At 32.1% G+C, this 57671-nt stretch carries 52 protein-coding genes (2 of these 52 cut by a window edge); 16 read left to right on the top strand and 36 right to left on the bottom strand.

Annotation, left to right across the window (positions count from 1 at the left end; genetic code table 11):
• A protein-coding gene (locus tag Q0772_RS13485) for a TonB-dependent receptor (protein WP_298345872.1) crosses the window boundary here: on the top strand, nt 1-1024 show its 3' portion. 452 nt of this gene lie to the left of the window's left edge; 1024 of the gene's 1476 nt are visible here — the last part of the coding sequence; the start codon falls outside the window, past its left edge; it ends in the stop codon at nt 1022-1024.
• Nucleotides 1025-1056: 32 nt separating this feature from the next.
• Here Q0772_RS13485 and bcp read toward each other — a convergent pair whose 3' ends face one another.
• Nucleotides 1057-1509, bottom strand: coding sequence for a thioredoxin-dependent thiol peroxidase (gene bcp, locus Q0772_RS13480; RefSeq protein WP_298345869.1), 453 nt, complete (start codon nt 1507-1509; stop codon nt 1057-1059).
• Nucleotides 1510-1544: 35 nt separating this feature from the next.
• Between bcp and nth the strand changes: the two genes are divergently transcribed.
• Nucleotides 1545-2204: an endonuclease III gene (gene nth, locus Q0772_RS13475; protein WP_298345866.1), complete on the top strand. Its 660-nt coding sequence runs from the start codon at nt 1545-1547 to the stop codon at nt 2202-2204.
• 28 nt (nt 2205-2232) lie between these two features.
• Here nth and Q0772_RS13470 read toward each other — a convergent pair whose 3' ends face one another.
• Together Q0772_RS13470 and Q0772_RS13465 are read right to left on the bottom strand one after the other, a co-directional pair.
• Entirely contained in the window at nt 2233-2379 is a 147-nt protein-coding gene (locus Q0772_RS13470; RefSeq protein ID WP_298345863.1) for a hypothetical protein, read from the bottom strand.
• Between the two features lie 57 nt (nt 2380-2436).
• A complete protein-coding gene (locus Q0772_RS13465) occupies nt 2437-3021 on the bottom strand; it encodes a sigma-70 family RNA polymerase sigma factor (protein ID WP_298345860.1) in 585 nt (194 codons plus the stop codon).
• Between the two features lie 236 nt (nt 3022-3257).
• On the opposite strand from Q0772_RS13465, the gene uvrA reads away from it, so the two are divergent.
• Nucleotides 3258-6044 carry an excinuclease ABC subunit UvrA gene (uvrA, locus tag Q0772_RS13460; protein ID WP_298345857.1) on the top strand — a complete coding sequence of 929 codons (2787 nt, stop codon included), beginning with the start codon at nt 3258-3260 and terminating at the stop codon, nt 6042-6044.
• Nucleotides 6045-6182: 138 nt separating this feature from the next.
• On the opposite strand, the gene Q0772_RS13455 is transcribed toward uvrA, so the two are convergent.
• A complete protein-coding gene (locus tag Q0772_RS13455) occupies nt 6183-7286 on the bottom strand; it encodes a DUF3667 domain-containing protein (RefSeq protein ID WP_298345853.1) in 1104 nt (367 codons plus the stop codon).
• 251 nt (nt 7287-7537) lie between these two features.
• Between Q0772_RS13455 and Q0772_RS13450 the strand changes: the two genes are divergently transcribed.
• Together Q0772_RS13450 and Q0772_RS13445 are read left to right on the top strand one after the other, a co-directional pair.
• Nucleotides 7538-8305, top strand: a complete 768-nt coding sequence (locus Q0772_RS13450) for a hypothetical protein (RefSeq protein WP_298345850.1) — start codon at nt 7538-7540, stop codon at nt 8303-8305.
• A gap of 192 nt (nt 8306-8497) precedes the next feature.
• Nucleotides 8498-9733: a hypothetical protein gene (locus Q0772_RS13445; protein WP_298345847.1), complete on the top strand. Its 1236-nt coding sequence runs from the start codon at nt 8498-8500 to the stop codon at nt 9731-9733.
• A gap of 147 nt (nt 9734-9880) precedes the next feature.
• Here Q0772_RS13445 and Q0772_RS13440 read toward each other — a convergent pair whose 3' ends face one another.
• From Q0772_RS13440 to Q0772_RS13425, 4 genes are all read right to left on the bottom strand, one after another.
• On the bottom strand, nt 9881-11338 hold the full coding sequence (locus tag Q0772_RS13440; protein WP_298345843.1) for a polysaccharide biosynthesis C-terminal domain-containing protein: 1458 nt from the start codon (nt 11336-11338) through the stop codon (nt 9881-9883).
• Complete coding sequence (locus tag Q0772_RS13435) at nt 11338-12618, bottom strand: glycosyltransferase family 4 protein (RefSeq protein ID WP_298345840.1); 1281 nt, start codon at nt 12616-12618, stop codon at nt 11338-11340. The genes Q0772_RS13440 and Q0772_RS13435 overlap by 1 nt, the downstream gene beginning before the upstream one ends.
• Entirely contained in the window at nt 12611-15058 is a 2448-nt protein-coding gene (locus Q0772_RS13430; protein WP_298345837.1) for a YfhO family protein, read from the bottom strand. Before Q0772_RS13430 ends, Q0772_RS13435 begins: the two co-directional genes overlap by 8 nt.
• 206 nt (nt 15059-15264) lie before the next feature.
• Complete coding sequence (locus Q0772_RS13425) at nt 15265-15531, bottom strand: DUF4834 family protein (RefSeq protein WP_298345834.1); 267 nt, start codon at nt 15529-15531, stop codon at nt 15265-15267.
• A gap of 143 nt (nt 15532-15674) precedes the next feature.
• On the opposite strand from Q0772_RS13425, the gene Q0772_RS13420 reads away from it, so the two are divergent.
• The gene (locus Q0772_RS13420) at nt 15675-16697 is read left to right on the top strand and encodes a transporter (RefSeq protein ID WP_298345831.1); all 1023 of its coding nucleotides are present in this window, start codon (nt 15675-15677) and stop codon (nt 16695-16697) included.
• A 27-nt stretch (nt 16698-16724) separates the two neighbouring features.
• Nucleotides 16725-17846 (top strand): GNAT family N-acetyltransferase, encoded by a 1122-nt coding sequence (locus tag Q0772_RS13415; RefSeq protein ID WP_298345829.1) that lies wholly within the window; start codon nt 16725-16727, stop codon nt 17844-17846.
• A 52-nt stretch (nt 17847-17898) separates the two neighbouring features.
• On the opposite strand, the gene Q0772_RS13410 is transcribed toward Q0772_RS13415, so the two are convergent.
• The 3 genes from Q0772_RS13410 to Q0772_RS13400 all read right to left on the bottom strand — a co-directional run bounded on the left by Q0772_RS13410 (nt 17899) and on the right by Q0772_RS13400 (nt 22580).
• The gene (locus Q0772_RS13410) at nt 17899-19158 is read right to left on the bottom strand and encodes an aminotransferase class I/II-fold pyridoxal phosphate-dependent enzyme (RefSeq protein ID WP_298345826.1); all 1260 of its coding nucleotides are present in this window, start codon (nt 19156-19158) and stop codon (nt 17899-17901) included.
• Between the two features lie 251 nt (nt 19159-19409).
• The gene (locus Q0772_RS13405) at nt 19410-20450 is read right to left on the bottom strand and encodes a cysteine synthase family protein (protein WP_298345823.1); all 1041 of its coding nucleotides are present in this window, start codon (nt 20448-20450) and stop codon (nt 19410-19412) included.
• 78 nt (nt 20451-20528) lie between these two features.
• On the bottom strand, nt 20529-22580 hold the full coding sequence (locus Q0772_RS13400) for a S9 family peptidase (RefSeq protein ID WP_298345820.1): 2052 nt from the start codon (nt 22578-22580) through the stop codon (nt 20529-20531).
• Nucleotides 22581-22675: 95 nt separating this feature from the next.
• Between Q0772_RS13400 and Q0772_RS13395 the strand changes: the two genes are divergently transcribed.
• Both Q0772_RS13395 and Q0772_RS13390 read left to right on the top strand, forming a co-directional pair.
• Nucleotides 22676-22999 (top strand): YbaB/EbfC family nucleoid-associated protein, encoded by a 324-nt coding sequence (locus Q0772_RS13395; RefSeq protein ID WP_298346070.1) that lies wholly within the window; start codon nt 22676-22678, stop codon nt 22997-22999.
• A 286-nt stretch (nt 23000-23285) separates the two neighbouring features.
• Nucleotides 23286-24473 carry a hypothetical protein gene (locus Q0772_RS13390; protein ID WP_298345818.1) on the top strand — a complete coding sequence of 396 codons (1188 nt, stop codon included), beginning with the start codon at nt 23286-23288 and terminating at the stop codon, nt 24471-24473.
• A gap of 99 nt (nt 24474-24572) precedes the next feature.
• Here the strand turns inward: Q0772_RS13390 and Q0772_RS13385 are convergent, their stop codons facing one another.
• Both Q0772_RS13385 and Q0772_RS13380 read right to left on the bottom strand, forming a co-directional pair.
• Nucleotides 24573-25592, bottom strand: a complete 1020-nt coding sequence (locus Q0772_RS13385; protein WP_298345816.1) for a GntG family PLP-dependent aldolase — start codon at nt 25590-25592, stop codon at nt 24573-24575.
• Between the two features lie 59 nt (nt 25593-25651).
• On the bottom strand, nt 25652-26962 hold the full coding sequence (locus Q0772_RS13380) for a CoF synthetase (protein WP_298345812.1): 1311 nt from the start codon (nt 26960-26962) through the stop codon (nt 25652-25654).
• A gap of 136 nt (nt 26963-27098) precedes the next feature.
• Here Q0772_RS13380 and prfB point away from each other — a divergent pair.
• The 3 genes from prfB (at nt 27099) to arsC (ending at nt 29166) form a co-directional block, all read left to right on the top strand.
• Nucleotides 27099-28209 (top strand): peptide chain release factor 2 gene (gene prfB / locus Q0772_RS13375; RefSeq protein ID WP_298345810.1). Its coding sequence is split into 2 segments (ribosomal slippage): nt 27099-27161 and nt 27163-28209, totalling 1110 coding nucleotides; the frame shifts between segments, so codons are not numbered across the junction.
• Nucleotides 28206-28832: an HAD family phosphatase gene (locus tag Q0772_RS13370; protein ID WP_298345807.1), complete on the top strand. Its 627-nt coding sequence runs from the start codon at nt 28206-28208 to the stop codon at nt 28830-28832. The genes prfB and Q0772_RS13370 overlap by 4 nt, the downstream gene beginning before the upstream one ends.
• On the top strand, nt 28825-29166 hold the full coding sequence (arsC, locus tag Q0772_RS13365; RefSeq protein ID WP_298345804.1) for an arsenate reductase (glutaredoxin): 342 nt from the start codon (nt 28825-28827) through the stop codon (nt 29164-29166). The genes Q0772_RS13370 and arsC overlap by 8 nt, the downstream gene beginning before the upstream one ends.
• Before the next feature lie 336 nt (nt 29167-29502).
• Here arsC and Q0772_RS13360 read toward each other — a convergent pair whose 3' ends face one another.
• Nucleotides 29503-30144, bottom strand: coding sequence for a peroxiredoxin (locus tag Q0772_RS13360; RefSeq protein ID WP_298345801.1), 642 nt, complete (start codon nt 30142-30144; stop codon nt 29503-29505).
• Nucleotides 30145-30318: 174 nt separating this feature from the next.
• Here Q0772_RS13360 and fumC point away from each other — a divergent pair, with 174 nt between their 5' ends.
• Nucleotides 30319-31716 carry a class II fumarate hydratase gene (fumC, locus tag Q0772_RS13355; RefSeq protein ID WP_298345798.1) on the top strand — a complete coding sequence of 466 codons (1398 nt, stop codon included), beginning with the start codon at nt 30319-30321 and terminating at the stop codon, nt 31714-31716.
• A 211-nt stretch (nt 31717-31927) separates the two neighbouring features.
• Here the strand turns inward: fumC and Q0772_RS13350 are convergent, their stop codons facing one another.
• Together Q0772_RS13350 and Q0772_RS13345 are read right to left on the bottom strand one after the other, a co-directional pair.
• Nucleotides 31928-32518 carry a Crp/Fnr family transcriptional regulator gene (locus tag Q0772_RS13350; protein ID WP_298345795.1) on the bottom strand — a complete coding sequence of 197 codons (591 nt, stop codon included), beginning with the start codon at nt 32516-32518 and terminating at the stop codon, nt 31928-31930.
• Nucleotides 32519-32830: 312 nt separating this feature from the next.
• Nucleotides 32831-33709: a chromosome partitioning protein ParA gene (locus Q0772_RS13345; RefSeq protein ID WP_298345792.1), complete on the bottom strand. Its 879-nt coding sequence runs from the start codon at nt 33707-33709 to the stop codon at nt 32831-32833.
• A gap of 531 nt (nt 33710-34240) precedes the next feature.
• Between Q0772_RS13345 and Q0772_RS13340 the strand changes: the two genes are divergently transcribed.
• A complete protein-coding gene (locus Q0772_RS13340) occupies nt 34241-35191 on the top strand; it encodes a bifunctional helix-turn-helix transcriptional regulator/GNAT family N-acetyltransferase (RefSeq protein WP_298345789.1) in 951 nt (316 codons plus the stop codon).
• A 20-nt stretch (nt 35192-35211) separates the two neighbouring features.
• Here the strand turns inward: Q0772_RS13340 and Q0772_RS13335 are convergent, their stop codons facing one another.
• The 10 genes from Q0772_RS13335 to Q0772_RS13290 all read right to left on the bottom strand — a co-directional run bounded on the left by Q0772_RS13335 (nt 35212) and on the right by Q0772_RS13290 (nt 45455).
• Nucleotides 35212-35706, bottom strand: a complete 495-nt coding sequence (locus tag Q0772_RS13335) for a hypothetical protein (RefSeq protein WP_298345786.1) — start codon at nt 35704-35706, stop codon at nt 35212-35214.
• Nucleotides 35707-35767: 61 nt separating this feature from the next.
• Nucleotides 35768-37465 carry a hypothetical protein gene (locus Q0772_RS13330; protein ID WP_298345783.1) on the bottom strand — a complete coding sequence of 566 codons (1698 nt, stop codon included), beginning with the start codon at nt 37463-37465 and terminating at the stop codon, nt 35768-35770.
• Between the two features lie 83 nt (nt 37466-37548).
• A complete protein-coding gene (locus Q0772_RS13325) occupies nt 37549-38064 on the bottom strand; it encodes a hypothetical protein (RefSeq protein WP_298345779.1) in 516 nt (171 codons plus the stop codon).
• A 45-nt stretch (nt 38065-38109) separates the two neighbouring features.
• Nucleotides 38110-38412, bottom strand: coding sequence for a GIY-YIG nuclease family protein (locus tag Q0772_RS13320; protein ID WP_298345776.1), 303 nt, complete (start codon nt 38410-38412; stop codon nt 38110-38112).
• Between the two features lie 66 nt (nt 38413-38478).
• The gene (locus tag Q0772_RS13315; protein WP_298345773.1) at nt 38479-39714 is read right to left on the bottom strand and encodes a DUF6638 family protein; all 1236 of its coding nucleotides are present in this window, start codon (nt 39712-39714) and stop codon (nt 38479-38481) included.
• A gap of 1 nt (nt 39715) precedes the next feature.
• A complete protein-coding gene (locus tag Q0772_RS13310; protein WP_298345769.1) occupies nt 39716-40300 on the bottom strand; it encodes an NUDIX domain-containing protein in 585 nt (194 codons plus the stop codon).
• On the bottom strand, nt 40290-42251 hold the full coding sequence (locus Q0772_RS13305) for an AAA family ATPase (protein ID WP_298345766.1): 1962 nt from the start codon (nt 42249-42251) through the stop codon (nt 40290-40292). Before Q0772_RS13305 ends, Q0772_RS13310 begins: the two co-directional genes overlap by 11 nt.
• A gap of 45 nt (nt 42252-42296) precedes the next feature.
• Complete coding sequence (locus tag Q0772_RS13300; RefSeq protein ID WP_298345763.1) at nt 42297-42827, bottom strand: hypothetical protein; 531 nt, start codon at nt 42825-42827, stop codon at nt 42297-42299.
• On the bottom strand, nt 42817-43884 hold the full coding sequence (locus tag Q0772_RS13295) for a hypothetical protein (RefSeq protein WP_298345760.1): 1068 nt from the start codon (nt 43882-43884) through the stop codon (nt 42817-42819). Before Q0772_RS13295 ends, Q0772_RS13300 begins: the two co-directional genes overlap by 11 nt.
• Before the next feature lie 227 nt (nt 43885-44111).
• Complete coding sequence (locus Q0772_RS13290; protein WP_298345757.1) at nt 44112-45455, bottom strand: microtubule-binding protein; 1344 nt, start codon at nt 45453-45455, stop codon at nt 44112-44114.
• Nucleotides 45456-45686: 231 nt separating this feature from the next.
• Here Q0772_RS13290 and Q0772_RS13285 point away from each other — a divergent pair, with 231 nt between their 5' ends.
• The gene (locus Q0772_RS13285; protein ID WP_298345754.1) at nt 45687-45929 is read left to right on the top strand and encodes a hypothetical protein; all 243 of its coding nucleotides are present in this window, start codon (nt 45687-45689) and stop codon (nt 45927-45929) included.
• 392 nt (nt 45930-46321) lie between these two features.
• Here Q0772_RS13285 and ettA read toward each other — a convergent pair whose 3' ends face one another.
• The 7 genes from ettA to Q0772_RS13250 all read right to left on the bottom strand — a co-directional run bounded on the left by ettA (nt 46322) and on the right by Q0772_RS13250 (nt 51640).
• Nucleotides 46322-48013: an energy-dependent translational throttle protein EttA gene (gene ettA / locus Q0772_RS13280; protein WP_298345751.1), complete on the bottom strand. Its 1692-nt coding sequence runs from the start codon at nt 48011-48013 to the stop codon at nt 46322-46324.
• Nucleotides 48014-48093: 80 nt separating this feature from the next.
• A complete protein-coding gene (locus tag Q0772_RS13275; RefSeq protein WP_298345748.1) occupies nt 48094-48276 on the bottom strand; it encodes a CAL67264 family membrane protein in 183 nt (60 codons plus the stop codon).
• A gap of 104 nt (nt 48277-48380) precedes the next feature.
• Nucleotides 48381-49097 carry a pirin family protein gene (locus tag Q0772_RS13270; protein ID WP_298345746.1) on the bottom strand — a complete coding sequence of 239 codons (717 nt, stop codon included), beginning with the start codon at nt 49095-49097 and terminating at the stop codon, nt 48381-48383.
• Between the two features lie 208 nt (nt 49098-49305).
• Nucleotides 49306-50178, bottom strand: coding sequence for a pirin family protein (locus tag Q0772_RS13265; protein ID WP_298345743.1), 873 nt, complete (start codon nt 50176-50178; stop codon nt 49306-49308).
• 50 nt (nt 50179-50228) lie between these two features.
• On the bottom strand, nt 50229-50666 hold the full coding sequence (locus Q0772_RS13260; RefSeq protein WP_298345740.1) for a MarR family transcriptional regulator: 438 nt from the start codon (nt 50664-50666) through the stop codon (nt 50229-50231).
• Between the two features lie 13 nt (nt 50667-50679).
• Nucleotides 50680-51210 carry an NAD(P)H-dependent oxidoreductase gene (locus tag Q0772_RS13255; RefSeq protein WP_298345738.1) on the bottom strand — a complete coding sequence of 177 codons (531 nt, stop codon included), beginning with the start codon at nt 51208-51210 and terminating at the stop codon, nt 50680-50682.
• A gap of 73 nt (nt 51211-51283) precedes the next feature.
• Nucleotides 51284-51640 carry a DoxX family protein gene (locus Q0772_RS13250; protein ID WP_298345735.1) on the bottom strand — a complete coding sequence of 119 codons (357 nt, stop codon included), beginning with the start codon at nt 51638-51640 and terminating at the stop codon, nt 51284-51286.
• A 338-nt stretch (nt 51641-51978) separates the two neighbouring features.
• Between Q0772_RS13250 and Q0772_RS13245 the strand changes: the two genes are divergently transcribed.
• On the top strand, nt 51979-53622 hold the full coding sequence (locus Q0772_RS13245) for a carboxyl transferase domain-containing protein (protein ID WP_298345732.1): 1644 nt from the start codon (nt 51979-51981) through the stop codon (nt 53620-53622).
• Between the two features lie 250 nt (nt 53623-53872).
• Here the strand turns inward: Q0772_RS13245 and sppA are convergent, their stop codons facing one another.
• The 3 genes in view from sppA to Q0772_RS13230 are tightly spaced (at most 27 nt apart) and all read right to left on the bottom strand, a layout consistent with a single transcriptional unit that may run on beyond the window.
• A complete protein-coding gene (gene sppA, locus Q0772_RS13240; protein ID WP_298345729.1) occupies nt 53873-55636 on the bottom strand; it encodes a signal peptide peptidase SppA in 1764 nt (587 codons plus the stop codon).
• Between the two features lie 27 nt (nt 55637-55663).
• Nucleotides 55664-56737: an AMP-binding protein gene (locus Q0772_RS13235; RefSeq protein WP_298345726.1), complete on the bottom strand. Its 1074-nt coding sequence runs from the start codon at nt 56735-56737 to the stop codon at nt 55664-55666.
• Between the two features lie 2 nt (nt 56738-56739).
• Nucleotides 56740-57671 carry the 3' portion of a CPBP family intramembrane glutamic endopeptidase gene (locus tag Q0772_RS13230; RefSeq protein ID WP_298345723.1) on the bottom strand. 31 nt of this gene lie beyond the right edge of the window, so only the last 932 of its 963 coding nucleotides appear in the window; its start codon lies off the right edge, out of view — the gene reads right to left on this strand; the stop codon is at nt 56740-56742.

The following is a 57671-nucleotide window of genomic DNA, read 5'->3' as shown; positions in this document are numbered from 1 at the left end:
GCATGTACGTTTCAAAGAAACTGACGCTAGACTACAACAAGAAACACTTGGAGCTTTAGGAACAAACCTAATTTATGGTGCATTTTACAAATATAATGAACCCAAAAAATTACTACGCTACCTCTATGACCATTTAGATAAAGACCAAATAGAAATAGATACTATAAACTTTTCAGGGCCTGTATTTAAAGACGTTGATAACCGATTAATGAGTTTGCAATTGGTTAAAAATGGCATGACAGATGCCGTAATGTTTGGTCCAGATGGTACCAATGTTCTTCCTGCTAGAATATTTTACAAGAAAAATATTTTAGCACTTCGTGGAAGTTTTAGACCAGTAACAAAAGTAAACATGGCTATGTATGAGAAATCATATGAAATGTTTATTAATGAAAATAAAGTTGATGAAAAGAAAACCGTTGTTGTTTTTGAAATAACACTTTCTAACCTTAGGGCTGAAGGTGAAATAGACGAGCAAGATTTTATTGATAGAGCAGATTTATTATGTTCACTTGGTCAATCTGTAATGATTTCCAACTTCCAAGAGTATTTTAAAGTAGTTGAATACTTCTCTAACTATACCAAAGCAAGAATGGGATTAGCCATGGGAGTTAGTAATTTAGTTGATATTTTTGATGAGAAATACTATCGCCATATTAGCGGTGGAATTCTAGAAGCTTTTGGAAAATTATTCTTTAAAGATTTAAAAGTTTACCTATACCCTATGCTTGACCCTAAAACAGGAGAGCTTATTGATAGTGAAAATCTAAAAGTTTATCCTAGAATGAAGGAGCTTTACAAATTTTTCAAATACAATGGTAAAGTTATTGACATAAAGGACTATGATAAAAGCATCATGAACATCTTTTCTAGAGAAATATTAAGAATGATTTCTGAAGGCGAAAAAGGATGGGAAGATATGGTTCCTGAAGGGACAGCTGAGTTAATTAAAGATTATAGATTATTTGGTTATACTCGGAGACCACTAACCCTTAATAGGAAACGTATTTTAAAGAAAAAATAAAAAAAATCGGCTATTAAAAATAGCCGATTTTTTTATGCTAGTATTTGAGCTGCGTGATCTTTAGTTTTTACTTTTTCAATAACACGTTCTACCACACCATTTTCATCAATTAAAAATGTCATTCTATGAATACCATCGTATTCTCTACCCATAAATTTCTTTGGTCCCCAAACTCCAAATGTATTGATTACAGTCTTGTCTTCATCTGCTAAAAGCGGGAATGGAAATTCATATTTGTTTTTAAAATTAGATTGTCGTTTTGCAGAATCCGCACTAACACCTAACAGCTCATAACCTTGTTTTTGTAGTTCTTTATAGTTGTCGCGTAAATTACACGCTTCTACTGTACAACCTGGTGTACTTGCTTTAGGATAGAAAAAAACAACTAATTTCTTTCCTTTATAATCAATCAAAGAAATTTCATTTCCTTGTTCATCTTTTGCTGTAAAATTAGGTACAGCATCACCTTGTTTTAATGTATTCATAGCCTTAACTTTGATTTTTATCAAAAATACGATTTATGACTAAACAAGAAAAGGTAAACTTTGTTATTAATACACTATATAAACTTTACCCTGAAATCCCAATTCCTTTAGATCATAAAGACCCATATACGTTACTGGTAGCTGTACTGCTCTCTGCACAATGTACAGATGTTAGAGTAAATCAAATAACACCTATCCTTTTTGAAGTAGCAGACAATCCTTATGATATGATTAAGCTTTCTGTAGAAGAAATAAAAGCCATTATTAAACCTTGCGGTCTATCTCCAATGAAAAGCAAAGGCATACATGGTTTATCAGAAATTTTAATCGATAAGTATGAAGGTAAAGTACCCCAGAGTTTTGAGGCTTTAGAAGCTTTACCTGCTGTAGGACACAAAACGGCTAGCGTAGTAATGTCTCAAGCATTTGGCGTGCCTGCATTTCCTGTAGACACACATATTCATAGATTGATGTATCGATGGAATTTAAGTAATGGTAAAAATGTAGTGCAAACTGAAAAGGATGCGAAACGCTTATTTCCAAAAGAGCTATGGAACGATTTACATTTGCAAATTATCTGGTATGGCCGTGAATATTCACCTGCTCGTGGATGGGATCTAGAGAAAGATATTATTACTAAAACTATTGGAAGGCAATCCGTTATTAAGGAATATAACAAATCAAAAAAGTCCTGATTTAAAGAAATCAGGACTTTTAAAAAACTTAATTTAGAAGCGCTTCAAACTTCATTTTATTACAATTTATAACACTTAAAGCCTTAGAATAATTTAAAAGAAAATTAACCGTTTCTTCTCTCGGTTCAAGATTTTCTACGTTTTTAATAGAATTTTCAGAGTAAAGTTTTGCCATTTTTTAAAGTTAAGGGTTTATTTACACCAATAACGAAGCAAAATTTACTTTATTGTATCAATTAGTCAAAACAATATTATGCTTATCTATAATCTTGCGTAAATTAATTAAAGCATAACGCATTCTACCCAAAGCTGTATTAATACTAACTCCAGTTCTATCAGATATCTCTTTAAAACTCATGTCATTATAAATGCGCATTAACAACACTTCTTTTTGGTCTTCTGGAAGTTCATCAACCAAACGCCTTACATCATTCTCAACCTGCTCCTTAATAATTGTCTTTTCCGCATTTAAACTAGTGTCACTTAACACAGAAAAAATACTAAACTCACCAGCATTATCAAACTTTGGCATTCTGTTGTTTTTTCTAAAATAATCAATAACTAAATTATGAGATATACGCATTACCCATGGTAAAAACTTCCCTTCTTCATTATACGCGCCTCGCTTAAGCGTACGGATAACTTTTATAAATGTATCCTGAAAAATATCTTCAGCAACATCTCTATCGTATACCTTGGAATAAATAAAACTGTAAATTCTTTGTTTGTGCCTCTTAATTAGAGTTTCTAGAGAACTTTCATCTCCTTTAATGTAGTTACTAACTAGAATAGCATCTGTGATAAGTTCTTGTTGCATAATATTTACTTTTAATGCACGAAGTATAGTCTTCGTTGCTTGGGGTTATTAAGTTTAAAAGTAATTTTATGCTATAGATGCGTGTGTATTAAGTTATTAATAATTCCAAATATAACAACAATCATTCCTAAAAAGCAAAAATTCACATCTTTTTTTAACAATTTATTCGATGAACGGTAATTTTCTCTCTTGCTATAGTTATCTTATCTTTGCAGAATTATTCGCTTAAAAAACCTATGAATACTACTATTTCAGAAGTAAACCCTAAAGAAAACATCATTATTAAAGGTGCCAAATTGCATAATCTAAAAAATATCGATGTTGTAATACCTAGAAATAAATTAGTAGTCATAACAGGATTATCAGGCTCTGGGAAATCTAGTTTAGCTTTTGATACGCTTTACGCGGAAGGACAAAGGCGCTATGTAGAAAGTTTATCTAGTTACGCACGCCAGTTTTTAGGCAGATTAAACAAACCTAAAGTTGATTATATAAAGGGTATAGCTCCAGCTATTGCCATTGAGCAAAAGGTAAATTCCACCAATCCGCGTTCAACCGTGGGCACAACAACTGAAATTTACGATTACCTAAAACTACTCTTTGCTAGAATAGGAAAAACCTATTCTCCTGTTTCTGGTATAGAAGTAAAAAAGGACACGGTTTCAGATGTTATAAATTATATTAAAACCTTTAATGAGGGTGAAAAACTCCTACTCCTAGCTCCTATTCATCTTGAAGAAGGACGCACTATGGAAGACAAACTTAAAACATTACAACAACAAGGTTATGCCAGAATTAAAGTTAATACAGATGTTTTAAGAATTGATGAAGCAAAATCATTCTCAAAAAAAGACTCTGTTTTATTGGTAGTAGACAGAATCATCACCAAAAGTGATGAAGATTTTTTAAACAGACTCGCAGATGCTATCCAAACCGCTTTTTTTGAAGGTAAAGGAGAATGCATCTTGGAAGCTTTACGTGATAAAAACCAAAGACCATTTAGTAATAAGTTCGAATTAGATGGCATAAGTTTTTTAGAACCAAATGTACATTTATTCAGTTTCAACAACCCTTATGGAGCTTGCCCTAAATGCGAAGGTTATGGCGATATTATTGGTATTGATGAAGATTTAGTTATACCAAACACTGGACTTTCTGTTTACGAGAGTGCCATTTTCCCTTGGCGAGGAGAAAGCATGAGTTGGTACAAAGACCAATTGGTAAATAACTCGCATAAATTTAACTTTCCTATTCATAAACCATTTTTTGAACTAACGGATGCTCAAAAAAAACTAGTCTGGACTGGAAATAAATATTTCGAAGGTTTAAATTCATTTTTTGCAGAATTAGAATCTAAAGCCTATAAAATCCAAAACCGTGTCATGCTGTCGCGTTACCGTGGTAAAACAAAATGTAAAACTTGTGACGGAAAGCGATTAAGAGAAGAGGCTAATTACGTTAAAATCGAAGGGGCTACTATAACAGATTTAGTAGAAATGCCTCTAAACAAATTGGCTGTTTTTTTCAATCAATTAAAACTTAACGATTACGATGCGAAAATTGCTAAACGACTTTTAAAAGAAATTAATAACAGGCTAGCTTTTCTATCCAATGTTGGGTTAGATTATTTAACTTTAAACAGAAAATCCAATACACTATCTGGTGGAGAAAGTCAGCGCATAAATCTAGCTACATCTTTAGGAAGTAGCTTAGTTGGGTCAATGTACATATTAGATGAGCCTAGTATAGGGTTACATCCCAAAGATACCGAGCGTTTAATTTCCGTTTTAAAATCCCTGCGAGATTTAGGTAACACAGTTATTGTTGTAGAGCACGATGAAGACATTATGAAAGCCGCAGATACTATTATAGACATAGGTCCAGAAGCAGGAACTTTTGGTGGACATGTAGTTGCTGAAGGTACTTATACAGATATTTTAGCTTCAGAATCACTTACTGCAAAATACTTAAATGAAAATTTAAAAATTGAAGTCCCAAAAGCCAGAAGAACATCAAAATATCATGTAAACATTGTTGGAGCTCGCGAAAACAACCTAAAAAATATTGATATTAGTTTTCCGTTGGGTATGCTCACTGTAATTACAGGTGTTTCTGGTAGCGGGAAAAGTACACTAATCAAAAAAATTCTATACCCTGCACTACAAAAAAAGTTAACCGATTTTGGAGATAAACCAGGGCAATTCACGTCTCTTGAGGGTAATTTCAGCAACATCAATCAAATTGAATTTGTAGACCAAAACCCTATTGGTCGGTCTTCTAGATCAAACCCTGTAACATATATAAAGGCTTACGATGATATTCGTGCCCTGTATTCTAAGCAAAAACTCAGCAAGATTAGAAACTATCAAGCAAAACACTTTTCGTTTAACGTAGATGGCGGACGCTGTGAGACTTGTAAAGGCGAAGGTGAAGTAACCATTGAAATGCAATTTATGGCCGATGTACATCTAGAATGCGAAACCTGTAAAGGCAAACGCTTTAAAAAAGAAGTGCTTGAAGTAACATTTGCCAATAAAAATATTGATGATATTCTAAACCTAACCATCGATGATGCCATTGCGTTTTTTGAAGCCACAGAACAAATAAAAATCAAAAACAAGCTACAACCATTACAAGATGTTGGCCTAGGCTATGTTACGCTTGGTCAAAGCTCTTCTACCCTTTCTGGTGGTGAAGCGCAACGTATAAAACTGGCATCATTTTTAGGCAAGGGATCCAATAAAGATAAAACCCTTTTTATTTTTGATGAGCCCACAACAGGACTTCACTTTCACGACATTCAAAAACTCCTTAAATCCTTTAATGCTTTAATCGATAAGGGACATTCTATTATTGTAGTAGAACATAATATCGATTTAATTAAGTGTGCAGACCACATTATTGATTTAGGACCAACAGGAGGTGAAAACGGTGGAAACCTAGTAGCTTCAGGAACTCCCGAAGCCATTGTTAAAATTAAAGCTTCTGAAACTGGGAAATATTTAAAACAGAAACTTCACTAATATTTTAATTTGGGCGTTCCCCAAGGGTCGGGCTTTACGTTTCAATCTTTTTGCTCGTGCCTCACAAAAAGGATTTCCTCTGCAATCCCTAACGCGGTAATCAACAAAATTTATTGCTAAAAATTAATCTACTAGGTATTAATAAAACAAAAAAGCAAAAAGCCCTAGAATAAACATGGTTAATGGTATTACAAACAATAGAAATGAAAAGGAAGCTATACTCGCTTTTACAAAACTTCTAAACCAGCCTTGTACATAAAAGCGCTTTAAAGCCAGAAGTAAATATATAAATGTAGAAAGCGCCACTAACCAATCAATCCAATCAGGAATATCATAAATAAAATTAATTCCAATTATAATACTAAATACAGTAAACAAGAAAGAAAAATAATAAAAACTAAACACCAAATGATGCGCATAAAGTCCGCTTTTTCTATAAAGTAATTTTATTATAAAAGCGAAAATCGGTAATAAAAAAAACATCGCAATAGGTATGGTATCATAAAAGGTTTGTAGCACACTCCCACCCTTTCTATATCTATAAAATTTAAGCATTTGTGTATAAATGCGTTTTGTAAAATATCCCGCATCCTTATCCATACCCATATACTCATAAATAGTATCGTTAGGCGCTTCTATTTCTATCAAAGAATCAACAGTTTTCTGGTTAAAATCAAAACTAGTTCTCCAATCTTCATCATCAAAACCTTCCTTAGCTACAATCGAGTCTATTTCTTCTCCTGTAACTCCAGTAATAAACTTATTATTCTCCAAAACTTTTTTCAACTCCGCCTTAGCAACAGAATCTTTAATTCGTTTGGCTTCTAACTTAGCTAGGTTTATAGAATCTCTAACACTTTTATCCTGGATGGTATCTATAACCGCTTCCTTTTTTAAAGTTTTAGATAATTTTTCATCTATAGTTTGCACTTGACTACGCTGTATAAATGAAAACAAAAAGAAAAATACGACTGCGATAAACAAATACATTTGTGCAGGATGCAAGTACAACAGGCGCTTTCCCTCTACAAACTTTCGTGCTAAGTAACCTGGTTTTCTTAGTAACGGAATAAAACTTTTAAAAAAACGGGCATCAAAAGAAAAGTAATTACTTATGGTGTTATAAAACAATACTTTAACAGTAAGTTCGTCCTTGGCTTGTTGGCCGCAGTGCGGACAAAACTTAAAACTGTCTTTAAACTGCTTTTCACAATTTTTACACGTTTCTTTTTTGCTTTTCATGTACTCGAATTAGTCTTTATAAAAATAGTAAAATAAATCTTGCTGTAACGAACTTGATTTAGTCTAACAATTACAAGTTTTCTCACTACGTTCTAAATAACAAGAAAACACAATAACCTGTAAAACAAAATCTTACATCTTTGGCACGCAAATTGAAAACTAGTATTGCAGTAGTAAAACCCGAAAAGCTACAGCTCAAAAATTTAAGAGTGGTTTGAAATTTCGGAACGTTTAATTTAAATCCTATGATTATGAAAAGAGTATTACTAGTATTTGCAGGTTTGTTAATAGGATTAACAACTGTATCAGCAACAGAACTAAACAGCCAAAAATTAAGTTCTAAACGTGATATAAAGAAAAATTACCGCTACACGCAACCCATTATGTTTATGGAACGTGGTATTGAATTTTTAATTTTCCCAGACGGAAGTTTCGATTTTAATACCAATGCCCAAGATGGATATTATGATGATGGGTATCACTACAGACGCAACACAAGAAGAAGTAATGTGAGTATGACATACCGCGGACCAAACGGTAATATTATCTACAATGCTAATAATAGAGGTACGTATATTTTAAGAGACCGAAACGGCACCGTTAGGCGAATTGGTAATGTGTATTTAAATTATGATAGATTTGGTAGAATTACCCGAGCAGGCTCTGTATTTATGAATTACAGCAGAGGCAGACACTCTAATCTATCTAGAGTTGGCGGATTGCAAGTTAATTATAACCGATGGGGAGAAATTGTTTTTGCCCGAGGACAAGTAAACCGTTTTAATAGAGACTATTGCAACTATTGTGGAGTAACTGGATGCGACATGAACCATGATTTTAGAAATACAAGAAGCAATGGACAAGACCATGGAAACCATAACAACCATGATGACGATTGGTTTGACGATGATAATACAGACTGGGACGATGACGATGGTGTTTACGATGATGGTTACTACTATTTTAAGCAAAATGGTAAAGTGAAGAAACACAAAAAGAATAAAAAATATAAAAGATAATTTTTTGAGATTAGTTATTGGTTAAAAAAGAAAACCTCAAAGTTGTAATAGCTTTGAGGTTTTTTAAATAGATGGTGTTAATTTTTTAACTCAAAAACTAATTTTCCAATAAACACAAGGCTTTTGATAGCTCTTCAGTTTTTTGGCACGCTGTTTGTAAATACATAAACGTAACCCTTAAAATTTACAATTATGAAAAAGATAGCAATTTTATTAGCAAGTTTACTCCTAGTGGGATTCTCTGTTAATGCAGACACGAAAAACGCAGAACTAAACACAACAGCCACTTATTATGGAGGTTATAGCAATTCTTTCATATTTGTAGAAAATGGTATTGAGTTTTCAGTATTTAGAGATGGTCAATTCGATTTTAATATTCTAAGAGGTAATTCTCGTTTAGGTGTAAATATTAATTCTAGAAACGTAAATATTAGCTTTAATTCTGGCTTTGATTATAACGCTTATGTACAATATGATGAGTTTGGAGCGATTATCCAGATAGAAAATATTCCTATTTTTTATGATAATTTTGGACGTATCATTCAAGCTGGAAATGTAAACATCTATTACAATAACTTTGGATACATAAACCGTATTGGAGGCTTAAATGTATTTTACAGAAATAATGTGTTTTCTCATTACACAGGATTTATTAACGTGTTTAATAGAGGATATATTTATAGACCTTGGCACCGTTTTTATAGCATTCCTGCTTATGATTACTGTGTAGTGTATAATAGACCTTACAGACAGTTTTATAATCCGGTACGCTATACTTACAGAAGACCATTTTATAACAACTACAGACCTAGAACTGCTATTGCGAGTAGACGAGGTAACGTTATACAAAGAAATAGAAGTTATGCTACTGTAAACCGAAGCAAAAGAAATGTTACGCAAGTAAATAGACGAGCAACATCTACTAGAAGATCTGTAGCAACGAATAACAATAATTCTAGAAGAAGTGTAGCTAGTAACAATACAAGAAGAGGTAATAATGATGTAAGAGAAAGACAAACTAGCAAACGTGATAATGGTACAATAAATAGAAACGTTACAAGACGCGAAAATGCAGTTACAAGACAATCTAATTCTAGAAATAATTCTGAAGTAACTAATAGAAGAACCCGTGAAACCGTTAATAGAGACAATAATAGAACGAGTACTAGAAATAATGAGGTAAGACGCCAACAAAAAACTAGAACCGTGCAAAAACCAAAAAGCACAAATACTCGTACATATAAGAGAAGTAATAACAATACTACTAGAAATACGCAAATAGCTCAACGTAGAACGGTTAATAAACCTAGAACAACGCAACAACGCACAGTTAAAAGGTCTACACAAACCAGAGCACCTAGAGCAACACAAAGCAGAAGTAATTCTAGCAAAAATACAAGATCGACAACAACACGAAGACGATCATAAAAATTTTGGTTGGTTAGTTTGGAAAGCCCTACGAAATGTATGCCTCAAAGCATCATCGTGGGGTTTTTCGTTTCAATAAATTTTTTTGTCATTCCGCGAAGGCGGGAATCTCATTTGAAATAATTCTAACTTGTATGGAAATAAAAATCACTTCAACCTTAAGTACTTTCGTATTAACACAGATACATCCTCAGAAAAATTAAATCGATACACAACATAAACATACAGAGCTGTTGTTAATATAGACTTTAAAGCGATATTTACAATAGGATGAAACGGAAACTCCCAAAAATAAAGTAGTAGTGCTGTGAGTAATAGTAGTAACGCTATTTTTAAAGTTACTGCAGTAAAGGGAAAAATTTTAAATTTCGTGTAAACAAAAAATAATTTTATTGAATTGTATAGAACAACTGCTATAAACGTCGCGATACCTGCGCCATTAATCCCCAAAACAGGAATAAAAATTACATTTAAAAGGATCATGACAACAACAAGAAATACACCTAAAACTAGCACCATTCTATAATAATCACTATTAAATAAAATAGCATTATTACTTCCCAACAGATTATCAAAAAGCTTAGAAATACTTATTAAAAACACTACAATTAATCCGCTACTAAACTCTTCAGGAATAACTAAATATAGCTGATTGATATTGAGTATAATTAATAAAAAAATTAAACCACCAATAATAAAAAGATTCAATGAGCTACGCTTATATAAATCTTCTAAAGCATCAAAATCCCTTTCATTCAAAAACTTTGCAGACAAAGGCAATAAAATCTGATGCATCGCACGTTGTGGTACAGCAATAACCGTAGCTATAAAAATAGCCACTTGATAATAAGCAATTTCTTTGATTTTAACATAAGAACCTAGCATAACTTTGTCTACATCCAATAATATAGTTGCTATGGAACCCGCTATAATAATTAAAAACGAATATTTTAAGATATCTTTTGAATTGGGAATACGCTTAAAAATTATCACAGGAAGTTTTATGGTAAAAGCATAGATTTTCATCACCAGCATTCTTATAAAATACATCACAACAAGACCTATCATAAACTGGTCTAAGTCAATAACCTTAAAGTGCAATAATAGTAACAATACCATAGCACCTACTCTATGAAAAACTTCTTTCATAAAATTTCCAAAAACAGTTTGCATTTGAACTTTAGCCCAAGCAAAAAAGATTTCAAAATAAGCTAAAGAAATAGCTATAATTAAAGTGTGCCACAGGTAGCCTTTTATAATATCATTCTTCTTTGAAAGAAAGCCAGATATAACATCATGACTCATATAAGTAACTAATATTATAGGGATTATAATAAAAAAAGGCAGCACCAACGTAAGCGTTAAAAAACTATTTAATGACACTCTTGTTTTAAATGAAGAATAAAATTTCACTATGGTATTATGCATTCCAAAAGCCATAAGTGGCATAACAACATAGGCCAAAGACAACATATACCCTACCATACCGTAATAATCATCACTTAAAAATTCAGTGTATAGAAATAAGGTATTAATAGCCCCAATAAAAAAACCTAAATAGGTAGAAACAACATTTTTAAAGGATTGTGAGGCAACGACTCCCATTATAATAACTTAGCTAAAGATTTTGTAAGCGCCTTTCTGTGATACTTTTGCAAACCAATTGGATAAGATTGCAAAGTGTTATTTTTAAACGCTTTGTAATGCTCTAATATAATTCTTTTTAACGAGTCATAATCTGAGTAATTAAAGTAATGACCAGTATTCGTTTCTTTTATGATTTTTTCAACATCAGAACTCTCTGGCCCTATAGCTAGGATAGGCCTATTAGAAACCATATACTCAAATAACTTCCCTGGAATGATAGAGCGGGTATCTTCAGAATCAATTTCAATGAGGAGTAATATTTGGGATTTTTTTTGAAACACAATAGCCTCATTATGTGAAACATAACCCACTTCGTTAACACAATTACTTAAGTTGTTGTTTTTGATGGATTTTAACACATGATCACTAACCGAACCCACAAAATTAAGCTGAAAATCATTAGAAAACTCAGTTTGCTCCTCCATTAAATCTTTTAGAACCCTCCATAATACTTCCGGGTTTCGTTTAGATAATAATGAGCCAATATGTGATAAAGAAAACTTAGAATCCATTTTGAAATCAATACTATCCGCATCATCGTAGCCATTTGTAATAACTTCAATAGGCTTATTGGTGATGCTTTGAAACTCTTTTTTAGTTACAGAACTTGTCACAACAACTTGATCCGCATTGTTTAAAACCTGTCTCTCTAGCAATTTATGCTTTGCCTTTGAAGCAGAAGTCAACTTAAGCTTTTTGTGGTATCCAATAGTTGTCCATGGATCTCTGAAATCTGCCAACCACTTAATATTTAATTTTTCTTTTAGTTTAAATCCTATTAAGTGAACGCTATGTGGTGGTCCTGTAGTAATAATAGTTTCAATATGTTCTTTTTGAATATAATCCAGCAGAAATGATACCGAAGGTTTAACCCAACCTATCCTAGCATCAGGAATAAAAAAGTTTCCTCTAACAAAAAGCATTGCTTTCTCTATGAAAGACTGTTCTTTCTCATCAGAAATAATACCTTTACTTATAGTTTTAGATGATGATTTTGAAAGAAACCCAGCCCATCTATAAGGCTCATTTATACGGTGGTTAATCACTGTAATATCTTCAGACACTTCGGAGGCAAGACTCTCATCAACTAAGGGGTAATTAGGGTTTTCTGGAACAAATACAATCGGCTCAATATCAAATTCTGGTAAATACTTTACAAATTTTAACCAACGTTGAACTCCTGGTCCGCCTGCTGGTGGCCAGTAATAGGTTAAGATAAGCACCTTTTTTTTATTCATTCTTTTTTTTGAACTCATAAAACAGACCACTAATTAATAGCAAACCAAATAAAATAGAACTTGCTAAAGTGATTTTGCTTCCAGTTTTAACCACATCTGGATCAAATTTAAACTCTATGACGTGATTGCCTGCAGGGATTTGCATTCCGCGTAATATATAATTTACACGTATATGACTAACTTCGTTACCATCAATAAATGTTTTCCACCCTTCAGGGTAATATATCTCAGAAAACACTGCAAAACCTTCATTTGGTTTATTAGATTGGTATTTTAAATAATTAGGTTTGTGCACTGCTAAACTTATAGTTGATAAGGAATCAACCTGGTAATTTGATTTAATATTTTTTAAGGATTCTACTGCTTTATGTGATGTGTAAACAGCTTTATTTTTATTATCCAAACTATCTAGCGCCTTAATCTCTGCATCTGCAGACACTACTTTTGCTAAGCGTTTAACAAACCATGCATTCCCATTGGCTTCATCATTTTCATAAGGAAAGGTTGCGCCTTTTTCATCTTGAGCAACAATGTATTTTGTATTTAGCATATTCAATACATTGATATTATTTCTAGCGATGTAAAAATCGAATACCTCCCTGTAGCGTCTCAATTCTGCTGCATTATAACCATTTAGTGAATTATGAAAATAAGATGGTTTTGAACGACCAGAAACTAAATCATAAACACGATAATGACTCTTATCATTCAAAATATATTTATCTACTTCACTAGCTTGAAAAGGCTTAGACATTTTAACACTAGAAACAAAGTCATCATTATTAACATAGCGCCTATCTACACCAACTAAATCAAATAGAATTAAAACAGCAAAAGCTACTATAACCCATTGTTCTTTTAGCTTTTCCTTTAAAAACAAATAAATAGCACTAGCCGATAAAATGACTAAAATCAAGCTTCGAATTGTGTCTTGTGTAAAAATAGCTTTTCTGTCAGTTTTCAATGCATCCACAAAACTTTGTCGATAAAACCCATCATTAACTCCTACAAAATCAAATAATGACGATTTAAATAGTAAAAACACTAAAGCTAAACCGCCAGTTATGATTGTAGTATATTTTAGAGCCTTTAGCTTATCCGCTCTCTGTTCAAAGTCATTAAACAATCTAACCAAACCGAAAATAGCCAAAGCAGGAATGCACAATTCTAATATAACTTGAATAGAACTTACAGCTCTAAACTTATCATATAAAGGAAAGAAGTCTATGAAGAAATTTGTTATCGGGTTGCTATCAGGCTTTGCATTAGTAACCAAAAACCAATTCTTCCCAAGAGATAAAACCCAAGAAAAAATAGTACCCCCAACTAACCACCATTTTAATCTTCCTTTGACTAAAAACAAAGCAAATACGAATAAAAACAAAATCACTGCTCCAACATAAGCTGGTGCCTCTACAATAGGCTGATCACCCCAATATGTTGGTGCTTGTTTAGCTTCTTGAGCTGCTTGTATGGTACTTGCTCCTAATTTTCTAAAAGCCTCATAAGTTGCAGAATCTTTCCCAACATCTTCTGAATTTCCACCACCCATAAAACGAGGAATAAACAAGTTAAATGTTTCTACTATACCATAACTATAACGCGTAATATACTCCCTATCCAATCCTGAAGTTAACTCTTTTGGGGATCCGTCTGGATTAATTGTTAGCTCGCTTTTGCCTCGTTTACTTTCTTTTACATACTCTTTAGTAGCCAAAAAGTTAGTAGCATTTAATGCGACAGACAATACGACTGCAGCTACTAAAACGCCAATGGATTTAAAGTAATGTAGCAACATCTTTTTTTTGAAAGCATCAATAAAATAAGCTATACCTAATATTATTACTAAAAACATGAGGTAATAGGTCATTTGAAAATGATTTGCCACCAATTCAAGTCCCATTGCAACTGCTGTTAGTAAAAACCCAATAATATACCGTTTTTGAAACACAAGCAAAATACCACTTAAAACTAATGGCATGTAAGCAATAGCATGTGCTTTACTATTATGACCAACTCCTAGAATAACAATTAAATACGTAGAAAAACCAAAGGCTATTGCGCCTAAAGCTGCAAGCTTAAAATCTACTTTTAAGACTAATAGAAATATGTAAAAACTTAATAAATACAGAAATAAATAATCTGCTGGTCTAGGTAGAAAACGCAGTATAGAATCAAGCTTTTTTATATAATTATGCGGATACCTAGCACCAAGTTGATAAGTTGGCATACCTCCAAAAGCACTATTTGTCCAGTAAGTTTCCTTGCCTGTTTCAGCTTTAAAATCCTTTTGCTGCTTACTCATGCCTATATACTGTACTATATCACTTTGATATATAACCTTTCCTTTTAAAACAGGATTAAAATACACCAGAGAAATGATTACAAAACCTAGTAGTACTAGAACGTGAGGTAACACTTTTTTAAAAGAAAGTTGCATGAAAAAGTTTTAGGAAAGCTCGTTACGAGCATTAACAAATTAAATTCTTAATTCCGTAAATATAAAGTAGAGGTTACAATAAATGAAACTTTCCATAAATAAAAAAACAAAAAAATTAAGAGTTGTTATCTACAAAACTAATATATTATATGTATGAGTTTTGCAAAAAAGATATTAGATGTTAGAAGAAAGTAAAAACCAAATATCTATTCTATTTCTTCATAATCTACATACTCCCCTACATCTTTATTGGAGGTTTTAGTATTTGGAATTTTATCAATAGTTATTTCACCTTCTTTTTTCTGAGTATCTTGCTTTTGCTGCCCTTTATTAAACTGTCCAAATTGATCACCAAAACGTTGTTCAGCTTTTTTAGCTGCATATTTAAGTAAAAAAGGCGCAAAAATTCTAGATAGAACCTTAATTCCGTAATACACTAATGCAATTATAAGTATGGTTCTTAATAAACCCATTTTTAACTTTTATTAATAATGACTACAAAAATACAATTCTATTGGCTTAAAAAACGTTGAAGTATGATAAAAAAAGTATAAAATATCTATATTTGAAAAAAGCCTAAAACGCTTCTAGTAAAGAAATAATTAAATTAATAATTATGAGCCCATTCAAATCTACTTTATTAATCCTACTAATTTTAACTTCTACACAGGCTTTCTGTCAGTATACTGACGTAATAAACTCTAATAGACCTGGAGTTTCGCGCAGTGCATTTTCCGTCGGCACTAATGTTGCTCAATTTGAAGTTGGTCCATACACAATAAAAGAAGAACGAACTCCTACAGCAGCTTATGAAGTATCAGGGTTTGGCGTTGATTTTGCTGCACGTTATGGACTGCTATTGGAAGAATTAGAAATTAATATTGAAGGTACTTACCAAAATGATACTAAAACGTTTACATCAGGTTTTTCTTCTGAGGATAAACGCGCTAACTTTAGGTTTCTAGCTGTAGGTGCGAAGTATTTAGTTTTTGATCCATATAAAAATGCTGAAGAGGATAAACCAAACTTATACAGTTGGAAAGCTAACCGACAATTTAAATGGAAATCTTTAATCCCTGCAGTTTCTGTATATGTTGGTGCCAATTATGATACCAAACCCAATCCTTACACCTATACAGGAATAGAAGGTTTTAGTCCAAAAGTGATGGTTGCAACTCAAAACAACTTTTCTGGTGGATGGGTATTTGTAATGAACTTAATAAAAGATAGAATAGGAACGGATCAATCAGATTTTCAATACATATTAACTTTAACACATTCTTTTAGTCCTAAATGGGTTATTTTTGGAGAAACTCAAGGTATACAAAGTGATTTTTATGCTGACAACCTTTTTAGATTTGGAGGTGCTTATTTAATGGGGAAAGATTTTCAATTAGATACGGCTGTTACATTTAACACAAAAGATACACCATCAGTATTTAGTGTTAATTTTGGAGCTTCATACCGATTAGATTTCCATAAAGACAAAGAGATTGATAATGGTACATCTGCAAAAGACGAAGGACAAAGAAGAGCAAATAGAAAAGGCAAGAGCAGTAATAAGAAAAGAAAAAAAGAAGCTGAGCCTACTGAAAAAATTAAAAAACAAAAAAAGAAAGATATAGATTTTGATGATTAACCAACCATCAATTTGCATCAATATAGTATGATAAAACTTAAAGAAGTAAAAACTAAAAAGGATCTTAAAGCATTTGTTAAGTTTCCTTTTAAGCTATATAAAGACTCCAAATATTGGGTTCCTCCCATTATAAGTCAAGAAATTAAAACATTTAACAAAAAAGAAAACCCCGTTTTTAACGATGCCGATGCACGAATGTTTTTAGCATATAAAAATGGTGAAATTGTTGGAAGAATTGCTGCAATTGTTAATTGGCTTGAAGTAAAAGAACAAAACCAAAAGAAAATGCGTTTTGGTTGGTTTGACTTTATTGATGATTTAGAGGTATCAAAAACCCTTTTGAATAAAGTTGAAAGCATAGGAAAATCATATAACTTACAATATCTAGAAGGGCCTGTTGGATTTTCGAATCTTGATAAGGTTGGTGTTATGACTGAAGGATTCAACTCTATAGCACCTATGATTACTTGGTATAACCATGAATATTATATTAAACACTACGAAGCTATTGGCTATATTGTTGAGAAATCATATTCTGAAAGTAGATTCCCTTTTAAAAATGTTAAACCTGAATTTTTTAAAAAAGCGCAAGAGCTTATTAAAAGACGCTACCAACTCAAACCATTAAAGTTAACGACTACAGAAGAGGTGATGCCTTATGCAGATAAAATGTTTGACTTATTTAACGAAAGTTACGCCTCTTTATCCTCATTTGTAGCTATTAACGATGTTCAGAAAGCGTATTTTAAAAAGAAATTTATAAGTTTTGTTAACCCTGAATATATAAAGTTTGTTATTGATAAAGATGACAATATGGTTGGTTTTGCTATTGTAATGCCAGCATTTGCTAAAGCCTTGCAAAAAATAAATGGTAAATTATTTCCTTTTGGTTTCAGACATATATTACATGCAAAAAAACATAGTAAAGATGTTATTTTCTATTTAATTGGTATTCATCCGGACTATCAAAATAAAGGTGTTCATGCTGTTATTTTCAATGAGTATTATGAAACATTTAAAGAAAAAGGCATCGAAACCTGCTTTAGGACGCCAGAGTTAGAAGACAACGAAGCTATCCATAAAATTTGGAAGCATTTTGACCCTGAAGTCTATAAACGCAGGAAAACGTATCGAAAAAATATTACATAAAAAATCCGATTCAATTATTGAATCGGATTTTTTAGTTTTCTAATACTTTTTATTACTCACCCATTGCTGCCATTAAAGCTGCAGATAGGCGCTTGTAAGTCCCGTTATCTAATCGATCTCTAATAGCATCAAATGCATCTAATGTTTCTTCAACATCTTGCAAAGTATGCGTAGCTGTAGGAATCATTCTTAATAGAATTAATCCTTTAGGTATTACAGGATAAACTACTATAGAACAGAATATTCCGTAATTTTCACGTAAATCTTTTACTAAGGCCATCGCCTCAGGAATACTTCCTTTTAAATATACAGGTGTTACACAACTTTGTGTTGTTCCAATATCAAAACCACGAGCTTTTAAACCAGATTGTAATGCATCAACAATTGTCCATAAATTCTTTTTTAATTCAGGCATTGTTTTAAGCATCTCTAAACGCTTAAGTGCACCAACCACTAATTGCATTTGCAAAGATTTTGCAAACATTTGAGAACGTAAATTATACTTTAAATAATCAATAATTTCTTTATCTCCAGCAATAAAAGCACCTGTACTTGCCATAGATTTTGCAAATGTTGCAAAATATACATCAATATCATCTTGAACACCTTGTTCCTCTCCTGCTCCTGCTCCTGTAGCTCCTAAAGTTCCAAACCCGTGAGCATCATCAACAAACAATCTAAAATTGAATTTCTTTTTTAAAGCTACAATTTCTTTCAAACGTCCTTGCTCACCACGCATCCCAAAAACACCTTCAGAAATTACTAGAATTCCTCCGCCAGTTTGTTCAGCCATTTTAGTAGCACGTTCTAAATTCTTCTCTAAACTTTCAACATCATTATGCTTATAAGTAAAACGCTTCCCCATATGCAAACGCACACCGTCAATTATACACGCATGTGCATCAACATCATAAACAATAATATCATCTTTAGCAACCAAAGCATCGATAGTTGAAACCATGCCTTGATAACCAAAATTTAAAAGATAAGCAGCTTCTTTACTTACAAAATCGGCCAATTCATTTTGAAGTTTTTCATGTAAATCTGTATGACCAGACATCATTCTCGCTCCCATTGGATATGCAGAACCATATTGCGCAGCAGCTTCAGCATCAACCTTTCTAACTTCTGGGTGGTTTGCCATACCTAGATAGTCATTTATACTCCAAGTAATAACATCTTTTCCTTGAAATTTCATGCGATTTGAAATTTCTCCTTCTAACTTAGGAAATACAAAGTAACCTTCAGCTTGAGATGCCCATTTACCTAGAGGTCCTTTGTCTTTATAAATTTTTTCGAATAAATCTTTCATTTATATAATAATCTTATTGCTATTAATTTAAGTCGTAACTAAATATTTGGAAAGGCTTTTTAAGAAAATAACTCAACTTTCTTTTAAGGAAAACAAATAAGCTCTTATTATTCTAGTTAGTTGCTGCAAAATTAAATATTTATCTGGTTTGAACATAATTTTTGATGCTCAATTATTGATAAAACAAAAAAAGAGACGATTTTTTTACTTCGAAGCAAAAATTCGTCTCTTAAAGTATATTTAAAAATGTCTTATTTTATGTATTGTATGCTTTGAGCTGCAGCTTCATTAACACTATCAAAGAATCCTTGATCGTTCATCCACTTATCACAATAAACTTTACTCATATATCTGGCACCATGATCAGGATATATTACCACTACACAATCATCTTTCTTAAAACGATTTTCTTCTCCTAATTGCAATAAAGCCTGCGTAACTGCACCTGAAGTATAACCTACAAACATACCTTCTGTTCTAGCAATTAATCTTGCTGTGTGCGCGCTATCTTCATCAGTTACCTTTATAAATTCATCGATAGCATCAAAATCTGTAGCTGTAGGTATCAAGTTTTTACCTAAACCTTCGATTCTATAGGGATAAATTTCTTTTTCATCAAACTCTCTAGTTTCATGATATTTTTTTATGACAGAACCAAAAGCATCAACTCCTATAACCTTTACATCAGGATTTTGCTCTTTTAAATACCTAGCTGTTCCGGAAATGGTTCCACCTGTTCCGCTACATGCTAACAAGTGCGTTATCTTTCCTTTAGTTTGCTCCCAGATTTCAGGGCCTGTAGATTTGTAATGTGCATCAATGTTTAATTGATTGAAGTATTGATTGATATAAACAGAACCTTTTATTTCTGCATGTAGACGTTTTGCAACCTCATAATAAGACCTTGGATCGTCTGCACTTACATGAGCAGGACAAACATAAACCTTAGCCCCCATTGTTTTTAACATGTCTATTTTATCTGGCGATGATTTAGAACTTACTGCTAATACACAATCATAACCTTTAATAATACTCACCATAGCTATACTAAATCCTGTATTACCAGAAGTTGTTTCTATAATAGTATCACCAGGTGATAGAATACCTTTTTTTTCGGCTTCTTCTATAATGTAAAGTGCTATTCTGTCTTTGGATGAGTGTCCTGGGTTAAAGGATTCTACTTTTGCATAAAAGTTACCTTTAAACTTGGAAGCTATTCTATTAAGTTTAACAAGTGGGGTATTACCTATTAAATCTAATACATTATCAAATACTTGATTTCTGTGTTTCATATAAGCTTTTTATAAACATTGACTAAGTGGTAACATAATCAGTGTTTAAACCGCACAAAAATAAAACATTTTTTTTTATTAACCATGAATTCCCTCTAAATCTAGAAGAAATGCATACTCTAACGCAACTTCTTTTAGGCTTTCAAAACGTCCTGAGGCACCTCCATGACCAGAATCCATATCTGTATGAAGCAACAAGGTATTAGAATCTGTCTTCATCTCTCTTAACTTTACAACCCACTTTGCAGGTTCCCAATACTGTACCTGTGAATCATGCAAACCGGTAGTAACCAAAATATTTGGGTAAGCTTTTGCTTCTATATTATCGTATGGCGAATACGATTTCATATAATTATAATATTCTAATTGATTTGGATTTCCCCACTCGTCATACTCACCTGTGGTTAAAGGAATAGAATCATCTAACATAGTTGTTACTACATCTACAAAAGGAACAGCTGCTAAAACACCTTTATACAGTTCAGGATTCATGTTAATAACAGCTCCCATAAGTAAACCACCAGCAGAACCTCCGTAAGCATATAAATGCGCTTTTGATGTATATTTTTTTTCGATTAGATATTTTGAACAATCAACAAAATCAGTAAATGTATTTTTCTTGAACAGAAGCTTACCATTTTCATACCATTCTCTGCCTAAATACTCCCCGCCTCTAATATGTGTAATGACATAAATAAAACCTCTATCTAATAAACTTAAACGAATGCTTGAAAAAGAAGGATCTACTGTTGAGCCATAAGCCCCATAAGCGTATTGAAGTAGTGGGTTTGTTCCATCCAGTTTAATACCCTTTCTGTACACAATAGACATAGGAATCTTTACACCATCTCTAGCGGTAGCCCATATACGTTTTGATTCGTAGTTTCCTTTCTTGAACTTCCCCCCTAATACTTGCTGTTCTTTTTTTACCTCACTTTGTTTAGTTTTTAAATTATAATCAATTATTGAACTTGGCGATGTTAATCCATTATAGCCATAGCGCAATAAATTACTTTCAAAGTCTGAATTATTGCCAATGTATGCTGTATATGTTTCCGAATTGAATGGTAAATAATAATCTTCTTTACCATTCCAATTTATAATTCGTAGCCTATTAAGTCCGTTTTCACGCTCGTTAATAACCAAATAACTCTTAAAAATTTCAATATCTTCTATTAAAACAGATTTTCTATGTGGAATAACATCTTTCCAATTTTCTTTAGTTGTACAATTCGCGCTGGTTTTAGAAATTTTGAAATTTTTTGCACCATCAATATTTGAAATTATATAGAAACTATCATTATAATGTGCAATATTATACTCTAAATCCTTGGTTCTTTTTTGAAAAATTGTGAAATCCGAATCTGGATTATTTGCATTCAAAAAACGATATTCAGAAGACAAGGTACTTGAAGATCCAATAATGATGTATTTCTTAGATTTTGATTTATATACGAAAGTATTAAAGGTTTCATCGGCTTCGTGGTAAACTTCTTCATCTTTATCAGAATCTGCATTTAATTTATGCCTAAATATTTTATGAGAACGCAGGGTAACAGGGTCTTTCATTGCATAAAACAACGTTTTATTATCATTCGCCCAAGTTATACTTCCAGTAGTATTTATAATCTCATCAGAATAAACCTCACCAGTGATGAGATTTTTTATTTGAATGGTATATTGCCGTCTACTTACTATATCTGTAGAAAACGCAGCTAATGTATTATCTGGACTTATAGCAATACCTCCTAGATTAAAGTAGGCATGCTTTTCTGCCAATTTGTTGCAATCAAATAAAATTTCTTCATCAGCTTCTAATGTTTCCTTTTTTCTTACATAAATGGGATAATCTTTGCCCTCTTGATATTTAGTAAAATACCAATAACCATTTAATTTATAAGGAACAGAGGTATCATCTTCTTTAATTCTACCTTTCATCTCATCAAACAATACTTTCTGAAAGGCTACAGTATGTTGCATATTAGCCTTAGTATAATCATTCTCAGCATTTAGGTACTCAATAACTTCTGGGTTATCTCTGTCATTTAACCAATAGTAATTATCAATTCGAGTGTCATTATGAACCGTTAGTTCTTTAGCAATCTTTTTAGCTTCTGGTGTTGAGGACATTGTTTTCAATGAAAGTAAGTTTAAACTTAAAAATTAAGCCTTCAAAAATAGAAAAATTAAATAGCTTTGTAATTCTAATTTTTAAATTTAAAATTATGTTTGGAGATATGATGAGTATGATGGGCAAACTTAAAGAAACCCAAAAAAAAGTTGAGGAAACAAAAAAACGTTTAGATACTGTTTTAGTTGATGAATCTAGTAACGATAACAAACTTAAAATTACTTTAACAGCCAATAGAACCATAAAGTCTATTGAAATTGATGATGATTTACTTAAAGATAAGGAACAACTTGAAGATTATCTTATACTTACCCTTAATAAAGCCATAGAAAAAGCAACAAATGTGAATGAAACTGAATTGGGGGCAGTAGCTAAAGAAGGGATGCCTAATATTCCTGGTATGGATTTGTTTAAATAGTATTTAAGCAAATTTCTTGCTACATATTTAAATAAATATTCAATTTAACACAAGATTCGCATATAGAAGTATATGTAATTATGAATTTAATTGTTTCATCATAATAACTAAGCTTGCAGAGTTCTAAAAAAAGTTTCTAAAACCTTATTAAATGTAAATAAAACCGACAAAGTGTAAGCAAAATTTCATAAATCTAAAAGTTTGGTATTTAGTCTAAAAAAACAACTCTCAAAGACGTCATCCGATATATTTGTAATTGTAAATTGTAAAAAACTAATTTTATATTATGAAAAATCTTACCAAATTATTTTTATTAGCTATACTTGTTGTATTAGCTTCGTGTCAGAATGAGACACTAAACGAGGGTGCCTCTTCAATCGTTGAAGAAGAACTTTCTATGGAAGACCAAATCTTAGTCTCTGATGGGGAAGAAGACGAAACATTCGTTCTAAACCAAGATTTAAATGCTGAAATGCCAGCTCCAGCACTTACATTTTCTACTTCAAGTAGTCTTTCAAGTGCGGAATGTACTCCTGACCTTGAAGCTTTAGAGTTAAGTTTACCTGAAACTATAAGTGTAACAACGACTTCTAATCCTGGGCCTAATTCTTATTTTGAATTTGACATTAATGACTCTAGCTTAGCTGATGCTAGTTTGGAAGGATGGTGTGTTGATGTAGATTTAGATTTAGGTGTTGAAGGACCTCTTAACTTTGATGTATATTCAAGTTATGAAGTACTTCCTGAGGGATTATTTGAAAATGTAGATAATTTTGATCTTGTAAACTGGATATTAAATCAAACATTTATAGGAGAAGCAAGTCCAAGTGGTGGTACTTATACATATGGTCATGTACAATGGGCTATTTGGGAACTTATTGATGATAGAAACTGTGCTTTATGTACATATTTAACAGACCCAACTGGTCAATGGTTTTTAACTAGACCAGAAGAAGAAGCTAAAGGTATGGAAATTGTTCAGGCTGCATTAGATAACGGTCAAGATTTTGTTCCTGGATGTGGTCAAAAAGTAGCTTTAGTTTTGGTTCCTGAAGAGAGAAAACAATCAATTATTTATATGGTTGATGTTCCAGAAAAAGAAATCCCTTGTAGTGATTGTGAAGGAAAAGTTACTAAGTTAGAATTAGAATTTGATTGGCACAATACTAAGAAAATCGATATTGTTCAAAGATATGAGAATACATGTTACGGAAAAAGAGTTTACTGTAATAGATATGCTCAACCTGGTGAGATAATTAATATCTCAGGAAAAAATCATGATGGAACTTTTGGTAGTTATATTTATATATACATCAACAATTGTTACTACACAAAAATTAAAACTAATTGCGATACTAAAATTGGACCTGGATATTTTAGAGGTGTATTTAATGTAATTAGTGGTGAAAGTAGTCATGGAGGTGAGCTTTGTGATTATGTTGAGCCAGAACATTGTATAAGATACTGGTGGTAATGACCTGTTAGCTACAATAAATGTAGAATGGTCATTATGACACGAATAACTATTAAAGGAATCCATTTTAACATGGATTCCTTTTTTTGTACCTTAGAATTAAAAAAAATCTGGCAAAAGCTTTAAAAACTTACTATGTTTTACTTTTGTGTAATCTAAATGTGTAACAATTCTGAGTTTACCACTACCCATGCTAATTATATAAATATCTCTTTCAGATAATTTTTTTAAAAACTTACTTTCATCTATATCTGCATTGAGTTCAAAAATTACAATGTTAGTTTCAACTGGTTCAACAACTTTAATAATAGGGAGTTTGGTTAATTCAGTTGCTATCTCTTTTGCTTTTATATGGTCCTCTTTCAGTTTCTCTATATTATTTTCAAGAGCATATAGACCTGCAGCTGCTAGGTATCCAGCTTGACGCATATTTCCTCCAAAAATCTTTCTAAGCCTAATTGCTTTATCCATAATATCAGAACTCCCAATTAAAATAGAACCAACTGGACAGCCCAATCCTTTACTTAAACAAACTGAAATAGTATCGAAAACTTCTCCGTACTGCTTGGGTGTCTCATTTTTCTCAACTAAAGCATTCCACAAACGAGCTCCATCTAGATGAAAGCCTAACTTATAATTTTCACAAACCTCCTTAATCTTTTTAATTTCATCAAAATCCCAACAGGCCCCTCCACCTTTGTTTGTTGTATTTTCAATTTCAACTAAACTAGTTTTACTATAATAATAAGCTTTTGGATTTATAGCTTGTTCTACTTGTTTTGCAGTAAACATACCTCTGTCGCCATCAATCAATTTACAAGATACCCCACTATTAAAAGATGCTCCTCCAGATTCATAATTATATATGTGCGCATATTTATCACATATAATCTGATCGCCAGGGTTTGTATGCAGCTTAATTGCTGTTTGATTAGCCATAGTGCCACTTGGAAAAAACAATGCCTTTTCTTTTCCAAACATTTTAGCTACTTTATTTTCTAGTTTATTTATTGTTGGATCTTCCCTAAAAACATCGTCTCCTACTTCAGCACTAATCATGGATTGCAACATTTTGGGAGTTGGCTTTGTTACTGTATCACTTCTTAAATCAATAATCATTTCAATATGCTTTATGAATTAGGGATTAAAATTATCATTAATTTTAAACTTAAAATAGCTTAAGTTTTATATTTATTCAATGTTAATTTTCTTTTACCAGAGGACAATTGAGGGATTTCATCAACATATTCAACTTGTATTTCAGCATTATCTCCTAAGTATGATTTTAGAAGATTTATCATTTCTTGTTCACGCTTAAAAACCCCATCTATATTTATTTTAACCCGATACTTTTTTTCTCCTTCTTGAATAAACTGAAACTGCTTAAATTCTGGAAAATATTCCAATTCATAAACAACAGTCGTCATAATTCTTCCTTGTGTATCATAAATGGTATCCATTCTTCTCCCTTCAACCTTAAAAAAAGAAGGTGCACCATTAAAACTATTTTTATCAATATTCATTACAGCCAAATCACCAGTATCATATCTAATTAAAGGCATATGGAAATTAAATAAATCAGTAACTACAACGCGACCAATATCTCCATATTTAACTGGTACATCCTCATTAATATCTAAAATCTCGATATAATAACTTGCCCAATTAATATGGAAATACTCCCCTTCATTTTTTATTTGCTGAGATAATATACCGTTTTCCATGTTTGAATAGCGCGATAGTGCATCAATACCGAAATATTTTTTTATAGTTTTTTTAGTTTTTTCACTTAAAGGTTCGGCATTGGCAATAATAGAAGTAATATTTGCCTTAAAAGGTTTTGCATTTATAGAATCTAAATATTTACAAATTTCTCTGAAGGCTGAAGGATACCCAATAAATGCTTTGTTTGAACTTCCTGCCTCAATTTTATTAATAATCTGAGGTATAGATGATGTGTCTAAATTTTTAACATTAATAGTTATTATATTCTGTAAGAAAGAAGCAAGTCTACTTTTGGTTAATAAATTACCCCAGGCTCGTATGTAAAATAATTTTTGTCCTATTCTATAACCTGACTTTTCGCCAAAGTATAGGGTGTCAGCTGTATTCCTATGCTTCTTATTTTTATCTTGTAAGACTAAAAAAGGGGTTCCTGTGGAGCCACTTGTGCTAACTTCAAAACTGTCCTTGGCTCTATAGTTCTCAGAAATAAACTGATTCATTGATTCCCTCAGAATTAATTTATTTACAATAGGGAAATCTGATATAGATTTAGAGCCTTTATATGACTCATAAAAAGGGACATTATGCTTAGCATGACTAAGCAAATTATTTAAATACTGATTTCTTTTTTCTATAGATTTATCACTATGATAATTTTCTAAAACAAACTTAATTTGTTTATAATGAGATTTAACTTTTGACCCTTTAAAAAAATCAATAACCCAAAATGAATGATACCTAATTATCTCTAATAACTTTGTCATCTAATTTTATAAATAAACTGGTTAACAAATAAACAAAAAAAGCTTTTAAGTACTTTTTTGTCACTAAATTATTTTCTTTATAAAAATTAGTCTTGAATTCATTCAGATGCCTATTTTTGTTAAAAACAAATTAGATATGATAACATCAGATCAAATTAAAGATCTTAATACCCGCCTAGACAAACTAAGGCACTATCTTTGACATAGATGCCAAATTAATTGAAATACAAAACGAAGAAGAACAAACCTTCGATCCAAATTTCTGGAACGACCCTAAAGCTGCTGAAGTTATTATGAAATCACTTCGTGTAAAGAAAAAATGGGTTCAAGACTACAAAGATCTAAAAACACTTATTGAAGATCTTGAAGTTATCTATGAGTTTTTTAAAGAAGGTGAATCTACTGCTGAAGATTTAGAAAAAAGATACAATAAAGCTGCTATACTCATAGAAGATATCGAGTTTAGAAACATGCTTTCTGAAGAAGGTGATAATTTAAGTGCTGTACTGCAAATTACAGCAGGTGCTGGTGGAACTGAAAGCTGTGATTGGGCTAACATGCTCATGAGAATGTATTTGATGTATGCCGAAAAAAGTGGGTTTAAAGTTAAAGATCTCAACTATCAAGAAGGTGATGTAGCAGGCATTAAAACAGTAACTTTGGAAATTGAAGGTGATTTTGCATTTGGATGGCTTAAAGGAGAAAACGGTGTGCATCGTTTGGTTAGAATATCGCCTTTTGATAGTAATGCAAAACGACACACAAGTTTTGCTTCTGTTTATGTTTACCCGTTGGTTGACGATACTATAGAAATTGAAATAAACCCAGCAGATATCGAGATAACTACGGCACGCTCAAGTGGTGCTGGTGGTCAAAACGTGAATAAAGTTGAAACGAAGGTCCAACTTACTCATAAACCATCAGGTATTCAAATATCGTGTTCTGAAACGCGTTCTCAACATGACAATAGAGCCAGAGCCATGCAAATGCTAAAATCTCAACTCTATGAAATAGAACTTCAAAAGCAACTTTCACAACGTGATGATATTGAAGCTGGCAAAATGAAAATTGAATGGGGAAGCCAAATAAGGAATTATGTGATGCATCCTTACAAACTAGTCAAAGATGTTAGAACATCTCATGAAACAGGTAATGTTGATGCGGTAATGGATGGACAAATTGATGAATTTCTTAAATCATATTTAATGATGATGGGACAACAAGTTGAAGATGATAATCAATTATGAACAAAATTAATACGATAATATTTGATCTAGGAGGTGTTTTAATCGATTGGAATCCAGAGTATGTATTTCTAGATGTATTTAAAGGAAACCGAAAAAAAATGCAATGGTTTTTTGATAATATTTGTACTAGCGATTGGAATGAAAATCAGGATGCAGGTTATCCCATGGCTAAAGCCACCGAAGATCGTGTTGCTTTATTTCCTGAATACGAAAAAGAAATACGCATGTTTTATGGAAGATGGGAAGACATGTTGGGCAATGCGATAGCTGGTACCGTAGCCATTTTAAAACATTTGATTAATACTAATGACTACAAAGTTGTAGCATTAACTAATTGGAGTGCAGAAACCTTCCCTATTGCTCTCGAGCGTTTTGAGTTTTTACAGTGGTTTGAGGGTATTATCGTTTCTGGTGAAGAAAAAACACGAAAACCTTTTGATGAGATTTATAATCTCACATTAGAAAGATTTAATATAAATGCTGAAAATGCTATTTTTATTGATGATAATTTAAGAAATATTGAAGCTGCAAAAAACCTTGGTATCAATGGTATTCAATTTAAATCTCCAGACCAACTTATCAAAGAATTAAAAACAACATATAATATTAATATTAATGATTAAAATATATCATAATAACAGATGTTCTAAATCTAGATGTGGCTTAGAAATTTTAGAGAAGTCTGGAAAAAAATTTCAAGTTATTAAGTATTTAGAAAATGTTCCGTCTGCAAAAGAACTTAAGGATATTATTGAGTTACTCAAGATAAAACCCATACAATTAGTTAGAAAAAATGAAGCCATATGGAAAGAAAACTTTAAAAATAAAGAACTAAATGATTCTGAAATTATTTCTGCTATGGTAAAATACCCAAAACTCATTGAGCGACCAATTGTAATTAATGGCAAAAAAGCCCTAATTGGAAGACCACCAGAGCTTATATCTTCAATTTTGTAATTACTCCTGAAATTTATAATCAAAAAAAAAGGAAGCTAAAATAGCTTCCTTTTTTATATTTAATTCTTATTATGCTTGTCGTTTAGCTTTCTTTTCTTCTCTTATCTCCTTTAATCTTTCGATTAAAGAGCCTCCAATCCAATAAGGGATTACGAATGTTAATAAAAATATCATTAACCAAAAACCTATTGTTAAAATAGTTAAGAATGCCAAAAAACCTAAATACTGGTCAAATTCAAACATAGTAAAGATTGTGTTTTAAAAATCTTATGCAAAGATAATGCAAAGTGTATTTCTACACAATACCAAAAGTAAAATTATTAACAGACTTTTTAACTAGTCCAAATTTGGTTGTGGTGTCATACGCAAATAAGGCTTAACCTCCTTATACCCTTTCGGAAAAATATTTGGTATATCTTTAGTGGCTACAGCAGGAACTACTACACAATCGTCACCATTATTCCAGTTTGCTGGTGTCGCTACTTTATGATAAGCCGTTAATTGTAAAGAATCAATAACACGAAGTAACTCATTAAAATTCCTACCAGTTGATGCTGGATATGTAATAATAAGTTTTACTTTTTTATTATCATCAATTACAAAAACAGAACGCACTGTTAACTTGCTATCAGCATTAGGATGAATCATATCATACAATTCAGAAACATGTCTATCCTCATCAGCTATTATCGGAAAATTCACTGTTGTATTTTGAGTTTCATTAATATCTTTTATCCAACCATTATGGGAATCTAATCCATCAACACTTAATGCAACTACTTTTACATTACGTTTATCAAATTCATCTTTGTATTTAGCAACAGTACCTAATTCTGTTGTGCAAACTGGAGTATAATCTGCTGGATGAGAAAACAAAATCCCCCAACTATCTCCTAACCATTCATGAAAATTAATTGTCCCTTCAGTGGACTCTGCAGTAAAATTTGGAGCTTGATTCCCTAGCCTAATTGTCGCCATAATATTATTTTTAATGTGTTTGTAACTTTTATTAACCCCACTAAATTAATAGATTTAAATAATTATTACAGTTATTTAAATGTTAAAAAGATATTGTAAAAAACTAACAAAAATCATAATTAAAAAAAGCCGAAATGAATTACCTTAGCAAATTAAAATTTAAGCACTATCAAGATGAGTCACAGAATTGAAAAAGATACTATGGGCGAGGTAAAAGTACCCGCAGATAAACTTTGGGGAGCACAAACTGAACGCTCAAGGAATAACTTTAAAATTGGACCTACTGCATCAATGCCTTTAGAAATTGTTTATGGTTTTGCATACTTAAAAAAAGCTGCAGCTTATACAAACTGTGAATTAGGTGTATTAGCTCCAGAAAAACGTGATTTAATAGCTAAAGTATGTGATGAAATTTTAGAAGGAAAGCATGACAATCAATTTCCTTTAGTTATCTGGCAAACAGGTTCAGGAACACAGAGCAATATGAATGTAAACGAAGTTATTGCTAATAGAGCGCATCAAATAGCAGGAAAAACTATTGGTGAAGGTGAAAAAACCATTCAGCCTAATGATGATGTAAACAAATCACAATCATCAAATGATACCTTTCCCACTGGAATGCATATTGCCGCATACAAGAAAGTAGTAGAAACAACTATTCCTGGGGTAAAAAAATTACGAGATACACTCAATGAAAAATCAAAAGCATTTAAAAATGTCGTTAAAATAGGGAGAACACATTTAATGGATGCTACTCCAATTACTCTAGGACAAGAATTATCTGGTTACGTTGCTCAATTAGACCATGGTTTAAAAGCTTTAGAAAACACATTATCGCATTTAAGTGAATTGGCATTAGGAGGAACGGCAGTTGGAACAGGATTAAACACGCCTAAAGGATACAGTAAGAGAGTTGCAGAATACATTGCTGAATTTACAGGATTACCTTTTGTAACTGCTCCCAATAAATTTGAAGCTTTAGCTGCTCATGATGCTTTAGTTGAAACCCATGGTGCCTTAAAGCAATTAGCCGTATCCCTAAATAAAATAGCCAATGACATTAGATTGATGGCCTCTGGACCGCGTTCTGGAATTGGTGAAATTATTATTCCTGCAAACGAACCAGGAAGTTCAATTATGCCAGGAAAAGTTAATCCAACGCAGTGTGAAGCCTTAACTATGGTCTGTGCTCAAGTCATGGGTAATGATGTAGCAGTTTCCGTAGGTGGATTACAAGGGCATTATGAATTGAATGTTTTTAAGCCTGTTATGGCTGCCAATGTATTACAATCTGCTCAGTTAATTGGAGATGCTTGTTTAAGTTTTGAAGAAAATTGTGCTATAGGTATTGAACCTAACCATGAAACTATCAAAAAATTATTAAACAACTCTTTGATGTTAGTAACAGCTCTAAATACCAAAATTGGTTACTATAAAGCTGCTGAAATTGCCAATACAGCACATAAAAATGGTACAACTTTAAAAGAGGAAGCCATAAATTTAGGTTATGTAACATCTGAAGATTATGATGCTTGGGTAAAGCCTGAAGACATGGTAGGAAGTCTTAAATAAAAACTCAAAAAACTATATTATAATAAAAAAAGACAGGTAAATAATTTTACCTGTCTTTTTGGTTGGTTAGCTATCAATCCTTTGTAAATTGTAATCCATAAAGGAAATCGAGTCAAATATATAACTAACTCCACGTTTTGATATTAACATTTGTTAAATTAGGTGTAAAAAACAATTTTAATTTAAATTACAACTCGATTTTAGCAACGTTTCATTTACCTTTTTTATCATCCTTTTTGATTTTTCTTCTGATTCTACTTAGCTGAACCGGAGTGATACTCAAATAAGATGCTATTTGATATTGAGGAATAAGTTCGTCTATTTTTGGAATTTTTTTACGAAGTGCTAGATATCTGTCCTTTGCATCCAAAGATATGAGTTCTAACTGACGCTCTTCATATCGTATATAAACGTGCTCAAGGATTCTATTATACAGGTTACTAATAGTTATATCCTCCTTACATAATTGTTCAATATCATGAAAATTTACTTCATAGACACTACATTCAGTAAGCGCTTCATATGTAAGTTTAGAAGGTTGATTTTGTATTAAAGCTGTAAGAGCACCAACGAAACTAAAAGGCATAAAAAAATTCTTATTAAACTCTTTTCCGTTTTCGGTACTTAAATATGCTCTCATCATTCCAGTAGTAAGCATATATATTTTACTAGGTATTTCGCCAGGTCTGGCAATTAACTCACCAGCTCGAAGCTTTTTGTAAGTTGCTATTCCCGTAAGTTTAGAAAATGTTTCTTCAGACACATCTAAAAACGAGTTTAGAAATATTAAGTTAGGGTTCATACTATTTACATTTTAAAAACATCTCCATTTGTGGTTGGTAACATAAATGGTTTTGTTATTAAAAAGACAGGTTGGTTATAGTCTCTTTAAAAAGTTAATGGCTTGAGTATTAGATAAAAATAATATGTTTTAGAAATAATCCATTAATTAATCTATAATTAGCATATAAAATTGTTTACCTGTTAATTGAAATACTATCATTTAATATAAATCCATCTAAAAACATAGTCTTCCTAAGTAATATTATTAAATAAAAAAAACCTCAAACATTACGTTTGAGGTTTTTTACCTTAAGTGATATGTAAACTATGCTTACTTTAAAGTAAATTCTGAACTAGATACTAAATTTTTTGCATTAAATACATTAACTATATAACGTCCTTTTTCAAATTCGTTCTTTGAAGTTACAAACTCACATACATTCAAACTAGAATTTTCATAGTTAAACTTACTTATTGTACTATAGTTTAGTGTTTTCTCATCAAAAGCAACTTGTTCGTTTAAACCTAAAGTATTGTTCTTTGGATCAATAACTTGTACATACAATTCTTGATCTCCAGCTTGTACTAAAGTATTTTTAGCCACTGTAAAACAAACTCTAATTTTATCAGCTCTTTTAGCTCTTTCAGTAGGGATTAGCTTCCCTGAAGTTCGTTCAATAACTCCAAATCCTTTTAATCCTACTGTATTTAATACCGCTGCATTTTCAACAACTTCAGCTAAAGCATTGTTTTGAACTAGTAAAGAATCTGTAAAAACAGTGCGCTCTTCCAAACGTACACGAGTACTGTCTAATGATGTTGCCAAATAAGAGTTTTCAACTCGTAATGAGTCATTTTGAGCCAATAACACATCCATTTCTTTCTGTAAAGATTGGTATTTTCTTTTATATCTCCATAAACTCTTTACATTAGTTTCAGAGATTTTTAAAGAATCAATTAATCCTTGAATACGACCTCTTGCTTCTATCAAGTTAGCATTAGCAACCTCATTTTCTCCTATAGCATCATCATATTGCTTTGCCATAGCGTTTAAATCATTCATTACTAATTGCTTCTCTTCTGTTAGCTCATTTTGCACTTTTTTGCTACTGTTGTATAAATTCATTGTATAGAATCCTGTAGCTAAAAATAAAACTAGTGCAATACCAAGTCCAACTTTAAGCCCTGTGTTACTCTTATTGTTTTCCATAATTACTTGTTTTAATTGTTTAAGGTTAATCTAATTTTGTTTCTTCTCTAAATGCTGTAAATAATCATTTAATATCAATTTTCACAATTTATTTATTTTTTATGAATAAACAGGTTTCATTTAATTAAAACACGTTTAATAAATTTTTAAACAATTGCTCTGGCTCATCCAGATTATATCAACATATCAAATATTAATTAGCATTTATAACATATACGAACAACTTAAAAGTTTGGATGTTATGCACATTATTTTAGGCTTTTCAAAAGGCATCTACACCTTTTAAAATCAAAGAAAACTATGAATATAAAAGGTTTTAATCAATACATTTAAAATTTTGTTAAATACAAAAAACAACCAATATTTAAACTTTAGTTTTATGCATTATAATGTTAGAATCAATAAAAAATAGTTATGACTACTTAATAAATTTACTCCCATTTCTTTATAAAATCATAAAATATCCAAATATAATTTTTAGTTAATTAGAAAAACACCTACTTTTACATAAGTACTTATATAATTATTAATATGGATGCTTTAAAAGGTTATGGTGAATTAGGTTTAGGTTCTCGATTAAAACGTGTTAGTGAGTATCTAATGAAAGAAACACTATTGGTTTACAATCATTTTAATATAAATTTTGATCCTTATTTATTTCCTATATATAAAATAATATCAAATAAAAATGGGGTTACTAATTCTGAAATTCAGAATTCACTAAAATATACACAACCAGCAATTACACAAGCTTTAAATAAACTGAATAAAAAAGGTTTGATAAATTTAAAGAATGATAAATTAGACAAAAGAAAAAAAATAATTCACTTATCTGAAAAGGGTAAAAAAACACTAACGCAATTAAAACCCATTTGGAAAAGTATTGATAAGATTATAAAGGAATATACATTAGAACAATCGTCTTCTCTAATAAAACACCTTAACACTCTTGAAAATAAGCTGAATGAAAAAAGCTTTAGTAATACTGTTATTGAAGACGTAAAAACGAGAGTAACTCGAGATATAAATATTGTTTCATATAAAAATGATTTTTCGCAACACTTTTATAATTTGAATGTTGAATGGTTAAAAACCTATTTTTATGTTGAACCCTATGATGAAGAGGTTTTAAGTAACCCAGAAAAGTATATTATTAATAAAGGGGGACATATTTTTTTTGCACAATTAGAAAAGGACATTGTTGGCACTGTAGCTTTGATGCCTATAGGTAATGATGGGCATTATGAACTCACTAAAATGGCAGTATCTCCTAAACATCGTGGACATAAAATAGGACAAAAACTTATGCAGTTTTGTATAGATTATGCAAAATTGATGGGTTTACCAAAGCTTATTCTCTACTCTAACCGAAAATTAGAAAACGCCATTTATATATACAGAAAATATGGCTTTATTGAAGTCCCAGTAGAACCAAATAGTCCCTACAAACGTAGTAATATTAAGATGGAGTTGGTGTTTTAGTTAATTCATAAAAATTAGAGTTAAAAGTTTGATATCATAGAATCTAATTCATCACAATATCTAAGTTTTTCATCACAAAGTGCTATTAGAGTTTCTATCATTAACTGATTTAGTTCTTTATCATTAGGGCGAATATTATAAGCTAATTTAAATTCAGAATAAGCTTCTAACATTTTATTACTTTCCAATAGGTATTTACCAGAATCCATTAAAAAATTGAATGCTTTATCATTTTTATAGTTATGATATGCACTCATTTTTTTATTATACTCATTTGAATAATTATTGAATTTATTATAGGTTAGATTTATAACCACTAAAAAGCAAATTGTTATCAAAACAGTTAGTAAACCCATCAACTTTTTATTTTCAATAATACTAGTTTGTAGCTTAAAACCTCTTGAATATTTTGGCAGGGAAGTAAATGAAGATGGTCTTTCTTTTTCGAACATCTTCTTTCTAGGATTTCTAGAATAAATCCATTTTTGCAACCCAAAACCTATGTAACCACCCATGACTTACCTTTATATTATATGTCATAAATATCAAAAAAATGTTACATGAAATAGCAGATAATCACTGATTATTCAAAGCCTTCAAAGAATCAATTTGCTTCTGTAATCTCTCAATTTCTTCAGATTTCTTATCTACTTGTGGCATTGCGTTTATTGAATCAACAACTTTTTGAGCAATATCAATTTCTTTAGTTTCTTCAACAAAATAATAACCAATCTTTTCACTAGAACGCCATGCTTCATTTAACTGGTCATAAACAGTTTTATTCCATTGGCTTGGGTGTTTCACATCAATCCAAACCACATCTCTATATTCACTATCAATAAGTACTAAGTCTGGTGTTGCAGAACCATCAAATTGTTTTGAATCGGTATCACTTATTGAAGATACGGTTCCCATAAAAAACATACGCTTTTTGCCTGCAATATCCTTTATGTATGGTCTAAATTCAACTGGTGTATTGGCTGTCCAATCATATTCTTTTCTCGATTCTTTTACTTTTAAAGGCATTGCCGAAACACCAGCATACCCTTGTTTTTTAGCAGCATGATTATAATAATATAATTTATCAGTACCATCAGCAGGAACAAAAACACTAAAGCTTAAACTAGTACGTTCGTCTCCTACCGGCTCTAAACCAAACCAGTGGTATAAGCCACTAAAAGCACCTGTTTCTGTACCTGAAAAATCAAAATCTGTAACATAAGGTTGTTGATTCTGGTCTTTTGGCATTTCAGGGATTTTCACAGCAGTTTCCATGTTCCAAGGTAATGGATCACTAAACCCACCTAAGAATTTTAAGGACTCTGCTTGTAATCTTGATACTTTTTCAGCTAAAGTATTTTGTCTTGTTAAATACTTATGGTTTTTCATATTCTCAGGACTAACATAAGTTCCTTTTCCTATTAAGATACGCTCTATATAATCATTAAAATCATGTTCACCATTATCAATAACCATAACACCTCCAAAGGTTGGGTATGGAAATAAAAAACCTTTCCATTTTATTAAACTCACTACTTGAACCCATTGTCCTGAATCGTTTTTCATATAATACGTGTCACTTGGTTCCATTGTGAATAGTTGGAAAAAATTGAAACGCTGTACTACAGCATTATAAGTGTTTCTACTAAATTTTAAGGATTCACCAATTGAAAACGTCACAGGAATTCTATTTTCGCTTGAAAACCTTGGAAAAGGCGTTGTACTTGATACAGCAAAAACTTCTTCTGTATTATCAGTCATACCTTGCCACATATACTTTTCTGTTGGTTGAATGGCCATAGTCCATTTATTCTCGTCACCTATCCTAACTAAGTGTGGTAATGATACATCTTTAGTCTCACCTACACTTTCATTGGCCATAGAAAAAACGTTTCTTAAAGGCTGAATACGTTCATTTTGAGTTAAAGGTAATTCACCAATTTCAACTTTGTTTAGATGGTTAAACACATTGTACGTTTTCATGTAATCATACATTTTAAAATGCCAACCAACTACATATAAAATCCCAAAGAATATCACTAATAATGCTAAAATCCCTAATCGACCTCCTGTGCTTGCCGACTTTCTGAATTTTCTTAAACCTAAAAATAATACAATACTACTTAGTAAGATTATGAAAATAAATTTTCTTACAAATAACAACGCTGGTTGATAATCATCACGTAAAACAAATAATGCTATAAGTAGAATGAATGAAACGATAATAGTTATTGCTTTTTGCTTCTTTCCTTTATTCCAGTATGTTTTTATCATAATTTTTGTCATTCCTGAAAAGCAGGAATTTTATTAGTTTAACTTAAATATTTAATGGATTCCTGCTTTCACAGGAGTGACAGTTACAACAACCCTTTATCCTTCAAGCGCTCTCTTGCACTCTTTTCCTCTACTTTTGGTTTTTCATTAATTTCTTCAACAACTTCTTCTGCATCTTTCGTTTTTAAGTCTTCTATAAAGTCTTTTCCCTTTTCAATAGTATCTTGAACCATATCTTCAATGGAGTCGCTTTTTTCTTCGATGACCTCACTAGATTTAAAAATAAAATTTGCTAAATAAGTTCCAGCTATCGTTCCAACAATCATAGAAGCAAAAATGGATATAGTCGCAATATCAATAGGAATTAAAAAACGTGTTACTACTATTCCGATTAAAAACAGAAACCCAATAAAAACCAATCGTAATAAAAATGTTTGCTGATATACAAAACCTGTTTTGTCTTCAGGTTTCATTTGAAGTTCTTTCGAATTTATAATTTTATTAAAAAACCTATAAAGTCCGTTTCCTTTGGATTCTCTCCAATATAAAAAGATTCCAAAAAGTATAGCGCCAATAAATACAATGAGTTCTAGTGTCATAATTTTTATGTATTACTTGTCATTCCGCACTTGATGCGGAATCCATTAATATATCCAATCCGAAGACAAATCATTCCAATTCTTATTCTCTTCTTCAATTAAATCTATTTTCCATTCTCGATTCCAGTTCTTTAACTGTTTTTCTCTCTTAATAGCATCATCAATATATTGAAATTGTTCAAAATACATCAATTTACCCAAACCATATTTTGAGGTAAAACCTGCTGCCATTTTACGTTTATGCTCAAACATTCGTCTTTCCAAATCATTTTTTACACCAATATATAAAGTTCCGTTTTCCATATTTGATAAAATATAGACATAGTATTGATGATAATTCCCTATCATGCTTTATTTGGATTCCGCATCAAGTGCGGAATGACAAAACGTTTCAATAAAATTAGTCAATAATCATTAAATATTGTTACTAATCGTTTCTATTGCCCATTCCTTAAACGAATCATCCCAAGTTTTAAAACTGTTATAAAACGCTTCTTTATCATACCAATACCAATATAAAACGTCTTTTTCTGAAATATTAACGAGTAACTTCCAGATTAGATCTTGATGTTTAGCATCTAATGAAGAATGCGGTTGATGTAAGGCCTCAAAAAGTTTTTCATCAACAATATCAGCTATTTTAAATTGATTGCTCGTTTCTAATTTTTCTAGATAGCGCTCAACACTCATAACTTTTTTTCTAGCTTTAATATCTAGTTTATTTAAATAACTTTTAAACAAAATTGGGTCATTTAAAATATCTTTTATTGGATGTTGAGACTTTTTAAGATGCTGAACCATTTCAAATTTCTTGATACGCTGATAGCGTTTGGTTTCAACTACTTTTTCTAAATCATACTCAATAATAACATGGTCTCTGAGTTTATCCATAAGCTCAGGCTGCTCAATATGATATATCAACACATCATGGTTTGTATCTTTTATAGCTTCTTTATGCCAAGTTTCATCTTCAAAAACGATTATGGGTTTTATAAAATCTCGTAATACATAAACACCTCCAAAAGCTCTTGTATAAAATGAATCTGTTGCAAATTGTAATTGGTGCAAGTCCAAATCACGTTCACGTAAATCTCCATAAGCCTTTGCTAAAGCTAAAAGCTCTTGATGTAAATTTTCATCTATAAAATTATTACCAGTATTGAATCTTTCTACAAGCTGTAATTGCTCTTTTTGAATATACCATAATCTATCAATCAAGTGAAAGTTGATGGTTATCTTATCATATTTCAAAACATCCAGCGGCTCATAAAACGCATCAACGCCTTGATCGAAATCCAAACAAATTGCACAATCTCTTGTGATATCTTTAATTTTTTCACCATGAATTTTAAAGACAAATTTCATGATATCTCTATCAAACGTATGAAACGGCAAATACACAGGTTTCCCTTTTTGAAGTGGTGAAATTATAATGCCATGTGGATTTGCTTCTCCGTTATTTAGATAACTATTATCGTCTTTTTCTTCAGCGATTTCCGGACTCCACCCCATACCATCAATATGAAAAGTCTTAAGCTTAGTTTCTGTAAAACCAAGTTTAACCAAGCATTTGTTATAACGCTCTACAAGTTTCCCGCTAACGGGAATAAGTTCACTTCTATATAATTTGGCTTGTTTTAGTTTGTCCATATTAATCTAATAACTTATGAATTATAGCATACTGCAACAATACAATGGTTCTTGTATCTACAATTTCTCCATTATTCAACATTTTAATAGCTTCTTTAAAAGGAATTTCCAATACCTCAATATCCTCACCTTCATTATCTAAACCACCACCTTCATTCACTTTCATATCATCGGTGTATTCACCAATAAAAAAATGCATTTTCTCAGTCATCACTCCAGGAGAAGAATAGGCTTCATAAATCTTTTTAACTGATTTTAAACGATATCCAACTTCTTCTTCAGTTTCTCTAATTATACAAGCTTCAGGGTTATCTTTATCCAACATGCCTGCGGCAACTTCAACCAACATACCATCTTTATTATCATTCAAATAGGTTGGCATTCTAAATTGCTTTGTTAAAATTACAGTTTGTTTTTCCTTATTATAAAGAAGAATTCCTGCACCATCTCCTCTATCATAAACCTCACGCATTTGGTTTACCCATTTGCCATTAGGCATCAAATAATCAAAATTGACTCTATTGAGAATATAATAGTTGTCTGAAAGCAGCTTCTTATTTATATTTTTAATCTGCTTATTTTTCATTACCAAACGTTTTTCTTGCTTCAGTTTCAATATGTAACTGATTCACTCTAGCATCTACTTTTCGTTTAAAATCAGTATCAGCAATAGTTGCTACATTATCTAAATAACGCACGACTTCTTGTCTTCTAATCTCAGAAAAATCTAAGCCTTTCATATTGCCTCGCATCAATTCTTGAAGCATATTAAACTTAGTATCATAATCTTGTTTAAAATAGATTTCTGGATTTTCGAACCAATCTTCTTCCAAATCAAAATCGGTTAATCGCAATGAAATAGCTGATTGAATATTACGCACATCACGAGATGAAAAGAACGGAAATACTGCTTGCATTTCTTTATACAAGTTTGCATAAAATAAATGTTGATTGGTTTTAAAATGTTTTTCTACACTATCATAAACCTTATGAACACGAGCTTCAGTAGGTTTATCAACATTACTCAAAATATCTCCCATATTTTTTGCTAACCCTTGATCTTGCAGATAACTATAATTTTCTGGCCCTTGCATATTTACAAAATCTGGCATGGTGTCATCTAATTTTCGCCACCATAAATGATCTTGATCTAGGAAATCATGTTCTGTTCTTGCTCCATCAATTTTAAAACGACCTTGAACACGAGAAATAACTGCTTTATCTAGCATTTCTGGCAAGTTTGTAAATAAACCTATAGAACTATTACCATAGTTAACTGCATAAGCGCCTTCAGTATATCTTAAAAACACACCAATAACTTCTTTCACGCCAGCCGAAACACCTTGAGCAGTTCGTTCTTGTAAATTATTTTCGGCATCATCAATAGGTGCGAAAATTAATTTTGAAGGGTCTTGCATAGGTTTCATCCACGCTACCATTTTTTCAGCTGAACCACCTTGGAAAGTGGAAATCAAGGTATCTGGCATTGGGTGGAATAAAAACGGAATATCCAACGTATCACAATGCTCCTTTAACCGTGTAGCAATGGCTGCAATTAACATACTTTTTCCTGTTCCCGGAATGCCATAGCCCATAAACACAGGCATAAAACCACCTAACTCTTGAAACGGGTTTTTCTTAGCCGTAAAATCGTAGCTTAACATACGCTCTGTTAAACGTCGTGCAAAATGCTTTGCATCTCGGTTACCTACAATTTGTTCAAACTGTATTTTATTAAATTCTACACTTTTTGCGGTACCTTGAAATACATTATTCCAACCCGAAACTGCAAACTCCGATTTTTCTAACTTATACGTTCTATCTTCAATAGTTTCAGTGTATTCTAAACTACTTTTTCGTAACTGAATTTCATCAATTAAAGCCTCGAAATACACTACCGTGAAATCGATAACATCTTTATCAGACTTTATGATTTCTGGATGATCTAAATACTTGTCATAATAAAATAAACTACAGGAAATACCTTTTATAGGCGACATTAAAGACACTTCAGGAATACCAGCAAATTTCTGTTTCATCACACTTAAATCATCTGACGCATGCGGTTTTAAATCGTGTAATATTTTATAGGCTTGAGCAAATAACATAAACGCCGTGGCGGTGAGCATTTTGCTTTCAAATTCTCGTTTTCCGTTACTATCTAAAGCTGATTTATTTTCATTTAAACTAGATAATCCTGACGCATCGTAATAACTATCTTTTATCCATATACCTAGTGTAATACCCTCCTGAACCGCGTATAAAGTTTGATTCAAATAAATAGGAAGCGCTACAGAATCTGGCAATAACCTCTTTTTTAAACCTAAAATGGTTTTTGAAACCGAAGTTACACTAACAGAACTGCCATTATTTGCTCTTGACAAGTACAGTAATATCGATTCATCTTTGGCATCTTTATCTCTGTTTTTTGCACGAGATCCTTGCTCCCATTGTATACTTTTAAGGTATGAGGAAGCTTCATCGCGAAGCATATCAAGTTCAGTTAATTTTATAGGAAAAGTTGAGTTGTGTTCCATATTACTTGTTTTTCAGACTTATTTTGTGTGCAGAATTCAATTATTTTAGTTCCAGAAGTTTATCAATGTATCTATATTCTTATCATTACCAACATATATATTTGTCCAAAATATTTCATCATTAATTCTTGCAAAAACTTTGTAATAACCAGAACTTAAATTTTCTAAATTAATAGATAAATTTGTACCTGCGATATCTAAAAAACTTAGTTCTGCTTGTGATGAAATTTCAGAAAAACTATATAAACTAGTATTAAAAATTTTTGAAAAATCTTCGTCTTGAAACTTTTTTAGAGGGTTAGCTTTTACCAGCCATACATCAGAAAAAGCTTCTGCATTACTTCTTACAACAACACTTCCTATAGCTGGATTTGGGTAAACAAAAATTTTATCATCCAATATATTTGGGTTTCCTAATACAATTGAAGGACCAAATTCTGAAGCTCTAGCATACATTCCCGTAACTAAATCAATACGTGTTGACTCATTATTACTTGTTGTAGAAGTTGCATCATCATCACTTTTACATGAAACAACTAGAACTAATACAAAAAGAATCTTAATTTTAAATTTCATTTTTTTCTATTTTCAAACCTGCAATTTCAATAGGTGATTTTGCCAGCTCATTCATCATTTCAGGTGTTTTGTTATATAATAATTGAATAATACGATGCGGTGCTAAAACGTATTTTTGTTTAAAAACATCATCCCATTTTTGTAAAACTTGCTTATTAAAAAAGCCACCATCTTTAAATTCACTTTTCGATTGTACTTCATCTACGCTAAGAGAAAGCGCATAAGACTCTATAGGGATTTGCTTTTTACTAATACTCTCTAAAATAGTGTGTGTTACTAGGTGCTCATCTTTGGCGAAAACATTATGCAATGGACCTAAATCTATACGTTTTAAAAGTTTTGGAGATATTTTAGGAAGCTTCCTGTCTATAGTGTATGCCAAAGTATCCAAAGACATATCTCTGTCTGCAACCGTTTTTAAAACATTATAAATCTCTTCTCTATAATCAAGTATTTTGTTGCCATCATAATTAAAATACATGAAGCAAATAAACGGACGGTTATGAGACACATCGTAAAAACTCCAACTTGTAACTAAATCTGCTTCCGCATGTTCTGGAGCACTAAGAATTTTACCTTGTACAAAACGATTAAAAATATATTGTTTATTTACAGATGTATAATATACAATCGAAGAAGCTTGAAACAGTTTGCTTTTTTTTACAGGTTCTTTTTTACGTAAAAGCGTATCTAAAAACTCCTCTTTAAGTGTTGCTATAGGCGTTAATCTTTCTAGATATTCATCACGCAATTCTAAATCGTTAAACAGGTAACGGAATTCTAAATAATTTGGAAATCCAGAATCTGTCAAATCCACTTTCATATTATCCTCATCATCATACATGTACTTAACACGCATGGCTTCAACGGAATACAATAACAAATCGCAATATTGCTTAAACAATTGCACCTCAATATCATTACATATTTTTTCTCTTTGAACGGCTACAATCAATTCTTTAAAAGCAAAATCTACCATTTTATGATAAAAAACGTATTGCGCTTTGGAATCGAGTATAGCTGAATCTAAAGGTGTTACGATGTGGTTTATTGACATTAATTTTCTTTTAACACGAATTTTTATGAATACTTAAAAAGTTTATTCGGGCGTTACCACAAGGGTCGGGCTTTCACTACTCGCTCCCGCCTAAGGTCGGGGAGCTCAAACATGCCGTTCAATCCTTAACGCAGATAGAACCTAGATTAAACTTAAAGTTATATTTGAAAAAGATTCCCGCCATAGTTTATCTTGAACGTAGTCATAAAGCGGGAATAACATATTCTTTAAGACAGTAAATCGTCGTCGTTTGCTTCTGGTTTTGTTTTTCCTTCTGGCTCACCATCATCTCCTGAAGGTTGGTTGGCATCAGCATTGTAATAGTCTTCAAAAATTTCTTTCATATCGATACCATAACGCTCAGCAAAATTCTTTTGGATCTCACCATCTTTTGCACGAATTTCTTGTAAAGCCTCAGCATAACTACTATAAACGCCTTGCATTACTTTCTCGTGAACTGGAATATTATCCATCATATCTTGACGCGCTTTAGCACTTGCGGTATGCATAGATGCTAGCGTTTCGCCAATATGCTCATCGGTTTTTACGCCTAAATGCTCTAAAATAGCAGCGAATTCTTGGTCTGTTCTGGCTTTTAATGCCACTACATAACCATCATAATATTTAAGACGCTCTTCTGTATCAGACTTTAACTTAGCACGATGTGTTTGAAGATTGCTACGTAAAGACGTTAATACTTTAATAGTTAAATTGTGCTTATGAACAAAACTATCTTTACTGGCAGCTAATGTTGTGTACGCATTTTTAAGACCTTCAAGTTCTTCAACTTTTTGCTCTAGCTGTGTAACCTTACCAATAGCTTCTGCATATTCTGCAGATTGTTTATCGGCAATATCTTCTAACTCTTGGCGCGCTTGTTTTAGTAAAGCATATTGCTCTTCTAGCTTCGCTTCTACTTCTTTTTTCTTCTCTAAAGCTTTTGTGTGGTTTTTTGAAGCTTCAACTATAGCATCTTTCAACTTTTCTTCTACTTCTTTAATCTCTACCTCTCGGTTTTTTAAACGTGTAACAGCTGCTTGAGATTTATATGATAATTCGCTTAAAAGTGTTTGTACATCGGCACTTTCTATACGCTCTTGAAACATAGCTTTGGCCTTGTTATCGGCTCCTGCTCTAACTTTTTCAGCTGTTTTTAAAGCATCTTCAGCTTTTTTAATTTTACTTTTACGTCCCCAAAGGTTATTCCACCAAGTATCTGGTTTAGCCTGTGCATCTTCTAATTCGATTTTAGCACGCTCTAATGCTTTTTGTGCATCGTCTATTACCTTTTGCTCGGTAGGGTTTAATGCAGAAAATTTTTCGAATATAATCCCTACTTCATCCTGATAATCTGTAAGGTCTTTAATGGCATCTAAAAGCGTTGTTCTGTCTTTCTCAGCCATATGAACCACATCATCCAAAGTGGCATTTAATATTTTTTGACGTACCTCAGGATCATCTTCTTGAGATAATTTAGATTTCATAGTGTCTATGGCTTTTCCCCAGTTAACATCTACTTTCTCTGTTTTTTCGTTGGAATTAGTTTCTAATAAATCAAAATCATCAGACATTGTATATTTTTGGTTTTAAGTTGAACAATTTTATGGATAAGCAATTTCGTTAAAAAATCTCAATTTTAAAACGTAAATGAGTATTTACTTTCAAAATTTTGTATATGTTAATCAATGCTCTAATCATATGTATTGTAAATTAAGAAATTGTTACAGTTAATAAAAAAATTCAGACGTTTTGAAAGAATACATTATCTTTGTTTATAATCAAATATCTTTGATGCATTAAATATGCTAATAAATTACTCTCTTTTTAACCCTAACACCATTGCTTTAATAAAACAATCAGATATTGTAACGGTACTCATTATTGTTACTATCTTTTTTGGTATTTTATTGTTACTAGGTATTCGAAAATCTTATAAACTTAAAAAAGAAAACGAACGCTTAGATGCAATGAATACTAAGATTGCTGAGGAAGAAGATAAGCCTTATCAAGACTTTACTGATGGGCATATGTATGGAGGAAATTAAACAATTAAAATTTGATATTTATTTTTTTAATTTTATAACCCATATTTTAACATTAATAAAAAAACTATTAATAGTATAAACCTTTCTGACTATAAGTTAGGCTCTGGATATATATCTATAGAAATAAACAACCCCAATAAATATGAAAACACTTCTTATTCACACAAAATTATTATTTCAAAATAATCTTGAAGTTTTAAATTCTTTAGAAAACGAAAAAAATCTTGGTAATCTGATTAGTATCTTATCTGTTGGATTTTTAACCCTTTTGCTTTTATTAACTATAAGTCTGTTCAATACTTATAAATTAAAAAAAAGAATTAAACAATTAGAATCTCTAAGATAGATTAGTAATTAAAAAGCCTGCAATTGCAGGCTTTTTAATTACTAATCTATCTTACTAGTTTCTTATACTTAATTCGTTTAGGCATCAAATCGCCACCTAATCGTTTTTTCTTGTTTTCTTCGTAATCCGAAAAACTGCCTTCAAAGAAATACACTTGCGAATCGCCTTCAAACGCTAAAATATGTGTACATATTCTATCTAAGAACCAACGGTCGTGACTAATTACTACGGCACATCCTGCAAAGTTTTCTAAACCTTCTTCCAATGCTCTTAGCGTATTTACATCAAGATCATTTGTAGGCTCATCTAAAAGCAATACGTTACCTTCTTCTTTAAGCGTCATAGCCAAATGTAAACGGTTACGCTCTCCACCAGAAAGTAATTTTACTTTTTTGTTTTGCTCTCCACCGGAAAAGTTAAATCGACTTAAATAGGCTCTAGAATTTACTTCTTTTCCACCCATCATGACCAATTCTTGCTCATCACTAAAGTTTTGCCAAATGGTTTTCTCTGGATCTATATTAGAATGTTTTTGATCTACATAAGCTAATTTTGCAGTGTCGCCAACAACAAACTCACCTTTATCAGGTGTTTCTTCTCCCATTATCATTCTAAAAATAGTGGTTTTACCAACACCGTTTGGGCCAATAATACCAACAATACCCGCTTGTGGTAGGTTAAAGTTTAAATCGTCATACAACAATTTATCATCATAGCCCTTCGCCACACCCTTAGCTTCTATAACATTGGTACCTAAACGCGGGCCGTTAGGTATGTATATTTCTAATTTTTCGTCAAGTTGTTTTTGGTCTTGACTCATTAACTTATCGTAATTTTTTAAACGTGCTTTCTGTTTGGTTTGTCGCCCTTTAGCACCTTGACGCACCCAATCCAACTCACGCTCTAATGTTTTTTGACGTTTAGATGCTGCTTTACCTTCCTGAGCCATTCGCTTAGATTTTTGATCTAACCATGACGAATAATTCCCTTTCCAAGGAATACCTTCCCCTCTATCCAATTCTAAAATCCAACCTGCTACATTATCTAAAAAGTATCTATCGTGCGTTACAGCAATTACAGTACCTTTATATTGTGCCAAATGATGCTCTAACCAATGTACAGATTCTGCATCCAAATGGTTGGTAGGCTCATCTAATAATAGCACATCTGGTTCTTTTAACAATAAGCGACACAACGCTACACGACGACGTTCACCTCCAGACAATACGCCAATTTTCTTATCACCATCAGGCGTTCGTAAAGCATCCATAGCAATTTCAAGCTTAGTATCTAGCTCCCAAGCATTTGCCGCATCAATTTGATCTTGTAATTCTGCTTGACGGCTCATAAGCTTTTCCATCTTATCTGGGTCGCTGTAAACTTCCTCTAAACCAAACTGGTCGTTAATATTATTATATTCATCAAGAATAGCCACAGTTTCAGCAGCACCTTCTCGTACTACTTCCATCACCGTTTTATCTTCATCAAGTTGTGGCTCTTGCTCTAAATACCCTACAGAGTAATCTTGAGAAAACACCACATCACCTTGATAATTTTTATCTACGCCAGCAATAATTTTTAATAAGGTGGATTTACCAGAACCATTAAGACCTAAAATTCCAATTTTAGCCCCGTAAAAAAAACTTAAGTAAATATTTTTTAAAACTGGTGTATTGGCACTTTGAAATGTTTTTGTAACACCGGACATTGAGAAGATTATCTTTTTATCGTCGCTCATATTATATGTTTATCTATTGAATCTTTTAATTATTAAGCTCTTTTAAAATACTGAAATCATCAATCGTGAATTTAAAATTTTTAAACCCGTCCTTTTAAAGCATTAAACACCCATGCTATTGCAAAAAAACCAATACCCACGGTAGCAAAACCCCATCCAGCAACCTCATGATATCTGTAAGCCCCCATTAAAATAAGTGCAACACCCATAATAATCATTAAAATTGTTGCCCATGCTAGTACTGTATTTTTATTCATCGCCATAATCTTTTCTTTTTTTTTGGTTAGTTGAAAAGCAAATATCGTGGTTTTAAACAAAAAAAACATCTATTTCTAGATGCTTTTTCACTATTAATTGCTCTTAATTCTTAATCCATTGGTACTTCAATTACAATAACCTCAGTGTTTTTAGTGGCAGTTACAACAAGGGCTTCAACATCCCAAACCCCAATAGCATCTCGTGTATGCAAGGTATGTTCTTCAACTTCAACTGCACCATCCACAATAAAAACATAAAACCCGTTATTTGCATCTTTAGGACTTAAGGTAACCGATTTACTCGCTTCCAAATCCGTTCTATAAATATAAGCCTGCTGACTAATTGGTAAGGCATTATCCACTAGCTTATCCTTTGGAGATACTACAGTTTGCAGCTTATTTTTGCTTTCTAAAACGTCAAAATTTCGCTGTTCGTAATTGGGTGCAACACCTGTTTGCTCTGGAATAATCCATAACTGTAAAAAGTTAACAGTATCTGTTTGACTGTCGTTAAATTCAGAATGTGTCAATCCTGTTCCAGCGCTCATCACTTGTACTTCACCAACTTCAATCGCACGTTTATTTCCCATGCTATCTTTATGCGATAATGCGCCTTTTAGTGGAATGGAAATAATCTCCATATTTTGGTGCGGATGCGTTCCAAAACCCATTTTGGGTTGTACTACATCGTCATTTAGCACTCTTAGTTTTCCAAAATTCATACGTTCTGCATTTTGATAGCTTGAAAAACTAAATGTATGGTGCGATTTTAACCAACCGTGATCTGCATACCCTCTTGTATCTGCTTTGTGAATTATTGTTTTCATAATAATAAGCCTCCCTGAATCCCTCCAAAGGAGGGACTTTCTTTTTAATTAAACTTTATTTTTAAATTTTTACTCAAATTTTCATTCTTCTTTAAGATCATTCTCCAAACCCACCCCTAGCCCCTCCAAGGAGGGGAATACTTACTCATACTTTTTCAAACCTACAAGGTTTCAAAAACCTTACAGGTTATGGAGTTAGGGGTTTGCTTTAGGGGGCTAGAAACCCCATTTTCCCCATTTGATAATCGCGCATGGCCTCCATAATTTCAGTTTGTGTGTTCATTACATACGGACCGTAAGTGGTTACGCGTTCGTTATTAGGTACGCCCGAAAGAAACAACACCTTGCTGTTTGCTGCATTGCCTTTAATGGAAAACCCTTCGCCATCTTGATTAAATTCAATTAACTGATTTTCATTTAACTTTAAGCTTTCTGTAGCATTAACCAAAACATCACCTTTTAATAAATACACGGTAGATTGATGTGTTTTTGGTACTTTAATATCAAAATACCCATCGTCTTCAACATCTATCATAAAAGCATTCACCGCAGTTTGGGTTTTTATCCTTCCGTAAACACCATCCAATTCTCCTGCTATAATTTGGATGTTTACTTTACCGTCATCGGACGAAACTACTCTAAAATCGTCGTTAGCGACATGTTGATAATTGGCTTCCATCATTTTCTTCTCCGCAGGTAAGTTCAACCATAATTGAATCCCTTCTAAAATTCCTCCTTTTTGCACAAAGCTTTTTGTTGGTGCTTCAGCATGAATAATACCTCTACCCGCTGTTGTCCATTGTACATCACCAGCGTTTACCACACTTTCGTTTCCTAGCGAGTCTCTATGCAATTGTTCACCTTGAATTAAAAAGGTAATTGGTTCGAACCCGCGATGCGGATGTGGCCCTAAATCAAACGGATTGTTTTGTTCTGAAATCTCATAAGGACCGTAATGATGCAATAGTATAAACGGATCGATATTATCAATAGTTCGTGTGGGTATGGGTTGCCTTAGTTGAATTGGACCCATATTTACAAAATCACTTCTTCCTATGCTTTTTATTGTATTTAGCTTCATAATATTTTCGTTTTTAATAGTTTCCATGGAAACTATTAATTTAAATTTTTTTATCTTATTTTATCTAAAAGATTGCTTAACGTAGCAGCTTCCTCTTCAGATAAATTATCTAATAAATCATCTTTTAAATCTGCCTCTATTTCTTTTAATAATGATAAACCAACTTCTGTAATTTCAATATGTACAACGCGTCTGTCTCCAGGACATGGTAAACGTTGAATTAATTGTTTATCACAAAGTTTGTCCATAAGCCTTGTGGCATTTGGTGCACGTTCTAGCATGCGCGCCTTTATCTCTTGAACTTTAAGGGGTGCTCCAGCACCACGAAGAATTCTTAAAATATTAAACTGTTGTGGCGATACACCAAAAGTTTTAAAAAATTCGTTATGAATACTATTTATCCAATTAGCGGTGTAAATGATGTTTAACATCGCTTTTACTTTGTTGTTTGCAAACTTAGATTTTATGTCTTTTGAAATATCTCCCATGCGTGTAATACGATTATAGTGCTTCTGTAAAAGTTTTTGCTTTGTTTTTTAAAACAGTATTCAACTCCGTATTTGTTATTTTTCCGTCTGAAAAATTATCAAAAAATGATGGAAAACTAAAATCTGCAACTATATTACCTCCCATAAAAGGAAAACGCCCTTTGGCTACGTCTAAAACTGTGGCTCCTCCTCTAGCGCCTGGAGAGGTTGCCATTAAAAGCATTGGTTTTTCACTCCAAAGTTTGCCATCTATTCTAGACATCCAGTCAAATATATTTTTAAACACGGTGGCATAAGCGCCATTATGCTCAGCAAGAGATAATATAATACCGTCAGACGATTTAATGTGCGCTAAAAATGTTTTGGCATTATCTGGAATACCTTTTTCGTTTTCTAAATCGATACCATAAATAGGTAATTCAAAATCGTTTAAATCTAATATATCTACTGATACATCTTCAACTAAGCTAGATGCATAAATTGCTAGTTCTTTATTTATTGAGGTTTTACTGTTAGTACCTGCGAATGCTATTATTTTTTTCATGTTTTTATTTCAAATATATTAATTCTACTCATTATTATGATTACCATTCATGTAATCATTAACGCTAAACAAATTAAGCGTTGGTTCTTTTATAAAAAATATAAGATACTGCTAATGCTATTAAAGCTACCACTGCTGTTCCTTGTTGTCCATCGCCAACCATGTAGTGTGCAAAAAATGCTAAAACAAAAGCATAAAAGAAACCTGCATACGCCCACTCTTTTAATGTGTTATACCCAGGCATCCATAAAGCTACTAAACCTAATAGTTTTATAATAGCATATGGATATATTATATATGTAGGATACCCAAAACTTTGAAATGCTCCTTTTATCATATCATGCTGAAAAAAGTACATACTTACCGAAAATAGCATTACAGCTGTTAATAAAACTGTTGCTACATAATAGATTATTTTATTTGTTTTCATTTTGATTGTTTTTAATTAGATGACAAAACTACGTAAAATAAATTTATATTCCAAGGAATATATTTCCATGTTATTTATTTTGACGATTTTGTTGCTTATGAACTGTTATAAAACGCTATTTTGCAAAAGGTAACTGATTATAGTTTAGACCTTTTGATAGTTGCTATACCCGCGTTAGGGATTGAACGGCATGTTTGAAATCCCCGACGCAGGAGGGATTGAGTAGTGAAAGCCCGCCCCCTTGTGGGTAACGCCCTAATTAATATTGTATTTTTTAAAATTAATAGCTTTTAGGAGCAAAAATGGTTTTGTAACTTCGTGTACAAATAAATACATCTATGGACATTAACTTCAATAAAAATGAAGATCATAATAAACTTTTGGTTTCTGAGCTTAATAAACGACTAGCAAAAGTGAGTTTAGGCGGTGGGAAATCGCGTATTGAAAAACTACATAGTAAAGGCAAACTTACTGCTAGAGAGCGTATAGACTATTTGTTAGACCAAAAGGCGAATGCGATAGAAATTGGTGCGTTTGCTGGTGAAGACATGTATAAAGAGCATGGTGGCTGCCCATCGGGCGGTGTGGTTGTTAAAATAGGTTACATTAAAGGCAAACAGTGTATTGTTGTTGCCAATGATGCGACGGTTAAGGCTGGTGCTTGGTTTCCTATTACGGGGAAGAAGAACCTTAGGGCGCAAGAATTGGCCATTGAAAACCGACTACCCATTATTTATTTAGTAGATTCTGCTGGGGTGTATTTACCAATGCAAGACGAAATTTTTCCTGATAAGGAGCATTTTGGACGCATTTTTAGAAACAACGCTAAAATGAGTAGTATGGGTATTACTCAAATAGCGGCTGTTATGGGAAGTTGTGTTGCTGGTGGTGCGTATTTGCCTATTATGAGTGACGAGGCTTTAATTGTGGATAAAACAGGGAGTATTTTTTTAGCAGGTAGTTACTTGGTAAAAGCTGCTATTGGTGAAAGTATTGATAATGAAACCTTAGGCGGTGCTACAACACACTGCGAAATTTCTGGTGTGACTGATTATAAAGCGAAAGATGACAAGGATGCGCTAGATAAAATTAAAACTATTGTTGATAAAATTGGAGATTACGACAAAGCTGGTTTTAATAGAATTAACGCTAAAAAACCTAGTGATAACCCAGAGGATATTTTTGGCATTTTACCTAAAAGTCGCGCGGACCAATATGATATGTATGAGATTATAAAACGTTTGGTTGATAACTCTGAATACGAAGAATATAAAGCGGGTTACGGACAAACCATTATTACGTGTTACGCACGTATTGATGGTTGGGCTGTTGGTATTGTTGCTAACCAACGTAAACTGGTAAAAACTACGGGCTCTAAAACGAAACCAACTGAAATGCAATTTGGTGGTGTGATTTATAATGACTCTGCTGATAAAGCTACGCGGTTTATTGCGAATTGTAACCAGAAGAAAATCCCTTTAGTGTTTTTACAAGATGTTACAGGGTTTATGGTGGGTAGTAAAAGTGAACATTCTGGTATTATAAAAGATGGTGCTAAAATGGTAAATGCGGTTAGTAACTCGGTTGTACCAAAATTCACCGTTATTATTGGTAACAGTTATGGTGCTGGCAACTACGCCATGTGTGGTAAAGCTTACGACCCACGATTGATTTTTGCATGGCCTAGTGCAGAACTTGCCGTAATGAGCGGAAATTCTGCTGCTAAAGTATTACTACAAATTGAAAAAGCTTCGCTGCAAAAACAGGGCGAAAAAATTACGCCTGAAAAGGAAGAAGAATTATTTAATAAAATTAAAGACCGCTATGATAACCAAGTATCGCCCTATTATGCTGCTGCTAGAATTTGGACCGATGCTATTATAAATCCGCTAGATACTAGAACCTGGATAAGTATGGGTATTGAAGCGGCTAACCACGCTCCTATTGAAAAACCATTTAATTTAGGTATTTTACAGGTTTAGTTTTTTAAAACTGAAATGATTTCTGGTAATAGACTTATTGCTGTTAATACTATAGCGTTATTTTTCTTTTTTTCTCCTTTTACTGAAGAAACGTTTGATGGCACTTCATTAAAATTATAACCTAATACTTATTCAAAAAACCAATAATGAGTGAAGCTATCTTTTTATTGAGTGAAGACACAAAAAAAGAGGCTTCAATAAAAAAAGCCTCTTTAATTTATTTTGAGATTCCTACTTACGCAGGAAATAGTTACTTTATCTCAGTACTAAAAGGAAATAATAACTGTACACCTTTTTTCTGTGATAAGCGTTTCACTTCTTTAATCAATTTATAGTTTTCGTCTCCAAGTTCTTCAGCTAAAATTTGTTCTTTGGCTTTCGCTAGTCCAAAGGTTTCTAACATTTCATCTAGATTCTTTTCGAACACTGGATATTCCCTGATTTTATAGTCGTCAATTTCAGCTGCTTCTGCAGCATATTTTAGAGCCAGATCTAAACCGCCTAATTCGTCCACTAACCCCCTTTCTAAAGCATCATTTCCAATCCAAACTCTTCCTTGGGCTATTTCCTCAACTTGTTCAGCGGTAAGATTACGTCCTTCTGCTACTCGCTTTGTAAACAAGCTATACACATCAATAACGCCTTCTTTTATATATTTATATTGATTCTCATTTAAAGGTTCAAAAACACTGTATGTCACTGCATTAGTATTGGTAACCACTTGTTCTGCATTAATACCCATATTATCTGCTAAGTTTTTAAAGTTTGGTAAAGTTCCAAACACACCTATACTTCCAGTAATAGTTGTAGATTCAGCGATAACTTTATCAGCATTGGTTGCAATATAATAACCACCAGAAGCTGCCAAATCTCCCATAGACACAATAACAGGTTTTACTTTTTTAGTTAACTCTATTTCTCGCCAAATCAATTCACTCGCCAAAGCGCTTCCTCCTGGAGAATTCACTCGTAATACTATTGCTTTAACCCTTTCATCATCTCTAGCTTTCTTAATAGACTCATTCATAGTGATGTGTCCTACAACTCCTATTTCACCTTCTCCATAAATAATATCTCCCTCAGCATAAATGACTGCAATTTTATTTTTACTAGAATATGATTTTAGTTTAGGTGCTACATGTTGCGCATAATCTTCAACAGAAACATGATGCAATTTTTTGCCTGTAGTAATACCAACCGCGTTTTTTAAACCATTTATATATTCATCATGATATGCAATTTTATCAACCAAATTTGATTTCACAGCCAAGTTTGGTGTTCTTGCCAATAAGCTATCTGCAATTATATCTAATCGCTCTACTGGAATATTTCTAGCTTCTGAAACTTCTTTTTTAATTTCTGACCAAAGTCCATTTAGATATACTGAAATTTGCTGACGATTGTTATCACTCATCTCATTTTCTAGAAATGGCTCTACTGCACTTTTGTATTTTCCATGGCGCACCACTTCCATTTTTACTCCAGATTTTTCTTGAAAATCTTTAAAATATAATCTTTCAGTATATAAGCCTTTAAATTCCATCATCCCAACGGGGTTAATATAAACCGTATCAGCAACAGAACTTAAGTAATAATCTTTTTGTGTGTAAATATCAGCGTATGCCACAATAAACTTTCCTGAATCTTTAAAATCTAGCAAAGCATCACGTAACGTTTTGGTTTGTGATATACCTGCCATAATAAAATTATTTTCTATAGAAATGCCTTTTATTTTATCATCGGTTTTAGCGTATTTTATAGCATTCACTAAATTGAATAATCCATTTTTCTTATCTTCATTTAAAAAGGGATATTCCTTGTAAATAGTTTTACCTGCATAATCTTGTATTGGGAAATCTAATTTTAAATTTAAAACAGAATTTGGCTTTACTTCTACTAACTCTTCTGAAGTCCCTCCAAATAGAGCTCCAAGAATTATTAATCCAAAGAAACAAATTATTAGGAATACAAAAATCCCTGTTACTGTTGAGAGTACACGTTTTATAAAACTCATAGTATTTTTAATCTATATTGAAAGATGTTAAATAATATTTAATGCTTCCAAGGTTTTTTTGCGATGAATTTTACCTGATTTTGTTTCTTTAAATCTTGGTATCGCGTGAATCTCTTTTGGTTTTTCATATTTATCTAAATCATCAAAAATAGATTCATCTAGATGATTACTTTTACTTTCAATAACCAAAATGAGCTTTTCTCCTAGAGTATCATCAGGTCTAGATGCTAAAAAGAATTCTCCATTAATTTTATCTTGAAGTTTACTTTCAATTTGCTCAGGAAATAATTTTATACCTCCAGAGTTAACTACATTATCAAAACGTCCTAACCATTCAAAGCTTTTATCAGAAATGATATTTACAATATCATTCGTTACAATTTTATCATTTGCTAAATTAGGTGCATCAATAACCAAGCAACCTCTTTCGTCTTTAGAAACTATGATTTCAGGAAGTGTTGTAAAGTATGTTTCGCCTACTTGTCCTTTAAAATTATTAAGTTTTTTAATAGCAATATGGGAAACTGTTTCTGTCATTCCATACGTTTCATAGACATTAGGTTTCTTGTCTTTTATTAAATCAACTATTGACTTAGAAACCCTTCCTCCACCAACAATTACAGTTTTTATGTTTTTTAAGTATTTGGCAAAAAACTTGAGCTGCATTGGAGTAAAAGCACAAAACTCATAGTCTTTTTCGTAATCAATTAGAGGCTGAACTGCAGGTTCTACCATATCTAATTCTAATCCTAAAATTATAGCTCTGACAATCATCATTTTACCAGCAATAAAATTTGAAGGCAAGCAATGTAATATTTTACTACCTGGCTTTAAATTAAAAAAATCTCCTGTTGCTATAGCCGAATTTACCATAGCTTGTTTTTTAATTTTTATTTTTTTTGGCCTTCCTGTAGAACCTGATGTTTTTACAATTACATAATCTTTTGCATCTAACCAATCTAAAAGAAAGTTACCGAGTTCCTGCTGATAAGGCAAGCCTTCTTTTACATAGCTATAAGCTATTTCCATAAGATCATTGTACTTGTAGCTTAAACCATCTAACTTAAATTTTCGGTGTACGTTTGTGTAATTTGGTGTCATATTTATTCTAATATTTTGTAATCTTCTTTTGGTGGTTCAATAACTGGTCCCAAAAGTTTATCTTTCCAATTGGTCCATTTATATTTTTTAGTAAGTATAAAAATCAGGATTGGAAACACGACAAATACTGGAACAAATATTTCTACTAATCCCATTTCTGAGGGGTCTGATAAATCTTTTAGTACAGAATCTGTTTGAAAAGCCGTCCAATCTGCTGTAACTAAAAGCGCCGTAAATAAGTTGTTGGCTGCATGAAAGCCTAATGCCAGTTCCAAGCCATCATCCATAAGTGTTATAATACCAAGAAACAAACCTGTTCCGATGTAATATACCATAATAACTGGTCCTAACTTATCTACTTCTGGATTTGCGATGTGCATTAAACCAAAACCCACCGATGTAATAAGCAGTGGCAACCACTTATTTTTAAAGAGCACTCCCAAACCTTGCATTAAATACCCTCTGAAAAAATACTCTTCAAAACTTGTTTGTAATGGTATTAACAAGATTGCAATAGCTGCAAGAATTAAAAAGGGCTGAAGTTTAAAATTCAACTCATAATCTTCAGGAGTCATGTAATAATCTATGAGTACAAAACTACTTGACACCACCCCCCATAAAATGAATATAAACCAAAAACGTTTCCAATCTATTTTTTCCCTAACTGTAGTTAGACGGGTTATTGATTGTTTATGTAATACTTTTGAAGAAATAAACACGCCAATTAAACCAAAAACAAATGACAATAACATTAGAAAAAGAAATAAATTACTTCCAAGTATATCAATCATTTGAGGAATATCAGTTGGCATATTTACAGAACTGTCTCCAAAAATTTTCATTGCTAACATAGCCAGAAGCGGAATCATACCAACTAATTGCCACGAAAAAAACACAATAACAACACCAACTAAATATCTCCAAATATCATATA

This window comes from uncultured Algibacter sp., from assembly GCF_947490405.1.
Taxonomy (GTDB): domain Bacteria; phylum Bacteroidota; class Bacteroidia; order Flavobacteriales; family Flavobacteriaceae; genus Algibacter_B.
This window is presented reverse-complemented; position numbering and strand designations above follow the sequence as displayed.

Excerpts from the sequence above, each read along its gene's own strand:
- bcp (WP_298345869.1), bottom strand. The coding sequence starts at position 1,509 with ATGAATACATTAAAACAAGGTGATGCTGTACCTAATTTTACAGCAAAA.
- nth (WP_298345866.1), top strand. The coding sequence starts at position 1,545 with ATGACTAAACAAGAAAAGGTAAACTTTGTTATTAATACACTATATAAA.
- Q0772_RS13470 (WP_298345863.1), bottom strand. The coding sequence starts at position 2,379 with ATGGCAAAACTTTACTCTGAAAATTCTATTAAAAACGTAGAAAATCTT.
- Q0772_RS13465 (WP_298345860.1), bottom strand. The coding sequence starts at position 3,021 with ATGCAACAAGAACTTATCACAGATGCTATTCTAGTTAGTAACTACATT.
- uvrA (WP_298345857.1), top strand. The coding sequence starts at position 3,258 with ATGAATACTACTATTTCAGAAGTAAACCCTAAAGAAAACATCATTATT.
- Q0772_RS13455 (WP_298345853.1), bottom strand. The coding sequence starts at position 7,286 with ATGAAAAGCAAAAAAGAAACGTGTAAAAATTGTGAAAAGCAGTTTAAA.
- Q0772_RS13450 (WP_298345850.1), top strand. The coding sequence starts at position 7,538 with ATGAAAAGAGTATTACTAGTATTTGCAGGTTTGTTAATAGGATTAACA.
- Q0772_RS13445 (WP_298345847.1), top strand. The coding sequence starts at position 8,498 with ATGAAAAAGATAGCAATTTTATTAGCAAGTTTACTCCTAGTGGGATTC.
- Q0772_RS13440 (WP_298345843.1), bottom strand. The coding sequence starts at position 11,338 with ATGGGAGTCGTTGCCTCACAATCCTTTAAAAATGTTGTTTCTACCTAT.
- Q0772_RS13435 (WP_298345840.1), bottom strand. The coding sequence starts at position 12,618 with ATGAATAAAAAAAAGGTGCTTATCTTAACCTATTACTGGCCACCAGCA.
- Q0772_RS13430 (WP_298345837.1), bottom strand. The coding sequence starts at position 15,058 with ATGCAACTTTCTTTTAAAAAAGTGTTACCTCACGTTCTAGTACTACTA.
- Q0772_RS13425 (WP_298345834.1), bottom strand. The coding sequence starts at position 15,531 with ATGGGTTTATTAAGAACCATACTTATAATTGCATTAGTGTATTACGGA.
- Q0772_RS13420 (WP_298345831.1), top strand. The coding sequence starts at position 15,675 with ATGAGCCCATTCAAATCTACTTTATTAATCCTACTAATTTTAACTTCT.
- Q0772_RS13415 (WP_298345829.1), top strand. The coding sequence starts at position 16,725 with ATGATAAAACTTAAAGAAGTAAAAACTAAAAAGGATCTTAAAGCATTT.
- Q0772_RS13410 (WP_298345826.1), bottom strand. The coding sequence starts at position 19,158 with ATGAAAGATTTATTCGAAAAAATTTATAAAGACAAAGGACCTCTAGGT.
- Q0772_RS13405 (WP_298345823.1), bottom strand. The coding sequence starts at position 20,450 with ATGAAACACAGAAATCAAGTATTTGATAATGTATTAGATTTAATAGGT.
- Q0772_RS13400 (WP_298345820.1), bottom strand. The coding sequence starts at position 22,580 with ATGTCCTCAACACCAGAAGCTAAAAAGATTGCTAAAGAACTAACGGTT.
- Q0772_RS13395 (WP_298346070.1), top strand. The coding sequence starts at position 22,676 with ATGTTTGGAGATATGATGAGTATGATGGGCAAACTTAAAGAAACCCAA.
- Q0772_RS13390 (WP_298345818.1), top strand. The coding sequence starts at position 23,286 with ATGAAAAATCTTACCAAATTATTTTTATTAGCTATACTTGTTGTATTA.
- Q0772_RS13385 (WP_298345816.1), bottom strand. The coding sequence starts at position 25,592 with ATGATTATTGATTTAAGAAGTGATACAGTAACAAAGCCAACTCCCAAA.
- Q0772_RS13380 (WP_298345812.1), bottom strand. The coding sequence starts at position 26,962 with ATGACAAAGTTATTAGAGATAATTAGGTATCATTCATTTTGGGTTATT.
- Q0772_RS13370 (WP_298345807.1), top strand. The coding sequence starts at position 28,206 with ATGAACAAAATTAATACGATAATATTTGATCTAGGAGGTGTTTTAATC.
- arsC (WP_298345804.1), top strand. The coding sequence starts at position 28,825 with ATGATTAAAATATATCATAATAACAGATGTTCTAAATCTAGATGTGGC.
- Q0772_RS13360 (WP_298345801.1), bottom strand. The coding sequence starts at position 30,144 with ATGGCGACAATTAGGCTAGGGAATCAAGCTCCAAATTTTACTGCAGAG.
- fumC (WP_298345798.1), top strand. The coding sequence starts at position 30,319 with ATGAGTCACAGAATTGAAAAAGATACTATGGGCGAGGTAAAAGTACCC.
- Q0772_RS13350 (WP_298345795.1), bottom strand. The coding sequence starts at position 32,518 with ATGAACCCTAACTTAATATTTCTAAACTCGTTTTTAGATGTGTCTGAA.
- Q0772_RS13345 (WP_298345792.1), bottom strand. The coding sequence starts at position 33,709 with ATGGAAAACAATAAGAGTAACACAGGGCTTAAAGTTGGACTTGGTATT.
- Q0772_RS13340 (WP_298345789.1), top strand. The coding sequence starts at position 34,241 with ATGGATGCTTTAAAAGGTTATGGTGAATTAGGTTTAGGTTCTCGATTA.
- Q0772_RS13335 (WP_298345786.1), bottom strand. The coding sequence starts at position 35,706 with ATGGGTGGTTACATAGGTTTTGGGTTGCAAAAATGGATTTATTCTAGA.
- Q0772_RS13330 (WP_298345783.1), bottom strand. The coding sequence starts at position 37,465 with ATGATAAAAACATACTGGAATAAAGGAAAGAAGCAAAAAGCAATAACT.
- Q0772_RS13325 (WP_298345779.1), bottom strand. The coding sequence starts at position 38,064 with ATGACACTAGAACTCATTGTATTTATTGGCGCTATACTTTTTGGAATC.
- Q0772_RS13320 (WP_298345776.1), bottom strand. The coding sequence starts at position 38,412 with ATGATAGGGAATTATCATCAATACTATGTCTATATTTTATCAAATATG.
- Q0772_RS13315 (WP_298345773.1), bottom strand. The coding sequence starts at position 39,714 with ATGGACAAACTAAAACAAGCCAAATTATATAGAAGTGAACTTATTCCC.
- Q0772_RS13310 (WP_298345769.1), bottom strand. The coding sequence starts at position 40,300 with ATGAAAAATAAGCAGATTAAAAATATAAATAAGAAGCTGCTTTCAGAC.
- Q0772_RS13305 (WP_298345766.1), bottom strand. The coding sequence starts at position 42,251 with ATGGAACACAACTCAACTTTTCCTATAAAATTAACTGAACTTGATATG.
- Q0772_RS13300 (WP_298345763.1), bottom strand. The coding sequence starts at position 42,827 with ATGAAATTTAAAATTAAGATTCTTTTTGTATTAGTTCTAGTTGTTTCA.
- Q0772_RS13295 (WP_298345760.1), bottom strand. The coding sequence starts at position 43,884 with ATGTCAATAAACCACATCGTAACACCTTTAGATTCAGCTATACTCGAT.
- Q0772_RS13290 (WP_298345757.1), bottom strand. The coding sequence starts at position 45,455 with ATGTCTGATGATTTTGATTTATTAGAAACTAATTCCAACGAAAAAACA.
- Q0772_RS13285 (WP_298345754.1), top strand. The coding sequence starts at position 45,687 with ATGCTAATAAATTACTCTCTTTTTAACCCTAACACCATTGCTTTAATA.
- ettA (WP_298345751.1), bottom strand. The coding sequence starts at position 48,013 with ATGAGCGACGATAAAAAGATAATCTTCTCAATGTCCGGTGTTACAAAA.
- Q0772_RS13275 (WP_298345748.1), bottom strand. The coding sequence starts at position 48,276 with ATGGCGATGAATAAAAATACAGTACTAGCATGGGCAACAATTTTAATG.
- Q0772_RS13270 (WP_298345746.1), bottom strand. The coding sequence starts at position 49,097 with ATGAAAACAATAATTCACAAAGCAGATACAAGAGGGTATGCAGATCAC.
- Q0772_RS13265 (WP_298345743.1), bottom strand. The coding sequence starts at position 50,178 with ATGAAGCTAAATACAATAAAAAGCATAGGAAGAAGTGATTTTGTAAAT.
- Q0772_RS13260 (WP_298345740.1), bottom strand. The coding sequence starts at position 50,666 with ATGGGAGATATTTCAAAAGACATAAAATCTAAGTTTGCAAACAACAAA.
- Q0772_RS13255 (WP_298345738.1), bottom strand. The coding sequence starts at position 51,210 with ATGAAAAAAATAATAGCATTCGCAGGTACTAACAGTAAAACCTCAATA.
- Q0772_RS13250 (WP_298345735.1), bottom strand. The coding sequence starts at position 51,640 with ATGAAAACAAATAAAATAATCTATTATGTAGCAACAGTTTTATTAACA.
- Q0772_RS13245 (WP_298345732.1), top strand. The coding sequence starts at position 51,979 with ATGGACATTAACTTCAATAAAAATGAAGATCATAATAAACTTTTGGTT.
- sppA (WP_298345729.1), bottom strand. The coding sequence starts at position 55,636 with ATGAGTTTTATAAAACGTGTACTCTCAACAGTAACAGGGATTTTTGTA.
- Q0772_RS13235 (WP_298345726.1), bottom strand. The coding sequence starts at position 56,737 with ATGACACCAAATTACACAAACGTACACCGAAAATTTAAGTTAGATGGT.